Here is a 45,053-nt window from a genome sequence, read left to right as displayed (position 1 = left end):
CCGGGCCGACCATCACCTCGCCATCGCGATTGGGCAGCGTCGAGCCGAGCAGTCCGGTGAGCTCCTCGTCACGAGCTCCGTCGAACACGGGCGTCGCCAGATTGCTGTTCGCGGGTGCGGCGAGCAGTTCCTCGGGCAGTGTCTCGGCCCAGTCGGGCGCACCTTTGACCTCCCAACCGGTTTTGCCGATCCAGCCGAGGTGGGTCTCCAGGATCTGGCCGATGTTCATCCGGCGCGGCACGCCGTGGGTGTTCAGGATGATGTCGACCGGGGTGCCGTCGGTCATGAACGGCATGTCCTCGGTCGGCAGGATCTTGCCGATAACACCCTTGTTGCCGTGGCGACCGGCGAGCTTGTCGCCGTCCTGGATCTTGCGCTTCTGCGCCACGTACACGCGCACCAGCTCGTTCACGCCCGGCGGCAGGTCGTCGTCGTCTTCGCGCGAAAAGACCCGGATACCAATAACTTTCCCGGATTGGCCGTGTGGCATCTTCAGCGAGGTGTCGCGCACCTCGCGCGCTTTTTCGCCGAAGATGGCGCGTAGCAACCGCTCTTCGGGGGTCAGCTCGGTCTCACCCTTCGGGGTGACCTTGCCGACGAGGATGTCGCCGTCCCGAACCTCCGCGCCGATCCGGATGATGCCGCGCTCGTCGAGGTCGGCGAGCACGTCGTCGGAGATGTTCGGAATATCGCGGGTGATCTCCTCGGCGCCCAATTTCGTGTCACGCGCATCGACTTCGTGCTCTTCGATGTGGATCGAGGTGAGCACGTCCTCCTCGACCAGGCGCTGCGACAGGATGATCGCGTCCTCGTAGTTGTGGCCTTCCCACGGCATGATCGCGACGAGCAGGTTCTTGCCCAGCGCCATCTCACCGTTCTCGGTGCACGGACCGTCGGCCAGCACCTGGCCGACCTCGACCCGCTGGCCCTCGTCCACGATCGGGCGCTGGTTCACGCAGTTGCCCTGATTCGACCGGTCGAACTTGCGCAGGCGATAACTCCTGCGGGTGCCGTCGTCGGCCATCACCGTGAGGTAGTCGGCCGAAACCTCCTCCACCACACCGGCTTTCTCGTTGACGACCATATCGCCGGAGTCGATGGCCGCGCGTAGCTCCATGCCGGTGCCCACCAGCGGGGCCTCGGATCGGATCAGCGGCACCGCCTGCTTCTGCATGTTGGCGCCCATCAGGGCACGGTTGGCGTCGTCGTGCTCGAGGAACGGAATCATCGCTGTCGCGACCGAAACCATCTGGCGCGGTGAGACATCCATGTAGTCGACCTCGGCGGGGGAGACGAACTCGACTTCGTCACCGAAGCGCCGCGCGAGGACCTTCTGCTCGACCAGTCGCCCCTGCGCGTCGACCGGCGAGTTGGCCTGGGCGCGGATATACCGCTCCTCTTCATCGGCGGTCAGGTAGACCACCTCGTCGGTGGCTCGTCCGTCGACCACCTTGCGGTACGGCGTCTCGATGAAACCGAACGGGTTGACCCGCGCGAACACCGAGAGGTAGCCGATGAGGCCGATGGTCGGGCCTTCCGGGGTTTCGATCGGGCACATGCGGCCGTAGTGGCTGAAGTGGATGTCGCGGACCTCGATGCTGGCCCGTTCCCGCGAGAGACCACCCGGGCCCAGCGCCGTGAGGCGGCGTTTCTGGGTGAGCCCGGACAGCGGGTTGTTCTGGTCCATGAACTGCGACATCTGGGAGGTGCCGAAGAACTCCTTGATCGCCGCGCTCACCGGGCGGATATTGATCAGGGTCTGCGGGGTGATCGCCTCGATGTCCTGGGTCGTCATCCGTTCGCGGACAACGCGTTCCATGCGGGACAGGCCCAGCCGGACCTGGTTCTGGATCAGCTCGCCGACGGTGCGCAGGCGACGGTTGCCGAAGTGGTCGATGTCGTCGACGGTGATCGGGAGTTCGACGCCGTCGGGCGAGTTCATGGTCTTGTCGCCGCGGTGCAGGCGAGCCAGGTACTCGATGATGGTGACGAGATCTGTTTCGGTCAGCGTCATCTGGTCGATGTGCAGGCCGAGCTTCTTGTTGACCTTGTAGCGGCCGACGCGCGCCAGGTCGTAGCGCTTCTCCTTGAAGAACAGGTTCTCCAGCATGTTCTGCGCCGACTCTTTGGTCGGCGGCTCGCCGGGCCGCAGCTTGCGGTAGATGTCGAGCAGCGCCTCGTCGGTGCCCGTGGTGTGGTCTTTCGCCAGCGTCGACATCATGATCTCGGAGAACCCGAAGCGCTCGGCGATCTGCTCCACGGTCCAGCCGAAGGCCTTGAGCAGCACGGTGACCGGCTGACGACGCTTGCGGTCGATGCGCACGCCGATCGTGTCGCGCTTGTCGATGTCGAACTCCAGCCACGCGCCGCGCGACGGAATGACCCGGGCACTGTGCAGGTCTTTCTCGGTGGTCTTGTCGACGGAGTGGTCGAAGTAGACGCCCGGCGAACGAACCAGCTGGGAGACGACGACGCGCTCGGTGCCGTTGATGATGAACGTGCCCTTGTCGGTCATCATCGGGAAATCTCCCATGAAGACCGTCTGGCTCTTGATCTCACCGGTGTTGTTGTTGATGAACTCCGCGGTGACGAACAACGGCGCCGCGTAGGTCATGTCCTTGTCTTTGCACTCGTCGGCAGAGGCCTTGACCTCTTCGAACCGAGGGTCGGACAGCGACAGTGACATCGTGCCTGCGAAATCTTCGATCGGCGAGAGCTCGGCGAGCACCTCTTCGAGGCCGCCCGCCGAGTTGTCCTGGCTGCGGGCGGCGGCGCGGGCCCGCCACTGTGGCGCGCCGATCAGCCATTGGAATGAGTCGAATTGGGGGTCGAGCAGCCCCGGAACGTCGAGCGGCTCACGAATTCTGGCGAAAGACACCCGCTTCGGAGCGCCGGGGACACCGGCGATGACCTGGGCATTGTGGGTGGCTTGGTGCGGGGAGACTGACACGGTGCGTCCTTCCACGACCTCATGCTGATGAATTGCGTGTGATCGCCTACCCGAACGGAACTCGCACACCATAGGAAGTGAGGACCACGTAATCGGTGGTGATCACAACGGATTGGTTCGTGGGGTCGGACAGGAGGCAGCCAGCGCAACGCATCAAATTACTCGCATATTCGCGGCAGCACAATAGGCATTCGAGATTCGGGCACATGGGAGAGCCACTTCGAATGTTTTCCTCTGTGGGAATAGTAACTCCGGGATGTTGCCCGCGTCAAGAGTTTCAGCGAAATCAATGTCGGAAGTCGGGCCCGGGCAGGCGTTATGTACCGACCTCGTTCAAGAAGTCCAGCACGAGCGGGCTTGCGATGGCACGGAATTCGTCGAAGTAGGCGTGCCGTGCGCCGGCGATCAACCGCATGCGAGCGTGCGGGATGCGCTCGGCGAGCAACGGCGCGTTCGCCGCCGGATTGAAGCGGTCCTCGGTGCCGTGCACGATCAGGGTGGGAGTTGCGATGTCCGGCAGTGCATCCCAGGCGTCGTGGCGGTTGCTGGCCATCAGGTGCCGGCGTTTGGCGTAGGCGGGCATGGTGGGATCGCCGACGGTGTTGTACGGGCCGGTGGTGTGCGCGAGCCACTTCGGGGTGTACATCAGTTCCAGCAGGGCCTGATCGGCCGCGTCCCGGTCGGGCTGGACGAGCGACTGCCGAATCTCGGGACCGCGTTCGATGCCGTGCTTGCCGCCGGGGGAGGTGCAGCCGAGGACGAGGCCGTGCACCCGTTCGGGATGGCGGGCGGCCAGCCATTGCGCGACCCGGCCACCCATCGACGTGCCGTACACCGCTGCCCGTTCGATGCCGAGGTCATCCAGCACCGCGACCACGTCTTCGGCGAAACCCGCTGTGCTGTAAGGCTCGTCGGGCTTGTCGCTGTCGCCGGTGCCGCGCCAGTCGAGGGTGACGGTGCGATACCGGGTTTCGAAATCCTCGCGGATGCCGTCCCACCAGTGATGGTTGTTGGCTTGCCCGGCGAGCAGGAGTAGCGGCGTGCCCGCGCCCGCGGTTTGATACGCGAGGCGAACTCCGTTGGCGGCCTTGGCATATGGCACGGTATCGGTCCTATCGCGTCGGTGGGTTGGTGGGGCGCAGGCCGTCGAGGACCAGTTGCAGGCAGCGGCGCCAGGCGGGTGCGCCGGTCGCCTCGCCGAGCAGCGACAGTGCCCACACCAGATGCACCACGTCGTCATCGGTCGCGTCGGCGCGCACCGCACCCGCCTGCCTGGCCCGGTGCAGCTGCGTCGAGAGGTGTGACATGCCGCGGTGGCAGGCCTCGGTGAGCTGGGCGGCGGCGGGGTGGTTACCGGTGAAGGCCTCGAGCAGCCCGCGGTCTGCGGTGAACTGGTCCAGCAGCTGCTCGATGAAGCCGCTGAACGCCACCCACGCATCCGGTTCGGCCGCCGCTCGCGCGGCGAAATCCTCCATCGCGGCGAGCCGGGCGGGCAGCAGCGCATCGATGAGCGCGTCACGGTGCGGGAAGTGGTTGTAGAGCGTGCCGATGCTGACCCCGGCCCGGCGCGCGATCTCCTCCAGTGAACCGTCGAGCCCTTGCTCGGTGAACACACCGGCGGCCTCGCGCAACAGCTTCTCGCGATTGCGGGCCGCGTCGCGGCGCAACGGTTTGGTCATGGCGACCATCCTACAAAAGTCGAGGGGCTCCTCGATTTCGTGCTAGGTTTTTAAATCGAGGGCCCCCTCAGTTTAGGAACAGGAGATCTTATGTCCAGCACACCCACGGCCGTGATCATCGGCGTCGGACCCGGACTCGGCATGTCCATGGCGCGGCGATTCGGCAGCGAGGGATTCCGGGTCGCGCTGGTGTCGCGCAACGACGCGCGCCACGAGAGCTATCTGAAAGATCTTGCGGCGCAAGGTATCGACGCCACCGCCCATGCGGCCGACGTCGCCGACCGGGCCCGGCTGAAGTCGGTTCTCGCCGACATAGCGAGCGATGGTGACATCGAACTCGCCTACTACGGACCGGCTTCGGCGCACCACCCCATCCCGCTCACCGAAATGGACGCCGACACAGCGCGATCCGCGTTCGATTGGATCTGGCCCGCCGTCGACATGGTGCACGACGTGCTCCCGGCCATGCTGGCCCGCGGTTCCGGCGCACTACTGTTCGCGGGCGGGCTCTCCAGCGTCCGGCCGATGCCCATGCTCGGCCACCTGGCGCTGCCCTCCGCCGCGTTGCGCAACTACGCCGTCACGCTGCATGCCGCTCTCGCCGATCGCGGGGTCTATGCGGGCACCCTCACCATCGGCGGTCTCATCGAACGCGGGGATATCCACAGCATGGTGACCGCCGATCCGGACCGCTACGGATCGCCCGACGGTCACACCCTCGATCCCGACCAGCTCGCCGACACGGCCTGGGATATGTACCACAGCCGGGACCGGGCGGAGGAAGTGTTCGACGTGTTCAGCGGCTGAAGGTACCGCTCAGCCGTCGGTGAGGATTTTGGCGGCGGCTTCCAATCCCTCGGCGGTACCGACGACCACCAGTAGGTCGCCTGCGGCGAACATGAAGTCCGGGCCGGGCGACGGGATGACCGCACCACCCCGCATGATCGCCACGATGGAGCACCGCGTCCGGCTGCGCATCTCGGTATCGCCGAGCGGGCGGCCGGCATAGGGGGAGTCGTCGAGAATCAACAACTGCCGGGTATTCACGCCGTCGAACTCGCGATGCTCGTCCCGTAGCTGCGCGATCAGCTGCGGGGCGCCCAGTAAGTTGGCCAGCGCGGCCGCCTCCGACGCCGACAGCGGAATCTGATCCGTGGCTTCCGGATTGTCGGCTTTGCTGACGATCAGATAGATCGTGCCGTCCTTGTGATCGATGACCCCGATCCGGCGGCGACCGCCCTTGACCGGAAAGTCCTTGCGCACACCGATACCCGGTAGGCGCGTCACTTCAACGTTCACCACACCAGCGTAACCGCGCCGGTCACGTGAGGTGTGATCATGCTTATTCATCATAACCGATCGGTCGTTCGCGTTGTATTTTTGCAGGTAGTAGGCCCAGGCCGGCACCGCGCCTGGGCCGTTCGCGCCGTGCTCCCGAATCAGTCCGAGGAACCTGCGAGGTGATAGCGCACCGTCGGGCTCCAGAGGAAGAAGCCGTTGACGCCCGCGTCGTTCGCGGCGTCGATCTGGGCACGCACCTCGGCGGGGCCGTAGTTCACGCCCAGGCTGAAGTCCTGCAACCACGGGACGATCTGGGCGCCGGTGCCCTGGGTCTGGGTGTGGAAGTCCTGCAACGACCGGAAGGTGATGTCGTAGGGCTGGGAGTTCGGGTTGGCGACACCGTATTCGCCGGGGTTCCAATGGGAGGGGTACACCATGGGGGCGATGTAGTCGACGTACTTCGCCATCAGCGGAATGTCCTGGGCGATCTGATCGGGGCGGGTGGAGGCGATGCCGAACACGGCGGCGCTCTGGTCGGCGCCCGCGTCGCGCACCGGATCGCGGCTCTCCCTGAGGAACTCGGCGATGGAGACGGTCGGCGACACCGTGGCGCCGGGGAAGTGCATCTGCGACAGCGCGCCGTCCGGTCGCCGGATGTAGTCGTACATGATGCCGTCGAAGCCGAGCTTCGCCGCCTCGACCGCGAGATCGATGTTGTATTTGCGCATCTCGGGGTTCGCGAAGTTGGTGAAGGCGATCGGGCCGTACTTGCTGGAGTACGGCTGACCCGAGGGGGTTTGCACAACCCAGTCGGAACGCCCTGTCTGCCAGGCCCATTCGGCCATCGTCTTGTCCCGGAACGCGACGATCCGGCCCACCACGCGGATGCCCATGTCATGCAATTGCCGCAAGGCCGTGGGGGCGTCGTAGATCGGGGTGACCGCGCCCGACTCCCGGGCGAGCGGCACCTGGGAGTCGTAGCCGACGACACCGTCCTCGTCCTTGATGTCGAGCTGCACGGTGTTGATGCGCCCGTCGCGGGCCATGGCCAGCACGTCCTCGCGCAGGCCGTCGTCCGACCAGCCGTAGGCGGTCACGTGGACCGCCTTGATCTTGGGCTGCTCCACCGCTGCCGTGATCGCCGCGGTGGTCCGGTTTCCCGCGCCGTCCACGGCGACGACGTCGGCGCCGGTCTGGATCCGAGGCAGGGTGAGCTCGAATGTGCCGTCGGCGGCGGGGGTCACCGACTGGGCGCCGACCGAGACGCGGTCGGCGCCTTTTGCCTTGCCGCGCACGGTAACCGGCTGACGGTAGGAAGTCACGCCCGTGGGTTGGGTCAGCTCCAGGGCTGGTGGTTCGTTGTCCACCGTGAACGTCTTGGATACGCCGGGACCGGTGCGCAGGAAGCCCAGCACGCTCGGCGGGATCTCGGCGGTGAACTTGTGCTCGCCATCGGGCAGTGACCCCGGGCGGTACACGACGGTATTGCCTTCGACGGTGCCGTCGACCGGCACGCCGTTGAGCTCGAGTCGCATAGCGGCGGGGTCGTGTTCACCCGCGTCCACCCGCAATGTCGTGGCGGACAGGGCAGTCGCGCCGATCAGCGTGTTCGGGAGGCCGGCCAGGCTCAATCCCTTGGGTTCGGTACGCACCCAGCTGAGGGTCACAGAAGCGACAAGAATTGATAAGACTGAGATAACCAGGACCGCCGCCAACCGCCGGTGTCCTGTAACGCCTAGTCTTTCTAGCAACGCGCACACCAACTTTCGTCCGAAGATGATCAACTATCGCGGGTTCGGCCCGCGGCCGTCGCTACTTTGCCGGTGTTTCGTATGCAACGAAATGGTCGCGCTCGCGTACTGTTCGCGCGGTGGCGATGAACGCGACCTTCGGTGTTCGAGTTATGTTGTCGGTGCTGATGTGCACGGCCGCGGCCTGCACGGCGGACGCCGAACCAGTCGATCCACCGCGTGCGATGGCGGAGACGCCGCCGCCCGCGAGCAGCCCGCCGCCCGATCCCGCCGCGGTGGGCGCCAACGAGCTCGGCGTCGTGCCGATCCTGATGTACCACCAGCTGGCGGCCGTGCCGGACAGCGAATACGACCAGACGCCAGCGAAATTCCGCGCTGAGCTCGATCGGCTGTATCGCGAGAACTACCGTCCGGTGACCGCCGCCGCGTACATCTCCGGTGCTGTCGACCTCCCGGCGGGCACCCATCCGGTGGTGCTCACCTTCGACGACTCCACCCTCAGCCAGCTCACCTTCACCGCGGACGGTCAGGTAGCGCCCGACACCGCCATCGGCATCCTCGAACAGTTCCGCACCGAGCATCCCGACTTCGCGCCCACCGCAACGTTCTACGTCAACAATGAGCCGTTCGGAAATGATCCGCGCGCGCTGTCCTGGCTGGCCGCACACGGTTACGAGATCGGCGCCCACACCGCGAGCCACGCGAACCTCGCCCAGCTGGACAGCACCGGAGTCCAACGCGAGCTGGCAGACAACGTGCGCGCCATCGTGTCGGCGGCGCCCGGTCGGGTACGGACAATGGCGTTGCCGCTCGGCATCTCCCCGGCCGACCGGGCCCTGGCCACCGCGGGTAGCTGGGACGGCACGAACTATGCGTTCGAGGCGGTGATGCTGGTCGGTTCGAACCCGGCGCCGTCGCACTACGGCGACCTCGATCCCACGGCGGTACCCCGAATCCGTTCGGGCGCAACGCCGGTCGACTTCGACTCCACCTACTGGCTGGACCGGCTCGCCGCGGATCCGCAGCAGCGCTACACCTCCGACGGTAATCCACAGCAGATCTCCTTCCCTGCGCGCTTATCCGGGACACTGAATTCGCGGTGGTCGGGTCAGGCCAAGCCGTACTGAGTGACTGTCGTCGGTGCCCAGTCCTTTACGTCAGCCGCACGGCTGACGTAGAGGACACGAGGGGGCATTCACCGCGGTGAACGAGCCGCGAGCTGGTCGAGCGCCGCCACCATCCGGTCGATTTCGGCGCAGGTGTTGTAGAAGGCGAACGACGGACGCACGGTCGCCTCCAGCCCGAGCCGACGCAGGATCGGTTGTGCGCAATGATGACCCGCGCGCACCGCGATGCCCTGCTCGTTCAACGCCCGGCCGACCTCGATCGGCTCGTAACCATCCATGACGAAGGAGAGCACGCTCGCCTTGTCGGCGGCGGTGCCCACCAGCCGGACCCCGCGCACCGCGGCGACCCGGGGTGTCGCGTACTCGAGCAGGTGGTGCTCGTAGCGCGCGATGGCGTCCATGCCGAGACGTTCGACGTATTCGATGGCCGCGCCCAGCCCGACCGCGTCGGCGATATTGCCGGTGCCCGCCTCGAATCGTCCCGGTGGCGGCTGGAACAGCGAACGCTCCAGGGTGACGTCGCTGATCATGTTGCCGCCGCCCTGCCAGGGTGGCACGTCTTGCAGTATCTCGGATTTTCCGTAGACCACGCCGATTCCGGTGGGCCCGAACAGTTTGTGCCCGGAGAACACGAAGAAATCGGCGCCGATCGAGCGCACGTCGATGCTGGTGTGCGGGACCGATTGCGCGCCGTCGACGAGGGTGACCGCCCCGGCGCGCTGGGCTTCGGCGACGATCTCGCGCACCGGGGTTATGGTGCCGAGGGCGTTCGAGACATGGGTTACCGAAACAAGTTTCGTTCGGTCGGAGAGCAGCCTGGTGTATTCGCCGAGCAGCAGCTCGCCGTTGTCGTCGACCGGAATGACCTTCAGGTGCGCGCCGGTCTCGGCGGCGAGCATCTGCCACGGGACGATATTGGCGTGGTGTTCCAGGTGCGAGATGATGATCTCGTCGCCCGCGCGAATGTTCTTGCGGCCCCACGTCTGTGCGATCAGATTGATGCCTTCGGTGGCGCCGCGGACGAAGATGATCTCCTCCGCCGAGGACGCGCCGATGAACCGGGCCACGATGTCGCGGGCCTGCTCGTAGGCGTCGGTGGACCGTGCCGCCAATTCGTGTGCCGCCCGGTGGATATTGGAGTTCTCGTGCTCATAGAAGCGGGTGATCCGCTCGATCACCGACTGCGGCTTCTGCGTCGTGGCGGCGTTGTCGAACCACACCAGCGGATGGCCGTTGACCTGTTCCCGCAGGATCGGGAAGTCGTTGCGCACGGCGTATACGTCGAACGGTGGGTGTGCGTCCGGCAGGCGGGTCGGCGTGGCGGTGCCCGTCGAGGTCGGCGCATCCAGGAAATAGAAGCTCGGTGTGGCGGACGACGTGGGTTCGGGAAAACGTTGCGGTGAAAGCACTTCGCGCAACGACGGTATCGCGGTCAAGAACGGGTCGTTGTGGATGCCCGCGGTACTGACCGGTGGGTGCGCGGGTTGTCCCGCCGCGTCGGCCATCGGCACGTCGCGTCCCCAGCCCGGCACCGACGGCGCAGGTGTGCTGCCACCTGGCGGTGTGGTGCCCGAAAGTCCTTGTGCACCTGACGATGTACGGCCGCCGGGAACGGTGGTGCCGTACACACCCGGCACGGACGGCTCCGGCGTGCGGCCGCCCGGCGGCGTGGCACCCGAGGTACCTCTCGTGCCCGACGCGGCCGACCGCGTGCTGCTGCCGGGCGGGGTGGCGCCGGAGGACTTGGTCGCCTCGGACGCAGTTGCGGGCGTGTGGCCACCGTGTGGCGTGGCACCGGAGGGTCCTTTTGTGCCGGACGCGGCCGACGGGGTGCGGGCACCGGACGCCGTTGCGGTGGCGGGTCTTGCCACCGACGGCGTGCTTGCGGGTGCTGTGATGCCCGTGACCCCGGGGATATAGGGCTCTGGGGTTCGGCCACCGGGTGTGGCGCCCGAAACATTCTGTGCGCCCGAGGATGCCGCGGCCGGTGGGTGTCCACCGGGATGCGGCGCACCCGAAAACCCGGGCGCGCCGACCGCCGTCGCCGTCGGCACCGGAGACGGTACCGGCACGTTCGGCGGCGAGGTCGGCATATCCGGTTGCAGCACGCTCGGGCCCATAGATGCGGCGGGGAGTCCCGCCGACGCCGAGGGCAGCGCCGAGAAGAAGGCTCCGGCAAGGCGATTCAGCGTCGCCTCGTCCGGCAGCATCCACTCGGCGCCGCCATCGTCGGATGGGCGCGAGATGTCAGCTCCGGTAGGTCGGTGCGTAGTCATGGAACTTGCCCACCTCGGCTCCGTCGAGCACTGCCACCGCATCGTCGGTCAGAATCGCCAGCGAGCAGTACAGCGACACCAGATACGACGCGATCGCGCTGCGATCAATACCCATGAACTTCACCGAAAGACCCGGTCCCTGTTCGCCGGCCAGCCCCGGCTGATACAGCCCGACCACGCCCTGCCTGGCTTCGCCGGTGCGAATCAGCAGAAACTTGGTCTTGCCGCGATCCACTGGAACCTTGTCCGACGGAATGATCGGAATGCCACGCCAGGTCAGGAACTGCGACCCGAACATGCTCACCGTCGGCGGCGGCACACCGCGCCGGGTGCATTCCCTGCCGAAGGCCGCGATGCCCTGCGGATGAGTAAGGAAGAACCCGGGCTCTTTCCACACCTTCGTGATCAGATTGTCGAGATCGTCGGGCGTCGGCGGCCCGGCGATCGTCGCCAGCCGTTGCTTTTTCGCGGCATTGGCGATCAGCCCATAGTCAGGGCTGTTGATCAGCTCGCCCTCTTGGTGCTCTTTGATCGCTTCGATGGTGAGCCGCAACTGCTGAGCAATCTGATCGTGCGGGCTCGAATACAGATCTGAAACGCGCGTGTGCACGTCGAGAATCGTGTGCACCGCTTTGAGTCGATACTCGCGCGGGTCTCGTTCGTAGTCGATAAATGTCTCCGGAAGCGGAGACTCGTCGAAATTATCGCACTGAATATCGACGGTTTGTTCGTGGGTAACCCGGTTGCGCCGGTAGATACCGGCCTCGACGGGAACCCAGTTCAGCAGATGAACCAACCACCGAGGGGTGATCGACTCCATCTGCGGAACGGTCTTCGTGGCATTAGCCAGTGTCCGGGCAGCATCATCGCCCAGCGCAACAGGCCGTGGAACAGCTTTCGTCATCGAACCACCTCGGGATCGGCAAATCCACCGTTACCAGCTCGATCATGCTAATCCCCGTTTTCCGTAATGCCTGTATCGACCCCATTGCCCGCCTTTCTCCCGCGCGCCGCGGGTATCGGCGGACTTACCGGGTGGTGCGTTCGCCGCCATTGACCGCGAGCACCTGACCGGTCACTTGGCGGGCGGCGGGTGAAGCGAGATAGTGCACCGCGGCGGCGATATCGTCCGGAATGCCGGGGCGGCGAGTATGGGTGGCGGCGATGAGGGATGCGCGCCGCTCGTCGGTCAATTTGTCGCGGAAGAACTCCGTGTCGGAGATGTAGCCGGGGGAAACGACATTCGCGGTGATGCCGAGCGGGCCCAGCTCGGCGGACAGTTGCGTATTCCATGAGGCGAGACCGGCCTTGGCCGCGCCGTAGGCGCCCGCGCCTTTGTCCGCGGCGATCGAGCCGATGTTCACCACGGCACCGGGATTTGTCAGCCGGTCACGCAGCGCCGAGGTCATCAGCACGGCGCTGATCAAGTTGGCGTCCAGGTTGGCTCGCCAGGCGGCGGCCAGGCTCCGCAGATCGGTCGGCGCGTTCAGGTCGAAGTCGGTATTGCCGCCCGCGTTGTTGACCAGCACGTGGATCTCGCGGGGGAGTTGATCGACCAGCGTCTCGATCTGCGCTGGATCGGTCGCGTCGCAGACGTAGGCTGTCGCGCCGAGTTCCGTGGCTGTGGCGTGCAGCGGCTCGGCCCGGCGCCCGGTGATCATCACCGCGTCGCCCGCGGCCGCGAAGGTGTGTGCGATGGCCCGGCCGATGCCGGTGGCGCCGCCGGTTACCACGATGTTCCGTGCCATGTGAATCTCCTTCATCGGGTATGTTTAGATCTAAACGTAGCCGTCGTTTAGGTCTGAACGCAACCGAGGAGTGGCATGGACGACAACGATCCCGTCGACGCGATCGCACTGGCCTGGCGGCGCGAGCGCCCGGGCACGCCGGTCGACGGCATCGGCGTGGTAACCCGAATCTGGCACTTGGCCAAGCTATTCGGCGACGACCGCCGCCGAGTGCTCGCCGCCGAGCACGCCGACACGGCCACCCTGGATCTGCTCAGCGTGCTCCGCCGCAGCGGCCCGCCGTACCGCCTGACCACCCGCCAGCTCCAAGACCACACCATGCTCACCGCAGGCGCGATCTCCCAGCGCGTCGCCCGCGCCGAAGCCGAAGGCCTGGTCGCCCGCTCACCCCTGAACGACGGATCACGCGCAGTCGTCGTCGCTCTCACCCCGGCCGGCCACGACCTCGTCGAACGACTGGTCGACCAGGTCCTCGGCCGCGAAGCGGATCTACTCTCCGGCTTGACTCCCCAGCAGCAGGCCGACCTGACCGACCTACTGCGCATTCTGCACCAGGACCTGATGTCCCGCCTGGGCAACCGCAAGATCACCCAGGTCGGTTCAGCAGATGCGTAGATGTCGTTGAATATGTTGTGCGGCAGTTAGATCGGCGCAGTGCGGAACGCCGAAGCGGTGGTGTCGAGCGTTGGGGTGATCGCCGAGGCGAGAACTCTGATCAGCGCAAGGCGAGGGCGAGGAAGAAGTCGACTCGGTCTTCGAGGCGGGAGAGGTCGCGGGCGGTGAGTTCTTCGATGCGCTGGATGCGGTAGCGCAGGGTGTTGACGTGGACGTGGAGGAGGTCGGCGCATTTGGTCCAGGAGCCGGAGACCTCTAGGAAGGTTTCCAGGGTGTGCACGAGGTCGGCGCGGTTGTCCTGGTCGTAGGTGGTGAGGGGGTCGAGGAGGCGCAGGCGGAACATGCGGCGGACCTCGTCGGGGACTGAGGCGAGCAGGAGCATGTGGGTGGCGAGTTCATCGTGGCCGACGACGCTGGCGGGCTGGAGGCGGCCTGCGGCCATGCGGCGGGCGTAGCGGGCTTCTTCGACGGCGCCGCGCAGGCCTTCGCCGTCGACCACACCGCTGACGCCCACGGATAGTCGGCTGCCGCGTAGTCCTGGCTCCAAAGCGGTGACCGCACGGTTGATTTCGTCGATGACGGGGGTGTCCGGTCCGGCGGGGATCAGCGCGATCGCCTCGCCGTCCACCACGCCAGCGGCAGGCCTTCTGCCGTAAAGGATTTCGCGCAGCAGCACGCGTAACTCGCCGGGCCGCAACGTGTCGTCACCGGCGGCTGCGACGGCGATGTAGGTCTCGGCGGGCCCCAATCCGGTGAGTTCCAGCCGCGAAATGATCTCGGTCGGTTTGGCATCCGAGACGATGAGTTCGATGAGTTCCTGCGCGAGCCGCCCCTCGGCGCTCTGCCGGTCGTCCTGACGGGCGCGTTCCAGCGACACCACGGCGGCGAGCTCACCGGCCAGTGCGCGCCGCTCCTCGGGCCACTCGGTGTAATCGCCCTCGAACACGAGGAACCAGTCCGCGGCCCGTGAGGTGCGGTGCTCGTCCACCGCGAAAAGGGAGAATCGGCCGCCCTCGTGCAGCAACGCGCACGGCAGGCGGCGGGCACTGAGGAACGCGGTGGTCACCTCGACCGGCGGCGCGGTGGCGGGCCCGGCCACTGCCCGGCCGGTGGACGACACCACCCAGCAGCGCATGCCGAGGTCGCGTTCGATGAGTTCCAGCACCGAGCCGAGGCCTGCTCCCGAGACGAGCTGGCGGTGCCGGTCCAGGATCGCGGTGAGATCTGCGGCCCGTCCGGTCGACAGATTGCGGGTGATCTGCTCGGTGACCGCTGCGAACGCGACCGTCTCCGGCACCCGGAACAGCGGAATCCGATGCTTGCGACAGGCCTCGACCACATCCGGCGGCGCGCCGCCGTACCTGGCGTCACCTGCGGCCATGCCCGCCACGCCGGCCTGGGCCAGCGCGCGGACGAAGACCTCGCTGTCGGCGGGATCGTGGCGCCACTGCATGCCGGTGAGCACGAGCTCTCCGCCGGAGAGGTAGCGACCAGGGTCGAGCATGTCGGTGGTCACCACCCAGCGCACGAACCGGTCCAGCTCTTCCTCGCCGGTGACGAGCTCTAGTCCCAGGTCCGCCATGGTCAGCAGTGATCGAAGGCGCACGGTGCGAAGGCTAACAGTCGCACCCCTGGTGAACGCCCTTGGACATTCGCACAAAGAGTTGGTTGTGAACTGGCGCACAGTTCAGATTTCTCGTTTCTAGCTGCGGTGTTCCCCGGCGGGTGTACTTGCGGAACAGATTGGCGAACCCCGACAGGAGGTCAGATGGCAGGCGACATCGGATGGCTCAACTCGTTGCCGCCGGACCGCGCCGTGCAGGAACTGCTGGCCTGCTGCGCGTCCCGGCAGTGGGCGCAGAAGGTGGCGGCCTCGCGGCCCTATCCCGACACCGCGAGCGCCACCGCCGCGGCAGTCGCCGCGGTGTGCGAGCTGAGTTGGCCGGATGTCGAGGAGGCGCTGTCGGCGCATCCGCGCATCGGCGATCGGGCCAAGGCCGAGTTATCCGAGCGGGAGGCCGAGTGGTCGCGCGGCGAACAGTCCGGCGCCGCGACCGCCGACGCCGCCGTGCGGGCCGAGCTCGCCGCGGGGAACCGGGCCTACGAGGACCGGTTCGGTCACGTCTTTCTGATCCGCGCCACCGGCCGCAGCGCCGAGGAAATGCTCACCGAGCTGCGCAAGCGCCTGGCCAACTCGCTGCTCGACGAGCGCATCAAGGTGCAGGGCGAGCTCGCCGACATCACCCGGCTGCGTGTGCGAAAGCTGCTGGGGGAGAAGTGAGTTTGTCCACCCACGTGCTGAACGCGGTGACCGGGCGGCCGGCGGCCGGACTCAGGGTCCAGCTGTCCCGCGCCGACGGAACCGTGCTCGCCGAACGGCACACCGACGACGACGGCCGCATCAAAGACCTGCCTGATCCCGAAACCGGCACGCACCGGCTGACTTTCGACACCGCCGAGCTCAGCCCGTTCTACCCCTCGGTCGCCATCGACTTCACCGTCGCCGACCCGGCGGCGCACTACCACGTGCCGCTGCTGCTCAGTCCGTATTCCTACTCCACCTATCGAGGTAGCTGAACAATGTCGATCAAGCTCGGTCCGAACCGATATGGCAAAGCGGAGACCCATGTCGTCGGCGTGACGAAAAACGGTGGCGTGCACGAGATCCGGGATCTCAATGTTGGCGTCGCACTGTCCGGCGACATGGACGAGGTGCACCTCACCGGCGACAACAGCGCGGTGCTGCCGACGGACACGCAGAAGAACACCGTCTTCGCCTTCGCCAAGGAGCACGGCATCTCCTCGCCGGAGGCGTTCGGTGAGCTGCTGGCCCGGCATTTCGTCGATTCGCAGCCGACCATTCACCATGCACGGGTCAGCGTCGAGGAGTACGCGTGGGAGCGCATCGTGCTCGGTGCGAGCAACGAGCAGCACTCGTTCGTTCGCTCGGGCCAGGAGGTGCGGACCGCGCGGGTGCACTACGACGGCGAAAAGTCCTGGGTCGTCGCGGGTTTGCAGGGCCTGGTGGTGCTCAACTCGACCGGTTCGGAGTTCCACGGGTACCTGAAGGACAAGTACACCACGCTGCAAGAGGCCTACGACCGCGTCCTCGCCACCGAGGTCAACGCGGAGTGGCGCTACATCGGCGAACCCAGCGACTGGGACAAGACCTACCGCGAGGCCAGGCGCGCCATGCTGGAGGCGTTCGCCGAAACCTACAGCTACTCACTGCAACAGACCCTGTATGCGATGGGGGAGCGGGTACTCGCTGCCTGCGCGGAGATCGGTGAGGTCCGGCTGTCGCTGCCCAACAAGCACCACTTCGTCGTCGACCTGTCCGCCTTCGGGCTGACCAACGACAACGAGGTGTTCTACGCGGCCGACCGCCCCTACGGCCTGATCGAAGGCACCGTGTTGCGCGAGGACGCGCCCGCCGCCGGACCGGCGTGGGAGTGACGATGGACTTCTTGCGACCCACCAGCTGGGCGGACGCCCTCGACATCAAGTCGAACCGCCCGGACGCCACCCCCATCCAGGGCGGCACCGACATGATGGTCGAGCTCAACTTCGACAAGGGCCGCCCGAGTGCCCTGCTCGACCTCAATCCGTGCCGAGAGTTGTTCGAGTACAGCGAGATCGACGGCAAGCTGCGCATCGGCGCGGGTGTGCCGTACGTCCGGATCATCAACCGGCTCGGCAATCAGTTGCCGGGCCTGGCCCAGGCCTCGCGCACCGTCGGCTCGCCGCAGATCCGCAACCGCGGCACCGTCGGCGGCAATCTCGGCGCCGCGTCACCGGCCGGGGACACCCATCCGGCGCTGCTCGCGGGCGACGCGGTGATCGAGGTCGAGTCGGCCACCCGCGGCACCCGGATGATCCCGATCGACGACTTCTACGTCTGGGTGAAGAAGAACGCCCTCGAACCCGACGAGCTGATCCGCGCGGTCTGGCTGCCGCCCGCCGAAGGGCCGCAGTACTTTTCGAAGGTCGGCACGCGCAATGCCATGGTGATCGCCGTGTGCTCGTTCGCCGTCGCGCTGTACCCGGCTACCGGCACCGCGCGGACCGGCATCGGCTCGGCCGGACCGACGCCGTTGCGCGCGAAGCCGGCTGAAGAATTCCTTGCCGCGCAGCTGCCTTGGCACGATCCGGCCCCGCTCTCCGACAGTGTGCTGCGTGAGTTCGGCGCGCTCGTGTCGGCCGCGGCGGCACCGATCGACGACGTCCGCGGCACGGCGGACTACCGCAAGCACGCCCTGTCGGTGCTGGCCCGCCGCACGCTGGGCTGGGCATGGACCGACTACCTGACAGAAAGGAAGGCAGCCTGATGCGCGTGACCTTCGACGTGAACGGCGCCACGGAGACCGTCGACGACGTGTGGGAGGGCGAGAGCCTGCTCTACATGCTGCGCGAGCGGATGGGCCTTCCCGGCTCCAAGAACGCCTGCGAGCAGGGCGAATGTGGTTCCTGCACGGTCTATTTGAACGGTACACCGGTGTGTTCCTGCCTGGTGGCGGCCGGTCAGGCCGAGGGCTGTTCGGTGCGGACGGTGGAGGGCCTGACCAAGGGCGCGCAGCTCGACCCGATGCAGCAGGCGTTCGTCGAGGCGGGGGCGGTCCAATGCGGTTTCTGCACACCGGGTCTCATCGTGCAGGCGCACGACCTCATCGAGCACAATGCCGATCCTTCCGATGCGGAGATCCGCGAGGCACTGGCCGGAAACCTCTGCCGCTGCACCGGATACGAGAAAATCCTGGATGCCGTGCGGCTCGCGGCACAGCGAAAGGCGGCGGCGCAATGAGCAAGACGGTTATCGAAAACGCGTACATCGCACCGGTCGTCGGGCCGGAGATCCCCGCCGGTTACCTGGTGATCGCCGACGGCAGGATCGAATCACTCGGCGCGGGACCGGCGCCCATCGTGCCGGACGCGCAACGCATCGACGGCACGGGCTGTCTGGTCACCCCCGGTCTGGTCAACACCCACCACCATCTGTACCAGTGGGCGACCCAGGGCATGTTCCAGGACTCGACCTTGTTCGAGTGGCTGACCGGCCTGTACCGGACCTGGGCGCGGATGGACGCCGACGTCGTCTACGGCGCGGCCTCGGCCGGTTTGGGCTGGATGGCGCTGACCGGCTGCACCACCAGCAGCGATCACCACTACGTGTTCCCGCAGGGGCGCGGTGATCTGTTCGACGCCGAGGTACGGGCCGCGCGCGAGCTCGGCATCCGGTTCCACCCGTGCCGCGGCTCGATGGACCGCGGGCAGTCCGACGGCGGGCTGCCGCCGGACGAGGTCGTCGAGGATCGCGACACGATCCTGCTGAACACCGCGGAAATCATTGATAAATACCATGATCCGTCGTTCGACTCGATGCTGCGCGTCGCGGTGGCGCCGTGCTCGCCGTTCTCGGTGAGCGAGGGGCTGATGACCGACGCCGCGTCGCTGGCGCGCAGCAAAGGTGTCCGCCTGCACACCCATCTCGCCGAGACGCTCGACGAGGAAGAGCACTGCCGCGAGCAGATGGGTTGCACGCCGGTCGAATACATGGAGAAGCTCGGCTGGCTCGGCGACGACGTCTGGTTCGCGCATGCCGTGCACCTGCACGACGCCGACATTCGCCGCTTCGCCGAGACCGGCACGGGCATGGCGCATTGCCCGAGCTCCAACGCCCGGCTCGGCGCGGGCATCGCCCGGATCACCGACCTGCTGGCGGCGGGTGCCCCGGTCGGCCTCGGGGTGGACGGCGCGGCCTCCAGCGAATTGACCTCGCTGGCCGGTGAACTGCGCCAGACCATGCTGTTCCAGCGTGCGGTGCACGGCCCGACCGCGTTGACCGCGCGCCAGGCCCTGGAGGTCGGCACCCTGGGCGGCGCCCGGAACCTGGGCCGCCAGTTGGAGATCGGCAGCCTGGAACCGGGCAAGCTCGCCGACATCGCCATGTGGCGGGTCGACGGTTTCCGTGCCGCGCTCCAGGATCCGGTGTGCACGTTGGTCTTCGGGCCGACGCCGCCGCTGGCCCGGCTGCTGGTCGGTGGTCGCACCGTCGTGGAGAACGACGAGCTGCGCACCGTCTCGCACGACGCGGTCGGCCGGGCCGGCGCGGCCGCGCGGAATCGCCTGCTACAGGAGGAATCTCGATGACCTCGGTTCGAACCACCCGTTTCCCCGGTGAGGTCGCCGCACCCGGCAAGGGTGGCGTCGGCGAGAGCCCGCTGCGGCCCGACGGCACCCTGAAGGTGAAGGGCGAGTTCGCCTACTCCTCGGATCTGTGGATCGACGGCATGCTGTGGGGCGCGACCCTGCGCAGCCCGCATCCGCGCGCCCGCATCCTGCGCCTCGATATCGGCCCCGCGCTGAAACTGCCCGGCGTGCATGCGGTGCTGACGCACGAGGACGTACCCGGCCGCAAGATGTACGGGCTCGACCACACTTGGGACCAGCCGGTGCTCGCCATCGACGAGGTCCGCCACCACGGTGAGCCGATCGCGCTGGTTGCCGCCGATCATCCCGAGATCGCCCGGCGCGCAATGGAAGCCATCGTGATCGAGTGGGAGGTGCTGGAGCCGATCACCGATCCGCTCGCCGTGGTCGCCGACCCGGAGCGGCACAAGGTGCAGGAGCGTGGCGGCATCACCCGGTACCAGCCGGTGCGCGTCGGCGACATGGAGGTCGGCCGGGCGCTGGCCGAGGTGGTGATCGCCGAGGACTACGAGGTCGGCATCCAGGACCAGGCGTTCCTCGGTCCGGAGTCCGGACTGGTGGTGCCCGCCGAGGACGGCGGGCTCGACTTCTACGTCGCCACGCAGTGGATGCACTGGGACCTCACGCAGATCGGCCCCTGTCTGGACCTGCCCGAGGACAAGATGCGGATGACGCTGGCCGGCGTCGGCGGCGCGTTCGGCGGCCGCGAGGACCTGTCCATGCAGATCCACGCGGGCATGCTGGCGCTCTACACCGGCAAGCCGGTCAAGATGATGTACAACCGCGAGGAGTCCTTCTTCGGGCACGTGCACCGGCACCCGGCGCAGATGCGCTACGAGTACGGCGTCACCCGGGCCGGGAAGATCGTGTTCGCCAAGGTCCGGATCGTGCTGGACGGCGGGGCTTACACCTCTGCCACGCTCAACGTCACCGGCAACGCGGCCTCGCTCGCGGTGGGGCCCTACGAGATCCCGAACCTCGAGATCGATGCGTACGGCGTCTACACGAACAACCCACCGTGCGGCGCGATGCGCGGATTCGGTGCGGTGCAGGCGTGTTTCGCGCACGAGTCGATGATGGACAAGATCGCCGAGGCGGTCGGGCTGGACCCGGTGCACGTGCGGCAGATCAACGCTGTGAGCCAGGGCTCCAAGATCGCGACCGGGCAAGTGGTGCACGCGCCGATGCCGATGGCCGAGATGCTCGGGCAGGCGCGCGATATGCCGCTGCCCGCGCCGCTGGATGTCGCCGACATCCGGAACCTGCCCGGTGGCGCCTCGCAGACCACCCATGGCGAGGGCGTCGTGCGCGGCGTCGGCTACGGCGTCGGCATCAAGAACATCTGCTTCTCCGAGGGTTTCGACGACTACTCCACGGCGCGAGTCCGGCTCGAAGTCATCGGCGGCGAACCGGTCGCGCTGGTACACACCGCCGCGGCCGAGGTCGGCCAGGGGCTGGTCACCGTCGAAGCGCAGATCGCGCGCACCGAACTCGGTGTCGAGAAGGTCACCATCCATCCGGCCGACAACCAGGTCGGCAGCTCGGGGTCCTCGTCGGCCTCCCGGCAGACGTATATGACCGGCGGTGCGGTGAAGGCCGCGTGCGAGGCGGTGCGGATGCGCGTACTCGCCTTGGCCCAAGGACGTTTCGGCGCGGCCCGCGGACTTCGGCTGGTCGGCGGCAAGGTGGTCTCGCACACCGGCGAGGTGTATGCCGCGCTCGTGGATCTGCTCGGTGACGAAATCATCGAGGAGACAAGGGAGTTCCATCACAAGCCGACCACCGGCATGGATCCCGTGACGGGCCAGGGCGACAGCCATACCCAGCTCGCCCTGTGCGTGCACCGGGCCGTGGTGGATGTCGACACCGAACTGGGTCTGGTCAAAGTCGTTGCGCTGGACGCCGTCCAAGATGTCGGCAAGATCATGAACCGCTTGTCGCTGGAGGGCCAGATCCACGGCGGCTCCGCCCAGGGCCTCGGCCTCGCGGTCATGGAGGAAATTCAGGTCCGCGACGGAAAGGTGCTCAACCCGTCCTTCACCGACTACCTGATCCCCACGATTCTCGATATGCCGCCACAGCGGCTGGAGATTCTCGAAAACGCCGACCCGCACGCCCCATACGGGCTGCGCGGCGCCGGAGAGCCACCCACGCTCTCCTCGACTCCCGCGGTCGTCGCGGCCATTCGGGACGCATGCCGTTCCGCGGGAGGAACCGTGCACATCAACCGAGTGCCGGTGCGTCCGGAAGACATCATCCGGAGCAGTTGATCAACAGGGGTTGTGTCCGTCACGCGGGCATCGTGTCTATCGCGACATCGCCTGCGTGACAACGCAACACAGACCCCACAACAGCAGAACCGAACCACGCGATCCGGCCATGACGGCCGGTTCGTAGGTCGGCTATGCCCCGAGGAGGGCACGCCAATGACCCAAGTCCAGACCCACTCCTCCGTCCCGGAGCCGGTCACCGGAAGATCCCCGCTCGACCGATTCTTTCGGCTGAGCGAACGCAAGACCACCGTCTCCCGCGAAATCCGCGGCGGCATCACCACTTTCGTGGCGATGGCCTACGTCATCCTGCTCGTCCCGCTGATCATCGGCGGGGTCAAGGATATCGACGGCAACACGCTGAGTATCGCTCAACTCACCACTGCTACCGCGTTTTCGGCCGGGCTCAGCACCATTCTGATGGGCCTCGTCGGCAACGTACCACTCGCCCTGGCAGCCGGCCTCGGCGTCGTCCCGGTGGTCGCCTTCCAAGCGGCCCCGCACATGACGTGGCCGCAGACCATGGGCCTGGTGGTGCTGATGGGCGTGGTCATCGTGATCCTGGCCGCGACCGGCCTGCGCACGATGATCATCAATGCCATTCCGCTCTCGCTGAAGAACGCGATCGGCGTCGGCATCGGCATGTTCATCGCGATGATCGGCCTGGTCTCGGCGGGCGTGGTCGGCCACGGTGCGCAGACCGGGCCGCCGGTCACGCTCGGCGCCGGCGGGCACCTTTCCGGGTGGCCGGTAGTGATTTTCGCCGTTGGATTGCTGCTCATGCTGGCACTGTTCATCCGCAAGGTGCCCGGTGCCATCCTGATCAGCATCGCCGTCGCCACGGTGCTCGCCATCGTGGTCAACTCGCTGGCGAAGGTTGATCCGAAGACGTGGGGTCCGGTGGTGCCGGAGACGCCGAAGGGCTTCTTCGCCGCGCCGGACTTCGGGTTGGTGCTCGATATCGATCTGCTCGGCGGATTCGCCAGGGCGGGTGGGTTGGTCGCCGGCGTTGTGCTGTTCACGCTGGTGCTCACCGGGTTCTTCGACGCCATGGGCACCGTGTTCGGAGTCTGTGACGAGGCGGGTCTGCTCGACGAGCGCGGCACCATGCCTGGCCTCGGCAAGGTGCTGACCGTCGACGGTATCGGGCAGGTCATCGGGGGCGTGAGCGGCGGCGCGGGTAACACCGTGTACGTCGAGTCCGCCACGGGTGTCGGTGAGGGCGCACGTACCGGGCTGGCCAGTGTGATGACCGGTGGATTGTTCTGTCTCGCAGTGCTGTTCACCCCGCTCGCGGCCGTGGTGCCGATCCAGGCCGCCGCGCCGGCGCTGGTGCTGGTCGGTGCGCTGATGATGACCCAGGCTCGCAAGATCGACTGGGCCGACCTGGAAGTCGCCGTTCCGGCCTTCCTGACCATCGTGCTGATGCCGTTCACCTACTCGATCACCAATGGTGTCGGCGCGGGCGTCATCGCCTACGTGGTGATCAAGGCGGCGCGCGGCAAGTTCAGCGAGATCCACTGGCTGATCTGGGTGGTCGCGGTGGTCTTCGCCGGGTACTTCGGCATCGCGGCCATCGAACTGATGCTCGGCGGATAGGACGGCGGAAACAATGCGTGACCTCGCGGCAGAGCTCCTGCCCTGGCATACGGCGGGTAAGACCTACGCCGTCGCCACCGTGATCGGCGTCAGCGGCAGCGCGCCGCGGCCGCCGGGCGCCGCCCTGGCGGTGGACGCCGAAGGTGTTGTCATCGGCAGCATTTCCGGTGGCTGCGTCGAAGGCGCGGTGTACGAGCTCTGCCGCGAGGCACTGCGCACCGGGCAGCCGGTGCGGGAAACCTTCGGGTACAGCGACGACGACGCGTTCGCCGTCGGACTGACCTGCGGGGGCAAGATCGAGGTTTTCGTGCAGACCGTCACACCCGCCGAGCATGACACGATCGAGGCGTTGCTGCGGTCCGCCGAGCCGGTGGCGCTGGTCCGCGACCTGAACACCGGGGCGGCAATGGCTTTGGGGCCGTGGTGGACGATCGGGGCGAAGTTCGATCCGGTGGTGGTGGCCGAAGCGCGGGCAACGCTCGACATCGGAGCTACTGGCGTGCGCGTCATCGGTTGCGGCGAACGGGAATTGACGGTCTTCGTGGAATCGTATGTACCGCCACCGCGCATGATCGTCTTCGGCGCAATAGATTTCGCGGCAGCGGTGACGCGAATGGGCCGGTTTCTCGGCTACCACGTCACCGTGTGTGATGCCCGCCCCGTGTTCGCCACGCAGGCTCGATTCCCGGACGCCCATGAGGTCGTCGTGGAGTGGCCCGACCGGTACCTCGCGCGCACCGCGGTCGACTCACGAACCGTGCTGTGTGTGCTGACGCATGATGCGAAGTTCGACATCCCGTTGCTGGAGAAGGCATTACGGCTGCCAGTGGCCTACGTCGGTGCGATGGGTTCGAGGCGCACCCATGAGGAGCGGATGGCCAGTCTGCGTGCCGCCGGACTCTCGGAAGCCGAACTGGCGGTGCTGCATTCGCCGATCGGGCTCGACCTGGGCGGGCGCACGGCCGAGGAGACCGCTGTCGCCATCGCCGCGGAGATCGTGGCGGTCCGGCGCGGCGGCTCGGCTCGGCCACTCAATACCACCGACGGAGCCATCCATCGGGACCTCGTGCCGACCCGGTGAAGGTATTCGGCTGGAGCATCATACGAAATCGACTTCGGAATGCTCGATCAGCTTTGGGTTGATCTCATCTATCCGAACAGTGCGTAATCCACGCATACTTGATGAAATTCGATACAAAAGGACCCGATAATGCCGTTGATTTTCCTGAACGGTTCCGCCATGCGCGGAGGGCCGCTCAACCACCTGTTGAACGGCGCGCCGTTCGCCGGTGAGGCGAAAACCGCGCCACGCTACCGATTCTTCTCGGTCGGCGACCGTTTTCCCGGCCTCGACCCGTCGCCGGACGGCGGCTACTCGATCACCGGCGAGCTGTTCGACGTGCCGCTCGACGTCCTGCGCGAAAGCCTGCTACCTGCGGAACCGCCGGAGCTGGAGCTCGGTGCGATCGAACTGGACGACGGCAGGTCGGTGCTGTCGATGGTGTTGCGCAGGCCGCCGACGTCGTACCCGGAGCTGATCGACATCACCCGCATCGGCAGCTGGAAGAAATATCGAGAAGGAGCTGAATGAAGCATTACGCAGGGGAGTCCGGTCTCCCGAGATTCGACGTCAATTGCTCTATTCTTTTCACCGAGCTACCGCTGCTGGAGCGTCCGGCCGCAGCCAAGGCGGCCGGTTTCGACGCGGTCGAATTCTGGTGGCCCTTCGGAGAAGATCCCACGCCGGGGGACAAAGAGATCGACGCGTTCGTGCGCGCGATCGAGGACGCCGGTGTGCAGTTGGTCGGGTTGAATTTCATCGACCTTATTCCGGTGGGTCGTGGTCTTGTCTCCGTCCCCGGTGAGATCAACCGGTTCCGTGACAATATCGAGGTAGCCGTCGGGATCGCCGAGCGCACCGGCTGCCGGGCGTTGAATGCCCTCTACGGCAACCGCATCGCGGGCGAGGACCCAGCGAAGCAGGACGAACTCGCCCTGGAGAACTTGCGGCTGGCCGCGCGCGCTGCCGCTCGGATCGGTGCCGCCGTACTGGTCGAGGCGCTGAATGCGCATGAGTCGCCGCACTATCCGATCGTCAGCGCCGAGCATGCCGTGCGCGTGATCGAGCAGACCGGCGAGCCGAACGTGCGCTTCCTGTGCGATCTGTACCACCTGGCTCGCATGGACGAAAACCTGATCCAGGTGATCAAGACCTACGCGCAGCACATCGGCCACGTGCAGATCGCCGACGACCCGGGTCGCGGCCGCCCGGGGACCGGTGAACTCGACTTCGGCACGCTGTTCCAAACCCTGGCCGCCGCAGGTTATGACGGCTGGATCGGCCTCGAATACAAAGACCCCGAGCTTGATTGGAAGTGGATGCAGGCATGAGTGAGCGCAGCGAACGAATCATCGACACAGCGCCCCTTGGGAATGCCGGAGCCGAGCGAAGCGAGGCGCAGGCATGAGCAGTATCGGTTTTATCGGCTTGGGGATCATGGGTAGCCCGATGGCGGGCCACCTCGTCAAGGCCGGGCACGACGTAACCGGCTACGACATCGGCCCCAAGGGCCTCGAAAAGCTCAAGGAAGCGGGCGGTTCCGCCGCGGCCAGCGTCGCCGAGGCCGTCCGCGACAAGAACATCATCATCACGATGCTGCCGCAGGACGAGCATATCGAGCAGGTCTTCCCCGAGATCGTCGAGCACTCCGTCCCAGGCTCGCTCTATATCGACTTCTCCACCATCACCCCGAAGACCGCCAAATGGACGGCCGAGCAGGGCAAGAAGAACGGTCTGCGGGTGCTGGACGCACCGGTCAGCGGCGGGGAGAACGGGGCGATCAACGCGGCACTGTCGATCATGGTCGGCGGCTCCGAGGCCGACTTCGCGGCTGCCACCCCGATTTTCGAGGCGGTCGGTAAGACCTTCGCGCTGGTCGGCGGCAGCGGTGCGGGGCAATGCGTGAAGGCGGCCAACCAGCTCGTCGTCGGCGGCACGTACGCCCTGGTCGCCGAGGCGATCCTGCTGATGGAGAACCTGGGAGCCGACGCGGCCAAGGGGCTCGACGTGCTGGCCGGCGGTCTGGCGGGCAGCAAGATTCTCGAGCTCAAGCGCGAAACCATGCTGGCCCGCAACTTCGTGCCCGGCTTCCGGATCGACCTGCACCACAAGGACATGGGCATCATCCTGCAGGCCGCCCGCGAGGCCGAGGTGTCGATCCCGATGGGCGCGCTCACCGCGCAGCTGATCGCGGCGGGCCGCGCCATGGGCTACGGCTCGCTGGACCACTCCGGCCTGCTGCTGGTCGCCGAGGCGCTGTCGGGTCGAGGCGAGGCATGAGAATGCCCGCGCCGTCGATCGCGCGGCACGAAGAGTGCGGCATCCGGCTGCCCGACGGCTGGGTGCACAGCGAGAAACCTGCCGACCGTGCGAAGCCGCACGCGATGCAAACACGCAACACAAGCCAGAACAAGGAGCGTTGACCATGGCACGGATGCGTACCGTCGACGCCGCGGTCCTGATTCTCGAAAAAGAAGGCGCGACACAGGCGTTCGGGCTGCCCGGCGCGGCGATCAATCCCTTCTACAGCGCGATGCGCACGCACGGCGGCATCAAGCACGTGCTCGCGCGGCACGTCGAAGCGGCCTCGCACATGGCCGAGGGCTATACCCGCGCCACGGCGGGCAACATCGGCGTCTGCATCGGCACCTCGGGGCCCGCGGGCACCGACATGATCACCGGGTTGTACTCGGCCAGCGCCGATTCCATCCCGATCCTGTGCATCACCGGTCAGGCGCCGGTCGCGAAACTGCACAAGGAGGACTTCCAGGCCGTCGACATCGCCTCGATCGCCGCGCCGGTCGCCAAGTGGGCCGTCACGGTATTGGAGCCCGCGCAGGTTCCCGGTAGCTTCCAGAAGGCCTTTCGGCTGATGCGTGAGGGCCGGCCGGGCCCGGTGCTGATCGACCTGCCGATCGATGTGCAGCTCGCCGAGATCGAGTTCGACATCGACACCTACGAGCCACTCGTGGTGCATCGGCCCGCGGCGACCCGGGCGCAGGCCGAGAAGGCCATCGCCATGCTGAACGCGGCCCAGCGGCCGCTGCTGGTGGCCGGTGGCGGCATCGTGAACGCCGACGCCGCCGAACTGCTCGTCGAATTCGCCGAGCTGACCGGTGTTCCCGTGGTGCCGACCCTGATGGGCTGGGGCACGATCCCCGACGACCACGCGTTGCACGCGGGCATGGTCGGCTTGCAGACCTCGCACCGGTACGGCAATGCCACCATGCTCGAAGCGGATTTCGTGCTGGGTATCGGCAACCGGTGGGCCAACCGGCACACCGGCGGCGTCGAGACCTACACCAAGGACCGCACGTTCGTGCACGTCGACATCGAGCCGACCCAGATCGGGCGGGTCTTCGCCCCCGACTTCGGTATCACCTCCGACGCGGGTGCGGCGCTGCAGGTGTTCATCGAGGTCGCCCGCGAGCTCGCGGCGGCCGGCGAACTGCCCGATCGCAGCGACTGGGCGGGGCAGGTCCGGGCGCGAAAGCAGCTCGGCCAGCGCAAGACCCACTTCGACAATGTGCCGATCAAGCCGCAGCGGGTCTACGAGGAGATGAACCGGGCATTCGGGCCGGAGGTGCGCTACGTCAGCACCATCGGCCTCTCACAGATCCAGGCGTCGCAGCTGCTGCACGTCTACAAGCCGCGGCACTGGATCAACGCGGGACAGGCCGGACCACTGGGTTGGACGCTGCCCGCCGCCCTCGGTGTCGCGACTGCCGATCCGGATTCGACGGTGGTGGCGCTGTCGGGTGACTACGACTTCCAGTTCCTCATCGAGGAATTGGCTGTCGGCGCGCAGTTCAACATCCCGTATATCCATGTGCTGGTGAACAACTCGTACCTGGGATTGATCCGCCAGGCGCAGCGCAACTTCTCCATGGACTACTACGTTCAGCTCGACTTCGACAACATCAACAGCCCCGAGGTCGGCGGCTACGGCGTCGATCACGTCAAGGTCGCGGAAGGGCTGGGCTGCAAGGCCATTCGGGTCTTCGAACCGGACCGGATCGGCCAGGCACTGGAAGACGCCAAGAAGATGATCGTCGAACACCGGGTTCCGGTGGTCGTCGAATGCATCCTCGAACGCGTCACCAACGTGTCGATGGGCTTGGAGATCGACAACATCGTCGAATTCGAGGAACTGGCGCAGTCCGCCGCGGACGCGCCCACTGCCACCGTCGCCATCGAACCGGAGCCGGAACCGGTCGGAGGCGGCAGGTGAGCGGGCCGGACGCGCCCCGCTCGAAAGATGTGCGCGGCGGGTGGCGCGATGGCCATTGCGTCGTCGCCCCCGACAAGTTCAAGGGGTCGCTGACCGCGCCTCAGGTCGCCGCGCACATCGTCACCGGACTCCGCCGGGTACGCCCGGACCTCCCCGTCGTCAGCATGCCGGTGGCAGACGGGGGCGACGGTACGGTCGACGCCGTCGTGGAGTCGGGCTTCGTCCGCTTTCAGACGAGCGTCGCCGGACCGCTGGGATTGCCGGTGGCTGCTTCGTTCGCGATGAGGGGCGAGGCGGCCGTGATCGAGCTGGCGGAAGCGTCCGGCCTGCGTCGGCTGCCTATTCGGCCGACCTTCCAAACCGCCATGACGGCAACGAGTTACGGCACCGGCGAGCTGATCCGCGCGGCCGCCACCCGCGGCGCGCGCCAGGTCGTGCTCGGTCTGGGCGGCAGCGCGTGCACCGACGGGGGAGTGGGCATGATGTCGGCCCTCGGCGTGCGCTTCCTCGACGACCACGGTCGCGAGCTGCCGCCGGGCGGCGCGGCGCTGAGCAGATTGGCGCGCATCGATGCCAGCGAGATGTTGCAGGTGCCGGTGATCGTCGCGTCCGATGTGGACAATCCGCTGCTCGGACCGCGCGGTGCCGCGCACATCTACGGCCCGCAGAAGGGTGCGCGGAGCAGCGATATCGACGAATTGGAGTGGGGCCTGGCACGTTTGGCCTCGATCGTCGAACGCGATCTCGGCGCCGACGTCGCGGATCGGCCGGGCGCCGGTGCCGCGGGCGGGGTGGGTTACGCCGCGCTCGCCTTCCTCGGCGCGACGGTGCGGCCGGGCATCGAGCTCATCCTGGAGCTGATGTCGTTCACCGAGCAGATCGAGGGGGCCCGGCTGGTGATCACCGGTGAGGGCTCGCTCGATCCGCAGACCCTGCACGGCAAAGCGCCGGTCGGGGTCGCGCGAGCCGCGGCAGGCGCCACCGTGCCGGTCGTCGCGGTGGCCGGCCAGCGCTCGCTCACCGGCGAGCAGCTGCGCCGCGCCCACATCGAGCAGGCGTACGCGCTGACCGACCTGGAACCCGACCCGGAGGTCTGCATGGCGAACGCGGGACCACTGTTGGAACGGCTGGCCGGTGAGATCGCCGGAGCCTGGCTGGGAGCGAGTGCCCATGCATGATCTGGTCATCCGATCCCGGCGGGTCGCGCTGCCGGAGGGGATCCGCGCGGCCGCGATTGCCGTGCGGGACGGCAAGATCGTGGCGCTGGCGGACTACGAGGCGGTGCTGCCCGCGGCGGCGACCACCGACCTCGCGGATCTCGTTGTACTGCCGGGGCTGGTGGACTCGCACGTGCACGTCAACGAGCCGGGGCGGACCGAGTGGGAGGGCTTCGCCACGGCTACCAAGGCTGCCGCGGCGGGCGGGGTGACCACGATCGTCGACATGCCGTTGAACTCGCTGCCGCCGACGGTTACCGTGCCGCATTTGGAGACCAAGCGGTCTGTTGCGGCGGGGCAGTGTCATGTGGACGTCGCCTTCTGGGGCGGTGCTATCCCGGGGAACCTGACATCACTGCGGCCGCTGCACGAGGCGGGCGTGGTCGGTTTCAAATGCTTCCTGTCGCCGTCGGGAGTGGACGAGTTTCCGCCGCTGGGGCTCGGCGAAGTCGAGCAGGTGATGCGGGAGCTCGCGGCGTTCGACGGGCTGCTCGTCGTGCACGCCGAAGATCCGGTGCGGCTGCACGATCCGATCGACGGGTCGTATCGCGCGTTCCTGGATTCGCGGCCGGGGGCGGCGGAAAAGGCTGCGGTGCAAGAGGTTATCGCGCTGGCCGAAGCGACCGGCGTGCGCGCGCACATCTTGCACGTCTCGGCGGCGGCCTGTCTCGAACCGCTGGCTGCGGCGCAGGCGCGTGGGGTGCGGATCACCGCGGAGACCTGCCCGCACTATCTGACGCTGTCGGCGGCCGAGGCGTCGTCCACCGCGTTCAAGTGCTGCCCGCCGATTCGTGACGCGGGCAACCAGGACGCGCTGTGGCAGGGCTTGGCCGACGGGGTGCTGTCCTGTGTGGTCTCCGACCATTCACCGTGCACGCCCGAGCTGAAGGAGGGTGACTTCGCGACGGCCTGGGGCGGCATCTCGTCGTTGCAGATCGGGTTGCCCGCCGTGTGGACCGCCGCCGCCGAGCGCGGCTTCCGGCTGACCGATGTGGTCCGCTGGATGGCCGCCGCACCCGCCGAACTGGCCGGGTTGCCGCACAAGGGGCGGATCGCGATCGGGTGCGACGCCGACCTGGTCGCGTTCGACCCGTGGGCGCCGATCACCGTCGATCCGGGCGCGCTGGCGCACAAGAATCCGATCACGCCCTACGGCGGCCGGGAACTGCGCGGGCTCGTGCACGCCACCTGGCTGCGCGGACGCGTCGTCGGCAACGGCCACCCGCCCGCGGGCAACCTGATCTCCTTGCACCACAACCGGATAGGGAACCATGTCTGACTTCACCAACCTGCCCGACCTGGCGCTGCGCACGCACCGCGCCGGGGTGGTCGCCGCGAGCGACGAGTCGTTCGAGGAGCGGGAAAACCTGATCAACCCTTGGGAACCGCGCTTCGCCGAGCACACCTTCGGGCCGAAAGGTCAGGAGTACGACGGCTGGGAGACTCGCCGGCATCGCGGCCCAGGCCATGACTGGGCCATCATCCGGCTCGGGATGCCCGGTGTGATCCGTGGCGTTGTCGTCGACACCGCCTGGTTCAAGGGCAACTATCCGCCGTTCACCTCTGTCGAGGCCTGCCGAGCTCCCGGCTATCCGTCACCGTCCCAACTGGATTCGGCCGAGTGGGTGGAGATCGTGCCACGCAGCGCACTGGGCGGTGACGCGAAACACGAACTCCCCGTTGCCGACGACCGCATCTTCACCCACGTCCGCCTGAACATCTACCCGGACGGCGGCGTCGCGCGGCTGCGCGTGCACGGCGAGGTGGTCCCGGATCCGACCCTGCTCACCGGTCTCACCGTCGACCTCGCCGCCCTCGAAAACGGCGCCCGAACCGTGGCCTGCTCCAACATGTTCTACTCCGCCCCCGACAACATGCTCTCGCCCGGCCTGGCCCGCAACCAGGCCGAGGGCTGGGAAACCGCCCGCCGCCGCGACAACGGAAACGACTGGGCGGTCATCGAACTCGCGGCCCAGGGCGTGCCGGCGCTGATCGAACTCGACACCACCAACCTGCTGTTCAACGCACCCGGCGAAACCCGCGTCCTGGGTATCGACCACCAAGGCCCCGAGCCCCTGCCGTCCACCGATGACCCCGCGTGGTTCGAGTTGCTGCCGAGGACAACACTGCAACCCGACACGCCCCACCGGTTCCGGCTTGCGGCCAGTGATCGTCCGGCTACGCATGTCCGCGTGGACATCTACCCGGACGGTGGCATTGCTCGGCTTCGGGTCCTCGGCTCGCTTACTGCGGCGGCCGAGCGGGCGTTGAACGCGCGCTGGCTTCAGTAGTTCGCTGGATCTGCGCGGAACGGCACTGCCCGACCTGGCGGTAGTGTCCGATCATGTGGACCGACACAGCCTGGGGGACTGCGCACAATGACCGTTTATGACGCGACAGGTCGGACGTATGCGCTGACTCGGCGGCCTGATCCGCGGATTGCCGGAGCGATCGGGGTGGCGCTGAAGGGCATGGCGTCGGTGGTGAATGTTGGTGCGGGGACTGGTTCTTATGAGCCGGGCCGGACGGTGCTTGCGGTGGAGCCGAGTCGGGTGATGATTGCGCAGCGGCCGGTGGGGGCGGCTCCTGCGGTTCGGGCAGTTGCCGAGTACCTGCCGGTGCGTAGTGGGGCGGTGGATGCGGCGTTGGCGGTGCTGACTATTCATCACTGGGGCGATCTCGAGCGAGGGGTTGCCGAGATGGTTCGGGTTGCGCGGCGGCGGATTGCGATTCTGACTTGGGATCATGCGGTGTTCCGGGAGTTCTGGCTGGTTCGGGACTATCTGCCTGCGGCTGCGGCGACGGACGCGAGGCTTGCGGTGTCGCTGGGGCGGCTCACGGGATTGCTGGAGAGCCCCGAGGTACAGGTGGTTCCGGTGCCGCACGATTGCGTTGACGGATTCGGGGGTGCCTATTGGCGGAGGCCGGAGGCTTATCTCGACGAGACAGTGCAGGCGGGGATGTCGATGCTGGCGCTCACGCCGAAACCGATGCTGCAACAAGGGTTGTCGCGATTGAGCGAAGATCTGGAAACCGGCGCATGGCAGACCCGCTACGCCGACCTCCTCGAACGGTCGCACCTGGATCTGGGGTACCGGCTCGTCACGGCGGACCTGCCGGGTTGAGAGGTCACCCGCCAGTGCGCTCGAGGGGCGGCGGGGCTCATCGAACGCCGGCCGATTCCAGCAGGCGGGAGTGCCCGATCTCGCGGCCGATCCGGACGAGCAGCTCGGCCGTCAACGCGGGATCGCGGGCGGTGTCTCGATCGGTGTAGTCGGTCAGCGCGTAGACCTCGGCGAAACCGGTTCGACCCCAACGAGTTCGAGGTACTTCGCTGCGCCCCGCGACGGCGATGACGGGTACCGGCTTGGCGCGCCGTGCGACGGCGGCGGGGAGTTTTCCGTGCTCGGACTGCGCATCGAAGCTGCCCTCGCCGGTGACGACCAGATCTGCCTGCGCGCAATGGCGATCGAAGTCGAGCAGGTCGAGGAAGAACTCGGCGCCGGAGGTCATCCGGGCGCCGAGCAGCATGGCGGCGAAGCCGAGCCCGCCCGCGCTGCCTGCACCCGGGGTTGCGGCAAGGCGCGGGGCTCCAGGAAAGCCGTTGCGGGCCAGTGCTTCCACCATGTGGTGCAGGCCCCGGTCGAGCAGCCGCACCTCCGTCGAATCAGCCCCTTTCTGCGGACCGTACACGGCGGCAGCACCTTCGGGTCCGGTCAACGGGTTGGTGACGTCAGAAGCGAGCACGAGGTCGACCGCCGGTAGGCGCACCGCCGCCGAGGTATCGATCGAGGCGATGTCGAGCAGCGCCCGTCCGCCCGGCGGCAAGATCCGCCCGGTCCGATCGGTGAACCGAAATCCGAAGGCGGTCAGTAATCCCATGCCGCCGTCGGTGCCTGCGCTGCCACCGAGCGCCAGCACCACACGGCGCGGCGACAGTCGCAGGGCTTGCCGAATGGCCTGTCCGAAGCCGAGACTCGATGCGTCCAGGGGTCGCATCCGCCCGCCGGGCAGGGTGGCCAGCCCGCAGGTGTCGGCGACCTCGACGATCACCGTGTCGCCGCGGACCGCCATGGTGGCACGGCGCGGCGTGCCCAGGGCACCGGCGACGGTGCACGCCTTGCGGGAGAACCCGGCCGCGACGGCGGCGTCGACACTGCCGTCACCACCGTCGGCGAGCGGGAGCTCCGTGCTGTCGACGCCGGCCCCGGCCAGCCCCTCGGCCAGCGATCGCGCGACCGCCGCGGCGGTCAGGCTCCTCTTGAACTTGTCGGGCGCGACCAAGACCCTCATGCGTCGAGCACCCTGATCAACGTCGCCGCCGAGATGACCGTGGTCACCCCGCCGATGCGCGTCGAGATCTGCGCGAACGGCATCAGATTCATCCGGTTCGAGGCCGAGAGGATTGCCACATCGCCGGTTCCGCCGAGACCGCTGTGGCACACCGTGACCAACGAGGCGTCGACCGGATACATGCCGATCGCGCGCCCGACCCAGAAGCCAGTGGCCGCCATCGCGAGTACCACTGCGACACAAGCCGCTACGTAACCCACCGACAGCACACCCATGATGCTCTTCAACGGCAGATACAGCATGCCGAGACCGATCATGGTCGGGTAGATGAAGTATCGCGAGATGACGGTGTATATGCCGCGCACACTGTCTTCGACGGCGGCCGGGAAGACATTGAACAGCTTGCAGAACACCGACATGACGATCACCAGCACCGGCGCCGGTAGATGCACGATCTCTTCCAGCAGCGTGGCCAGGACGAACAGACCGCAGATGAGCAGCACGCCGAGCGCGTGGTTGCGGGCGGGGAAGTCGGGCTGCGGGATCGGCGGGGCGGCAAGGGGATCGGTGGGCACCTTCACCAATTGACCGCCACCGTCCAGCTGTGGGCGGCGGTCACCGAGCCTGCGCAACAACCCGGCGGTGATGACCGCGGCGATATTGCCGATGATCGCGGCTGGAATGAGTTCGGCCACATAACTTCCCGGTGATCCACCCAACGCCGACGCGTAGGCGGAGGAGAGCGGGATGACACCTTCGCCGATGCCGCCGCCGATGATCGGCACCACGATGTAGAACAGCGCCCGATGAAAGCTGTAGCCGAACGCCATGGCGACGCCGATGCCCACCGAGACCGCCGCGGCGGTCCCGAGGACGAGCGGCACGAAGATACGGATCAACCCGCCGACCATCACCTTCCGGCTCATGCCGAGGATGCTGCCGACCACCAGGGTGCAGATGACGAAGTAGAGGAAGTTGGCCTCCTTCATCAGCGAGTTCACCGCCGCCAAGGTGTTCTCGTTGAACGCGCCGAAGTACACCAGCACCGAGGGCGTCATCAAGCAGATGAGCGCGCCGCCACCGATTTTGGAGATGACCGGCAGCCGGTTGCCCAGCGGGCCGAGCAGCATGCCGAGGCCGACGATCACGGCGAGCCCGCCGATCATGTTCTCGGGTATGGCGTCGAAGAGCCCGGCGGCGAGGACCCCTGCGGTCAGGATGACCGGAACGATCAGCGGCATGCCGTCGAGGGTGGGCAGCGCGAACGACCGCGCGGGGCGTGCTTGCAGACTCATGACCGGCTCACGGGCGCCATCGACGTCGCGGACTCGAGCTGTGCACGCACCTGTCCGCCAACGGATTCCGTCGTCTGCGATCCGCCCATGTCCGGCGTCAACGCCGACTCGCCGCGGGAGAGCACTGTTTCGATGGCCGCCAGCACGGCATCGGCGGCATCCTGCTCGCCGAGGTGCTCGAGCATCATCGCCCCGCTCCAGATCTGACCGATCGGATTGGCGATGCCCTGTCCGGCAATGTCGGGGGCCGACCCGTGCACGGGTTCGAAAAGGCTGGGAAACAGGCGCTCGGGGTTGATGTTTCCGCTCGGTGCGATACCGATGGTACCGGTGCACGCCGGGCCGAGATCGGACAGAATATCGCCGAACAGATTGCTCGCGACGACCACGTCGAACCAGTCCGGGTGCAGCACGAAATTGGCTGTCAAAATATCGATGTGATACTTGTCGACCTCGATGTCGGGGTAGTCCACCGCCATCGCCGCGACGCGTTCGTCCCAATACGGCATGGTGATGGAGATGCCATTGCTCTTGGTCGCCGAGGTGAGGTGACGCTTCGGGCGTCGTTGCGCTAGTTCGAAGGCGTACTTCAGTATTCGGTCGACACCGGTCCTGGTCATCACGGTCTCCTGCAACACCGTTTCCCGGTCGGTGCCCTCGAAGATCTTGCCGCCGATGCTCGAGTACTCGCCCTCGGTGTTCTCCCGGACCACATAGAAATCCACCTCGCCGGGCTGCCGGCCGGCCAGCGGACTGGTGATACCGCGCAGCAGCCGGACCGGCCGCAGGCTGACGTACTGGTCGAAATGCCGCCGGAACTGCAGCAGGCTGCCCCACAGCGAGATGTGGTCCGGCACCACCTCGGGCCAGCCGACCGCGCCGAAGAAGATGGCATCGAATCCGGCGAGTTCGTCGAACCAGCGGTCCGGCAGCATTTTTCCGGTCGCCACGTAGTATTCCGCGCTCGCGAAATCGAATTCGGTGAAATCCAGGGTGAAGTCGAATGCTGCGGCGGCCGCCTCCAATACCCGGACTCCCTGCGGCACGACTTCCTTGCCGATACCGTCGCCTGGAATGACCGCAATTCGGTGAGTTGCACCCATCGTCGCGTGCTCCGATCTTCTCGATAGCGCCCCTGTATTCGTTGTCCGGGGGTCGGTCACAACGGTAGGCTCGGACATTCCGCGGCAAAAGCGCGGAACGCGAAAGAGACTGTTTCCGGAATGGAAAAGACGAGGAGGTCGCCGTGCCCGGCGCGTCCACCGACGACGTCACCTTTTTCGACATCGTCGCCCGCTCCCGCAGCCTGACCGAGGCGGCGCGGGAATTCGGCGTCTCGGTGTCGTCGGTCAGCAAACGGCTCGCGCAGATGGAGGCGCGGCTCGGCGTGCTGCTGGTGCAACGCAGCACGCGCAGGCTGACGCTGACGCCGGAAGGGGAGCGCTACGCGGCCGGGGCGTCGGTGATCGCCGCCCAGCTCGAGGAGCTGGAGGACTCGATCGCCGAGCAACGGCACGAACTGCGCGGGCGGGTGCACGTCCGGTCGACGATCGGCCTGGGGCGGGCGCACATCTCGGCGTTGCTCGCCGATTTCGTGGAGCGCAATCCCCAGGTGCAGGTGGATCTGGAGCTGTCGGCGCTGCCGCTCAATATCGCGGGCACCGGCTTCGATATCGACATCCGCGTGGGCGTGCTGCCGGATTCGCGTTTGACCGCCACCCGACTGTGGGTGAACCGCCGGGTGCTGTGCGCTTCTCCGGAGTACCTGCGGCGCAATGGATCACCCGCGACGCTCGACGAACTCGATCAGCACAACTGCATCATCCTGCGCGAGAACGAATCCGACTACGCGCTGTGGCGATTCGAGAGCGGCGGAAAGGAACTCGCGGTCCGGGTGGCGGGCAATCTGATCAGCAACGACGGCGATGTGATCACCCGGTGGTGCCTGGAGGGGCGCGGATTGGTGATGCGCTCGCTCTGGCACGTCGACCCGCTGCTGCGCGATGGTTCGCTGGTCCAGGTGCTTCCGGACATTCAGACGCCCAGCGCCGACATCTCCGCGCTCTACGCCGCCGCCGCACCGCTGCCGCGCCGAACCCGGGCTGTCATCGATCACTTGAAAGCCGGGCTCGGCCGTCGAATCACCGGCGCGCCGCGGTAAAGAGAGCTCTCCTGGCGCAGCCGGCAGCGCTTGTGGCGCAGGCAGGTCCTCGAGCGCGCTGTGCTCGGCCGCGGTCCGTCGACGACGCCGCTCTGAGGTAAGCCGGCGCTCCTGTGACGCAGCCTGTTTCAGGCGTACAGCGCCACGAACTTGTCCAGCGACCGCTCGATATCGCCCTTCACCGCCCGTGCCACCCCGGCACCGATCGGCCCGAACAGCGGCCTGCCGCCGAGCTCGATGTCGACGGTCACCTCCGACCCGTCGCCCTTCGGCGCCACCAGCAGTTCGAGACCGAGCTTGGTGCCGCCCTTGCCCGCCCCGGTGAGCAGCAGCCGGCGCGGCGGTTCAGCCGCCTTTACCGTCCAGGTCACCCGGTTCCGCAGTCCCTTGACCGAGGCGACGCCGACCAGTTGGGTGCCGACGGTCAGCTGCTCGGGCACCTCGCTGCGCCACGCCTCGTGCATCGTCAGCCACTTGTCGAGATCGGCCAGGTTGGACGTGTGCGACCACGCGTCCTCGGGCGAGATCGGCACATCCACGGAGACCTTCAGCTTTGCCATGGCCGCATAGTATCCGGTACCCGGGGTTCGGCGTAGTTGATGCGGGCCGACGACGGTCCGCACACCTGCAGACATCTGCTGGCGCACCGTGCGCGGAACCTTCGAGGGCGGTCCGGCGACATGTGGGCAATCTTCGGGGTGGGGGCGCGGCGGACGACTCGGGTGCCGCAGGCGCAGAACAAACTGGACGGGCCAGCAAACTTCCGAGCGGAAGTAAACCGAATGCCCTGTTCTGTCAGGCCTTTCCGGACGGCATGCCGATAGGCGTGGTTGACACCGCTCACGTGATATGCGGCACCATTGATAGATCGGATGATGTGTCCATTGCCGCGACTTCGGAAACGTCGCTGGTCAACGCGTGGCTAGCGGCCGTGATCGCCAGTGGCGCAGCATTATTGCGCATCGCGCGGCGCCCGTCATCTGTTGTCTGCAAACGCAATCATGTGACCGGATCTGGCGAGAACTAGTTGCATTGCTGCTAATGTCGGTCCGTCGGGTTCTGGTAACTGTTCGGACACAATCTGTTGTTCGGCGGTTGCCGGTCCTCCGACGTGGACCAGATCCGACCAGGGTGTGCTGGTCGGCGTCGCGAGGAAGGCGGGACGAACCACCATGACCGACAGGCGATGCGGCCTCGTGCATTCGCACTCGCGAGCGCTCCCAATCCTCGGCGCCAATCGACGACGAAAGAACTGATGAACCAAGATATCGCCGTGGTGCTTTCATGGGTCCTCGCCGCCGCGCTCGTAGTGGTGACAGCGGTGGCGTTGTACGCAGTGCATTACGCCAAACAGCAGCGAGCCAGAGCCGAAGCGCTCAGTAGAGAGCAACGAGCCGCCGAAGAAGCCGTCGAACGCTTCGCGACGACCACGATGCCGTCGGTAGTGGAGTCGATCAGACGGTTCGACAGCCCGGCCCCTACGGTCGAAGTGCCGCCGGGCCTGGAGAACTCGCGCATCGCGCAGGTGTTGCGGTGGATCGCCGAGCGGTACGCCGACGACCTGAGTCTGCTGCGGTCCGAGACCAGGGAACACGCGAACCACGAGGCGCAGCAGGCGATCAAGTCCGCCGAGGAGGCGGTGCGCACCGAGGTGTCCAACGCGGCCAGACAGGCGACCAGTGCGGCCGTGCGCTCGTTCGGCACGTCGGTGGTCAGTCTCGGCGCCGACGTCAGCCAGGTGGTCAGCGCCGCGCTGCGCGAGCACCGCAAGGACGAGGTGTACGAAACCCTCACGCGCATCGACCACACCGTGCAGCAGATGATCCGGCAGGCGCAGTCCTACGTGATCGTCTGCGGTGGCCTGCCCGGCAGGCGCTGGCCCGCCCAGTCGCTCACCGACGTCGTCGGTGGCGCGGTCGGCCGCGTCCGCGACTACCTGCGGGTGCGTCCCGGCCAGCTCGACCGGGTGGTCATCAGCCGTGCGGTGGAACCGCTCGTGCACACGCTGGCCACCCTGCTCGACAACGCGCTGCGGTATTCCCCGCCAACGTCTTTCGTGGATGTCAGCTTCCAGGAGGGGCACCACGGCGTCACCGTGATCATCGACGACGCGGGCGTGCGGATGAACGCCGAGCAGATGGAGGAGGCCAGGCAGGTGCTCGCGCACGAGCGCTCGGTCGACATCCACCAGCTCGGCCCCGCGCCGAAGGTCGGCTTCCCGGGTATCGCCGCACTGGCACGTCGCTACGGCTTCACCGTCTACATCGACGGCCCGAACGTCTACGGCGGCATGCGGGCGATGGTCTACATCCCCGAGGCCCTGCTGATGACCCCGCAGCCCGGCCAGGAGGTCACGCCCGCGCGTGAGGTAGAGGTCCCCGCCGAACCCGTCCCCGCTGCGGTCCACGCGAGCCCCGCGCACAGCGCACCGCAGAGCGAAGAGCCCAGTGAGAGTGAGCCATTCGCCGTGCACGAGATCACCAGCGGCGGCTTACCGAAGCGGCGCCGCCGGACGGTCGCGCTCGCCCCGGTCGGGCCGCGCACCGAACCCGGCCTGGCCCGCCCCGACGTAGCCGCGGCCTGGCACACCGGTTCCAAGAGCGGCCGCGCAGCCGCCACCGATCAGTCCGACAACCCCGATCACACGGAAGGGATGACATCCTGATGGCCACACCCGTGACCGACAGCAGCAACAAGCTGGGCTGGCTACTCGAAGACCTCAATGTCCCGGGCGTCAGATTCGCAGTACTGCTATCCGAAGACGGGTTACGGATCGCGCACTCGGTCGGCATCGAGCGCGACCAGGCGGAGCGCTTCTCCGCCGCCGCGTCGGGTCTGCGGTCACTGGGCAAGGCCCTCGGGGAGTTCTGCGGTGAGGGCGACAACGGTGTGCGGCAGAACATGACCGAGTACGACCAGGGCATGATCCTGATCACCGCCGCCGGTGACGGCGCGCTCCTCGGCGTGGCGACCACCCCGGAGATCGACGTGGCACTCATCGCGCACCGGATGAACGAACTCGCGGGCCGGGTCGGGCACGAGCTGGGGAGCCAGCCGCGCAGGCGTGTTGATGGTGGCGAATTGCCATGACACCACGGTCCCGGCGTGATCCCGATTTGGTTCGGGCATACGTGCGCACCGGGGGACGCACGCGTCCCACCCGCGAGTTGGACCTGGTCACATTGGTCCGTACCGCAAAGGACCCGTCACCCGGTGTCGCGCCCGATGCACGCCGGGTCATGAATCTCTGCAGCCGCCGGGGCACGCTATCGATCGCCGAGATCGCCGCGTACCTCGACCTGCCGCCGTCCGTAGTGAAGATCGTCGCGGCCGATCTGATGGACGGCGGACACCTGGTCACACCTACCCCGGCGGAAAACCTGCCGGAGATCGCTCTGCTCGAGGAGGTACTTAATGGGCTCCGTGCTCTCGCCGTCTGATCGTCCAGTCGACTATGTGCCGGAGACCGTTACCCGTTCTGTAAAGCTGTTGGTGGCAGGCAATTTCGGGGTCGGGAAGACCACCTTCGTGAGCAGCGTTTCGGAGATCGAGCCGCTGCGCACGGAGGAGACGATCACCGAGGCCAGCGTCGGCGTCGACGACATGATGGGCCTGCCCGGTAAGTCCCAGACCACCGTCGCGATGGACTTCGGTCGCATCACGCTGAACCCGCAACTCGCGCTCTACCTATTCGGCACCCCGGGCCAGCAGCGGTTCGTGCCGCTGTGGGAAGAGCTGGCCCGGGGTGCGCTCGGCGCACTGGTGCTGGTCGACACCAGGCGGATCGAGAAGTCCGACGAGGTGCTCTCGGTGTTGGAGGAGCGCGGGGTGCCGTATTCGGTGGCGGTCAACCAGTTCGAAGGTGCCAAGCACTTTCCGCTCGGCGAGGTCCGGGACGCACTGGACCTGACGCCCGACACCCCGCTCACTTCTCTGGACGCGCGTGATCGAGGCACCTGCTTACGGTCCTTGATAACGCTCGTCGAATTCCTGTTCTATCGTCAGGAGTCACGTCTTTGAGCACGTTTTCGCGTTCTTGCCCGGTTCAGCACGGATCACCGATCGACACCGATGGTCCCCGTGTCTCGCTGTACTCGGAAGAGTTCGCCGCCGACCCGCACCGCGCCTATCGCGAGATGCGCCGCCAGTACGGCTCGCTGGTGCCGGTGAACCTCGCACCCGACGTACCCGCCACGCTGGTGATCGGCTATCACACCGCGTTGAGCATCCTCAACGATCCCGAGCATTTTCCGGCCGACCCGCGCACCTGGCAGAAGGGTGTGGCCGGTGAGTGCCCCATTCTGCCGATGCTGGAGTGGCGGCCGAACGCGCTGCGCAGCGCGGGTCTGGAACACGAGCGCTACCGGCAGGCCAACGTGGCCGCCATCGGCGAGGTCGACCTGCACAGCCTGCACGCCACCGTCGAGCGGATCGCGATCCCGCTGATCAACGCGTTCTGTCAGGACGGTGCCGCGGACCTGATCAGCCAGTACGCATTCCCGCTCACCTTCGCGGTGCTCAACGCCACGCTCGGTTGCCCGCCGGACATCGGCCAGCAGGTCGCGACCGGGATGGCCGCGATCTTCGAGGGCGTGAACGCGGACAAGGGCAACGCGATGCTCACCGACGCGCTGTTCGAACTGGTCACCACGAAGCGTAAGGAGCCGGGCGACGACATCACGTCGCGACTACTCGGGCACCCCGCCAGGCTCGACGACGTGGAGATGATCCACCAGCTGGTCACGTTGTACGGGGCGGGTATCGAGCCGCAGCTGAACCTTATTGTGAACACGCTGCTGCTCATGCTCACCGACGACCGGTTCGCGGGAAACGTACTCGGCGGCAGTCTTTCGACCCGCGACGCACTGGACGAGGTGCTGTTCACCGACCCGCCGATGGCGAACTACTGCGTGTCCTACCCGCGGCAGCCGATCTTGATCGACGGCGTGTGGCTGCCCGCGCATCGGCCGGTGGTGATCAGCATGGCGGGCTGCAACAACGATCCGTCGATCAGCGTCGGCGAGTACGTCGACAACCGCTCGCATCTGGCCTGGAGTGTCGGGCCGCACTCCTGTCCCGCCAGGTCGATGGCCTACCTGATCGTGCAGGATGCCATCGATCAACTCCTCGACGCACTGCCCGAGTTGGACCTTGCCGTGCCCGCGGATGAATTGTCTTGGCGGCCAGGTCCTTTCCATCGAGCGCTGGTCTCGCTCCCGGTAGTCTTCCCTAGGTCACCACCGTTGAACGTGTTTTAGGAGGACCCCGATGGACACCGAGCCGCTAGTCCTGGACCCGGCCGGCACCGACATCCAGGGCGAGGCCGCCCGGCTGCGGGAGCGCGGGCCTGCGACCCTGGTGGAGCTGCCCGGCGGCGTGCGCGCGTGGTCGATCACCGACGCCGACCTGCTCAAGCGGCTGCTCGTCGATCCGAAAGTGTCCAAAGACGCCAGGCAGCACTGGCCTGCCTTCGCCAAAGGTGAAGTGCCGCAGGACTGGCCGCTGTTCCTCTGGGTGGCGGTGAACAACATGTTCACCGCCTACGGCGCCGATCACCGGCGGCTGCGCAAGCTGGTGGCGCCCGCGTTCACGCACCGGCGCACCGAGGCGATGCGGCCGCGGATCACCCGGATCGTGCAGCGGCTGATCGCCGAGTTGGCGGCGGTGCCCGCGGGTGAAGTGGTGGATCTGCGGGAGGGTTTCGCGTATCCGGTGCCGATCGAGGTCATCTCCGAGCTGATGGGGGTGCCGGAGTCGCTGAACCCGGGCCTGCGCACGTGCGTCGACGGGATCTTCGACACCTCGCTGACTCCGGAGGAGTCGCAGGCCAACTACATGGAGATGTATCGCATCCTCGCCGAGCTGGTGGCCTACCGGCGGGAGAACCCGAGCGACGACATGACCAGCCTGCTGGTCTCGCATCGCGACGAGGACGACGGCTCGCAGCTCACCGAGCAGGAACTCATCGACACGCTGCTGCTGGTGATCAGCGCGGGTCACGAGACCACGGTCAACCTGCTCGACCAGTCGATCTACGCGATCATCACCCGGCCGGAGCAGCGGGCGACGGTGCTCGAGGGCAAGGTCGGCTGGTCGGAGCTGATCGAGGAGTCGCTGCGTTTCGAGGCGCCGGTCGCACATCTGCCGCTGCGGTTCGCGGTGGACGACATCGAGATCGAGGGGGTGCGGATCGCGAAGGGTGAACCGATCCTGCCCGCCTACGCGGCGGCCAACCGGGATCCGAAGGTGCATGGGGAGACCGCCGACGAGTTCGACGTGACCCGGGCGACCAAGGACCACTTGGCTTTCGGGCACGGCGTGCATCACTGCCTCGGTGCGCCGTTGGCCCGACTGGAGGCCGCGATCGCGCTGCCCGCGCTCTTCGAGCGGTTCCCGAACATGCGGTTGGCGGCGGAGCCGGCCGAGCTGGGCGCCGTGGCGAGCTTCATCTCCAACGGTCACGGCAAGCTGCCGGTGATTTTGCAGCCTGCGGAGTAGTCGAGCGGCTCAACGCTATTCGAGTGAGGGATGCCGTAATCGCGGCATCCCTCGCGCACTTCCGGGGTGATCAGGCCGGTGTCGAAGTCCCGTCCGGCGCCTCCGTCCGGACATCGACGCAGGGCCTAGGCTTTGCGCGCCAAGCCGGTGACGATCAGTTGCTCCCAGACCGACAGCGCACGGTCGGGTGCCGCCTCGTCGACCGGCGCCAGATCCGGTCGCCAGTTCGCGCAGGGCACGATGCCGGGTTCGAGGATTTCCAGGTCACCGAACAGGGCCTGGATCTCCTGGTCGGTCCGCCAGCGGCCGCGCCCGAAGGTCGACTGGAGTTTCTCCTCGGCGACGGCTGTCTCCCGGTTGCCGCCCGAGCGGAAGTGCGAGATGTAGACCAGGCTGCCCGGCGTCAGTTGTTCGGACCAGTAGCGCACCACGGCGGCCGGGTCCTCGTCGTCGTTGAGGTGGTGCAGGATGGCGCTGAAGATGACGGCTACCGGCTGGTCGAAATCGATCATGTGGCCGACTTCGCTGTGTTCCCGGATGGATTGCGGGTCGCGTAGGTCGGCCTGGAAGACGGTGGTGCCGGCTTCGGTGGCGAGCAGGGCGCGGCCGTGCGCCAGGACGATGGGATCGTTGTCGATGTAGACGACTCTGGCGTCCGGTGCGTAGCGGTGCGCGACCTGGTGCACGTTGTCCGCGGTGGGCAGGCCGCTGCCCAGGTCGATGAACTGCCGCACGCCGTCGCGGGCGATGTCACGGACGGCGCGGACCAGGGCATGCCGGTTGGTGAAGGCGATG

The 45,053-nt window shown here is 67.1% G+C and carries 41 protein-coding genes (1 of these 41 only partly in view); 27 read left to right on the top strand and 14 right to left on the bottom strand.

Annotated features, from left to right (window positions below; genetic code table 11):
* The 3 genes from rpoB to NN4_RS20520 all read right to left on the bottom strand — a co-directional run.
* Window positions 1-3,022 (bottom strand): DNA-directed RNA polymerase subunit beta (rpoB, locus tag NN4_RS20530; protein WP_147133682.1); only part of this gene is annotated, 3,022 nt, incomplete at its 3' end.
* A gap of 244 nt (window positions 3,023-3,266) precedes the next feature.
* Window positions 3,267-4,052, bottom strand: a complete 786-nt coding sequence (locus tag NN4_RS20525) for an alpha/beta fold hydrolase (RefSeq protein WP_186818532.1) — start codon at window positions 4,050-4,052, stop codon at window positions 3,267-3,269.
* Between the two features lie 10 nt (window positions 4,053-4,062).
* Window positions 4,063-4,629, bottom strand: coding sequence for a TetR/AcrR family transcriptional regulator (locus tag NN4_RS20520; protein WP_147133678.1), 567 nt, complete (start codon window positions 4,627-4,629; stop codon window positions 4,063-4,065).
* A 90-nt stretch (window positions 4,630-4,719) separates the two neighbouring features.
* Between NN4_RS20520 and NN4_RS20515 the strand changes: the two genes are divergently transcribed.
* Entirely contained in the window at window positions 4,720-5,436 is a 717-nt protein-coding gene (locus NN4_RS20515; RefSeq protein WP_147133676.1) for an SDR family NAD(P)-dependent oxidoreductase, read from the top strand.
* Between the two features lie 9 nt (window positions 5,437-5,445).
* On the opposite strand, the gene NN4_RS20510 is transcribed toward NN4_RS20515, so the two are convergent.
* Window positions 5,446-5,928 (bottom strand): cation:proton antiporter regulatory subunit, encoded by a 483-nt coding sequence (locus NN4_RS20510; protein ID WP_222595114.1) that lies wholly within the window; start codon window positions 5,926-5,928, stop codon window positions 5,446-5,448.
* 140 nt (window positions 5,929-6,068) lie between these two features.
* Entirely contained in the window at window positions 6,069-7,562 is a 1,494-nt protein-coding gene (locus NN4_RS20505) for a putative glycoside hydrolase (RefSeq protein ID WP_246180975.1), read from the bottom strand.
* 224 nt (window positions 7,563-7,786) lie between these two features.
* Between NN4_RS20505 and NN4_RS20500 the strand changes: the two genes are divergently transcribed.
* The gene (locus NN4_RS20500; RefSeq protein WP_246180978.1) at window positions 7,787-8,788 is read left to right on the top strand and encodes a polysaccharide deacetylase family protein; all 1,002 of its coding nucleotides are present in this window, start codon (window positions 7,787-7,789) and stop codon (window positions 8,786-8,788) included.
* A gap of 68 nt (window positions 8,789-8,856) precedes the next feature.
* On the opposite strand, the gene NN4_RS46625 is transcribed toward NN4_RS20500, so the two are convergent.
* The 3 genes from NN4_RS46625 to NN4_RS20485 all read right to left on the bottom strand — a co-directional run bounded on the left by NN4_RS46625 (window position 8,857) and on the right by NN4_RS20485 (window position 12,812).
* Window positions 8,857-10,998: a family 2A encapsulin nanocompartment cargo protein cysteine desulfurase gene (locus tag NN4_RS46625; RefSeq protein WP_281289383.1), complete on the bottom strand. Its 2,142-nt coding sequence runs from the start codon at window positions 10,996-10,998 to the stop codon at window positions 8,857-8,859.
* Window positions 10,999-11,035: 37 nt separating this feature from the next.
* Complete coding sequence (locus NN4_RS20490; protein WP_147133672.1) at window positions 11,036-11,968, bottom strand: family 2A encapsulin nanocompartment shell protein; 933 nt, start codon at window positions 11,966-11,968, stop codon at window positions 11,036-11,038.
* Between the two features lie 124 nt (window positions 11,969-12,092).
* Window positions 12,093-12,812 carry an SDR family NAD(P)-dependent oxidoreductase gene (locus tag NN4_RS20485; protein ID WP_147133670.1) on the bottom strand — a complete coding sequence of 240 codons (720 nt, stop codon included), beginning with the start codon at window positions 12,810-12,812 and terminating at the stop codon, window positions 12,093-12,095.
* A gap of 75 nt (window positions 12,813-12,887) precedes the next feature.
* On the opposite strand from NN4_RS20485, the gene NN4_RS20480 reads away from it, so the two are divergent.
* A complete protein-coding gene (locus NN4_RS20480; protein WP_147133668.1) occupies window positions 12,888-13,427 on the top strand; it encodes a MarR family winged helix-turn-helix transcriptional regulator in 540 nt (179 codons plus the stop codon).
* 100 nt (window positions 13,428-13,527) lie between these two features.
* On the opposite strand, the gene NN4_RS20475 is transcribed toward NN4_RS20480, so the two are convergent.
* Window positions 13,528-15,033 carry a PucR family transcriptional regulator gene (locus NN4_RS20475; protein ID WP_147133665.1) on the bottom strand — a complete coding sequence of 502 codons (1,506 nt, stop codon included), beginning with the start codon at window positions 15,031-15,033 and terminating at the stop codon, window positions 13,528-13,530.
* 162 nt (window positions 15,034-15,195) lie between these two features.
* Here NN4_RS20475 and uraD point away from each other — a divergent pair, with 162 nt between their 5' ends.
* From uraD to NN4_RS20390, 17 genes are all read left to right on the top strand, one after another.
* The gene (gene uraD / locus NN4_RS20470) at window positions 15,196-15,708 is read left to right on the top strand and encodes a 2-oxo-4-hydroxy-4-carboxy-5-ureidoimidazoline decarboxylase (RefSeq protein WP_147133663.1); all 513 of its coding nucleotides are present in this window, start codon (window positions 15,196-15,198) and stop codon (window positions 15,706-15,708) included.
* Entirely contained in the window at window positions 15,705-16,004 is a 300-nt protein-coding gene (gene uraH, locus NN4_RS20465; RefSeq protein ID WP_147133660.1) for a hydroxyisourate hydrolase, read from the top strand. The genes uraD and uraH overlap by 4 nt, the downstream gene beginning before the upstream one ends.
* A 3-nt stretch (window positions 16,005-16,007) precedes the next feature.
* Window positions 16,008-16,883 carry a factor-independent urate hydroxylase gene (gene pucL, locus NN4_RS20460; RefSeq protein WP_107656066.1) on the top strand — a complete coding sequence of 292 codons (876 nt, stop codon included), beginning with the start codon at window positions 16,008-16,010 and terminating at the stop codon, window positions 16,881-16,883.
* A gap of 2 nt (window positions 16,884-16,885) precedes the next feature.
* Window positions 16,886-17,755, top strand: coding sequence for an FAD binding domain-containing protein (locus NN4_RS20455; protein WP_147133657.1), 870 nt, complete (start codon window positions 16,886-16,888; stop codon window positions 17,753-17,755).
* Window positions 17,755-18,228, top strand: coding sequence for a (2Fe-2S)-binding protein (locus tag NN4_RS20450; RefSeq protein WP_135236760.1), 474 nt, complete (start codon window positions 17,755-17,757; stop codon window positions 18,226-18,228). Before NN4_RS20455 ends, NN4_RS20450 begins: the two co-directional genes overlap by 1 nt.
* On the top strand, window positions 18,225-19,574 hold the full coding sequence (locus NN4_RS20445) for an 8-oxoguanine deaminase (protein WP_147133654.1): 1,350 nt from the start codon (window positions 18,225-18,227) through the stop codon (window positions 19,572-19,574). The genes NN4_RS20450 and NN4_RS20445 overlap by 4 nt, the downstream gene beginning before the upstream one ends.
* Window positions 19,571-21,904 carry a molybdopterin cofactor-binding domain-containing protein gene (locus tag NN4_RS20440; protein WP_186818527.1) on the top strand — a complete coding sequence of 778 codons (2,334 nt, stop codon included), beginning with the start codon at window positions 19,571-19,573 and terminating at the stop codon, window positions 21,902-21,904. Before NN4_RS20445 ends, NN4_RS20440 begins: the two co-directional genes overlap by 4 nt.
* Before the next feature lie 156 nt (window positions 21,905-22,060).
* The gene (locus NN4_RS20435; RefSeq protein ID WP_135236762.1) at window positions 22,061-23,503 is read left to right on the top strand and encodes an NCS2 family permease; all 1,443 of its coding nucleotides are present in this window, start codon (window positions 22,061-22,063) and stop codon (window positions 23,501-23,503) included.
* A 13-nt stretch (window positions 23,504-23,516) separates the two neighbouring features.
* Window positions 23,517-24,584 (top strand): XdhC family protein, encoded by a 1,068-nt coding sequence (locus NN4_RS20430; RefSeq protein WP_147133651.1) that lies wholly within the window; start codon window positions 23,517-23,519, stop codon window positions 24,582-24,584.
* A gap of 129 nt (window positions 24,585-24,713) precedes the next feature.
* A complete protein-coding gene (locus NN4_RS20425) occupies window positions 24,714-25,094 on the top strand; it encodes an allophanate hydrolase-related protein (protein WP_107656072.1) in 381 nt (126 codons plus the stop codon).
* Window positions 25,091-25,894 (top strand): hydroxypyruvate isomerase family protein, encoded by an 804-nt coding sequence (locus NN4_RS20420; protein ID WP_147133648.1) that lies wholly within the window; start codon window positions 25,091-25,093, stop codon window positions 25,892-25,894. Before NN4_RS20425 ends, NN4_RS20420 begins: the two co-directional genes overlap by 4 nt.
* A 73-nt stretch (window positions 25,895-25,967) precedes the next feature.
* Window positions 25,968-26,843: an NAD(P)-dependent oxidoreductase gene (locus NN4_RS20415; RefSeq protein WP_147133645.1), complete on the top strand. Its 876-nt coding sequence runs from the start codon at window positions 25,968-25,970 to the stop codon at window positions 26,841-26,843.
* A gap of 145 nt (window positions 26,844-26,988) precedes the next feature.
* Window positions 26,989-28,794 carry a glyoxylate carboligase gene (gcl, locus tag NN4_RS20410; protein WP_147133641.1) on the top strand — a complete coding sequence of 602 codons (1,806 nt, stop codon included), beginning with the start codon at window positions 26,989-26,991 and terminating at the stop codon, window positions 28,792-28,794.
* Window positions 28,791-29,972 (top strand): glycerate kinase, encoded by a 1,182-nt coding sequence (locus NN4_RS20405; protein WP_147133638.1) that lies wholly within the window; start codon window positions 28,791-28,793, stop codon window positions 29,970-29,972. Before gcl ends, NN4_RS20405 begins: the two co-directional genes overlap by 4 nt.
* Window positions 29,965-31,290 carry an allantoinase AllB gene (allB, locus tag NN4_RS20400; RefSeq protein WP_186818525.1) on the top strand — a complete coding sequence of 442 codons (1,326 nt, stop codon included), beginning with the start codon at window positions 29,965-29,967 and terminating at the stop codon, window positions 31,288-31,290. Before NN4_RS20405 ends, allB begins: the two co-directional genes overlap by 8 nt.
* Window positions 31,283-32,302: an allantoicase gene (gene alc, locus NN4_RS20395; RefSeq protein WP_147133632.1), complete on the top strand. Its 1,020-nt coding sequence runs from the start codon at window positions 31,283-31,285 to the stop codon at window positions 32,300-32,302. Before allB ends, alc begins: the two co-directional genes overlap by 8 nt.
* 87 nt (window positions 32,303-32,389) lie before the next feature.
* Complete coding sequence (locus NN4_RS20390; RefSeq protein ID WP_147133629.1) at window positions 32,390-33,136, top strand: class I SAM-dependent methyltransferase; 747 nt, start codon at window positions 32,390-32,392, stop codon at window positions 33,134-33,136.
* Window positions 33,137-33,173: 37 nt separating this feature from the next.
* On the opposite strand, the gene NN4_RS20385 is transcribed toward NN4_RS20390, so the two are convergent.
* From NN4_RS20385 to NN4_RS20375, 3 genes are read right to left on the bottom strand one after another with little or no spacing between them, the layout of a single operon-like run.
* Complete coding sequence (locus NN4_RS20385; RefSeq protein WP_147133626.1) at window positions 33,174-34,304, bottom strand: glycerate kinase; 1,131 nt, start codon at window positions 34,302-34,304, stop codon at window positions 33,174-33,176.
* Window positions 34,301-35,599 (bottom strand): 2-hydroxycarboxylate transporter family protein, encoded by a 1,299-nt coding sequence (locus tag NN4_RS20380; RefSeq protein WP_147133623.1) that lies wholly within the window; start codon window positions 35,597-35,599, stop codon window positions 34,301-34,303. The genes NN4_RS20385 and NN4_RS20380 overlap by 4 nt, the downstream gene beginning before the upstream one ends.
* On the bottom strand, window positions 35,596-36,702 hold the full coding sequence (locus NN4_RS20375; RefSeq protein ID WP_147133619.1) for a tartrate dehydrogenase: 1,107 nt from the start codon (window positions 36,700-36,702) through the stop codon (window positions 35,596-35,598). The genes NN4_RS20380 and NN4_RS20375 overlap by 4 nt, the downstream gene beginning before the upstream one ends.
* A 143-nt stretch (window positions 36,703-36,845) precedes the next feature.
* On the opposite strand from NN4_RS20375, the gene NN4_RS20370 reads away from it, so the two are divergent.
* On the top strand, window positions 36,846-37,760 hold the full coding sequence (locus tag NN4_RS20370) for a LysR family transcriptional regulator (RefSeq protein ID WP_147133616.1): 915 nt from the start codon (window positions 36,846-36,848) through the stop codon (window positions 37,758-37,760).
* A 128-nt stretch (window positions 37,761-37,888) separates the two neighbouring features.
* Here the strand turns inward: NN4_RS20370 and NN4_RS20365 are convergent, their stop codons facing one another.
* Window positions 37,889-38,320 carry a type II toxin-antitoxin system Rv0910 family toxin gene (locus NN4_RS20365; RefSeq protein WP_107656084.1) on the bottom strand — a complete coding sequence of 144 codons (432 nt, stop codon included), beginning with the start codon at window positions 38,318-38,320 and terminating at the stop codon, window positions 37,889-37,891.
* Between the two features lie 695 nt (window positions 38,321-39,015).
* On the opposite strand from NN4_RS20365, the gene NN4_RS20360 reads away from it, so the two are divergent.
* Genes NN4_RS20360 through NN4_RS20335 form a run of 6 tightly spaced genes read left to right on the top strand, consistent with a single transcriptional unit; the run spans window position 39,016 to window position 44,258 of the window.
* Window positions 39,016-40,425 carry an ATP-binding protein gene (locus NN4_RS20360; protein ID WP_147133613.1) on the top strand — a complete coding sequence of 470 codons (1,410 nt, stop codon included), beginning with the start codon at window positions 39,016-39,018 and terminating at the stop codon, window positions 40,423-40,425.
* A complete protein-coding gene (locus NN4_RS20355) occupies window positions 40,425-40,850 on the top strand; it encodes a roadblock/LC7 domain-containing protein (RefSeq protein WP_107656086.1) in 426 nt (141 codons plus the stop codon). The genes NN4_RS20360 and NN4_RS20355 overlap by 1 nt, the downstream gene beginning before the upstream one ends.
* A complete protein-coding gene (locus NN4_RS20350) occupies window positions 40,847-41,200 on the top strand; it encodes a DUF742 domain-containing protein (protein WP_107656087.1) in 354 nt (117 codons plus the stop codon). The genes NN4_RS20355 and NN4_RS20350 overlap by 4 nt, the downstream gene beginning before the upstream one ends.
* The gene (locus NN4_RS20345; RefSeq protein WP_107656088.1) at window positions 41,175-41,780 is read left to right on the top strand and encodes a GTP-binding protein; all 606 of its coding nucleotides are present in this window, start codon (window positions 41,175-41,177) and stop codon (window positions 41,778-41,780) included. The genes NN4_RS20350 and NN4_RS20345 overlap by 26 nt, the downstream gene beginning before the upstream one ends.
* Entirely contained in the window at window positions 41,777-43,018 is a 1,242-nt protein-coding gene (locus NN4_RS20340) for a cytochrome P450 (protein WP_147133610.1), read from the top strand. Before NN4_RS20345 ends, NN4_RS20340 begins: the two co-directional genes overlap by 4 nt.
* Before the next feature lie 10 nt (window positions 43,019-43,028).
* The gene (locus tag NN4_RS20335; RefSeq protein WP_147133607.1) at window positions 43,029-44,258 is read left to right on the top strand and encodes a cytochrome P450 family protein; all 1,230 of its coding nucleotides are present in this window, start codon (window positions 43,029-43,031) and stop codon (window positions 44,256-44,258) included.
* A 125-nt stretch (window positions 44,259-44,383) separates the two neighbouring features.
* On the opposite strand, the gene NN4_RS20330 is transcribed toward NN4_RS20335, so the two are convergent.
* Window positions 44,384-45,053, bottom strand: partial view of an SAM-dependent methyltransferase gene (locus tag NN4_RS20330; RefSeq protein ID WP_147133604.1) — the 3' portion only. The gene runs 143 nt beyond the window's last position; the window shows 670 of its 813 coding nt (coding positions 144-813); the start codon falls outside the window, past its right edge; its stop codon occupies window positions 44,384-44,386.

Origin of the sequence: Nocardia ninae NBRC 108245, from assembly GCF_007990755.1 — a bacterium.
In the GTDB taxonomy this organism is placed as follows: domain Bacteria; phylum Actinomycetota; class Actinomycetes; order Mycobacteriales; family Mycobacteriaceae; genus Nocardia; species Nocardia ninae.
This window is presented reverse-complemented; position numbering and strand designations above follow the sequence as displayed.

Bases quoted from the DNA above. Each gene is read 5' to 3' on its own strand.
- NN4_RS20520 (WP_147133678.1), bottom strand. From the start codon at position 4,629: ATGACCAAACCGTTGCGCCGCGACGCGGCCCGCAATCGCGAGAAGCTG.
- NN4_RS20515 (WP_147133676.1), top strand. From the start codon at position 4,720: ATGTCCAGCACACCCACGGCCGTGATCATCGGCGTCGGACCCGGACTC.
- NN4_RS20500 (WP_246180978.1), top strand. From the start codon at position 7,787: ATGAACGCGACCTTCGGTGTTCGAGTTATGTTGTCGGTGCTGATGTGC.
- NN4_RS46625 (WP_281289383.1), bottom strand. From the start codon at position 10,998: ATGCTGCCGGACGAGGCGACGCTGAATCGCCTTGCCGGAGCCTTCTTC.
- NN4_RS20490 (WP_147133672.1), bottom strand. From the start codon at position 11,968: ATGACGAAAGCTGTTCCACGGCCTGTTGCGCTGGGCGATGATGCTGCC.
- NN4_RS20485 (WP_147133670.1), bottom strand. From the start codon at position 12,812: ATGGCACGGAACATCGTGGTAACCGGCGGCGCCACCGGCATCGGCCGG.
- NN4_RS20480 (WP_147133668.1), top strand. From the start codon at position 12,888: ATGGACGACAACGATCCCGTCGACGCGATCGCACTGGCCTGGCGGCGC.
- uraD (WP_147133663.1), top strand. From the start codon at position 15,196: ATGGCAGGCGACATCGGATGGCTCAACTCGTTGCCGCCGGACCGCGCC.
- pucL (WP_107656066.1), top strand. From the start codon at position 16,008: ATGTCGATCAAGCTCGGTCCGAACCGATATGGCAAAGCGGAGACCCAT.
- NN4_RS20455 (WP_147133657.1), top strand. From the start codon at position 16,886: ATGGACTTCTTGCGACCCACCAGCTGGGCGGACGCCCTCGACATCAAG.
- NN4_RS20450 (WP_135236760.1), top strand. From the start codon at position 17,755: ATGCGCGTGACCTTCGACGTGAACGGCGCCACGGAGACCGTCGACGAC.
- NN4_RS20445 (WP_147133654.1), top strand. From the start codon at position 18,225: ATGAGCAAGACGGTTATCGAAAACGCGTACATCGCACCGGTCGTCGGG.
- NN4_RS20440 (WP_186818527.1), top strand. From the start codon at position 19,571: ATGACCTCGGTTCGAACCACCCGTTTCCCCGGTGAGGTCGCCGCACCC.
- NN4_RS20435 (WP_135236762.1), top strand. From the start codon at position 22,061: ATGACCCAAGTCCAGACCCACTCCTCCGTCCCGGAGCCGGTCACCGGA.
- NN4_RS20430 (WP_147133651.1), top strand. From the start codon at position 23,517: ATGCGTGACCTCGCGGCAGAGCTCCTGCCCTGGCATACGGCGGGTAAG.
- NN4_RS20425 (WP_107656072.1), top strand. From the start codon at position 24,714: ATGCCGTTGATTTTCCTGAACGGTTCCGCCATGCGCGGAGGGCCGCTC.
- NN4_RS20420 (WP_147133648.1), top strand. From the start codon at position 25,091: ATGAAGCATTACGCAGGGGAGTCCGGTCTCCCGAGATTCGACGTCAAT.
- NN4_RS20415 (WP_147133645.1), top strand. From the start codon at position 25,968: ATGAGCAGTATCGGTTTTATCGGCTTGGGGATCATGGGTAGCCCGATG.
- gcl (WP_147133641.1), top strand. From the start codon at position 26,989: ATGGCACGGATGCGTACCGTCGACGCCGCGGTCCTGATTCTCGAAAAA.
- allB (WP_186818525.1), top strand. From the start codon at position 29,965: ATGCATGATCTGGTCATCCGATCCCGGCGGGTCGCGCTGCCGGAGGGG.
- alc (WP_147133632.1), top strand. From the start codon at position 31,283: ATGTCTGACTTCACCAACCTGCCCGACCTGGCGCTGCGCACGCACCGC.
- NN4_RS20390 (WP_147133629.1), top strand. From the start codon at position 32,390: ATGACCGTTTATGACGCGACAGGTCGGACGTATGCGCTGACTCGGCGG.
- NN4_RS20385 (WP_147133626.1), bottom strand. From the start codon at position 34,304: ATGAGGGTCTTGGTCGCGCCCGACAAGTTCAAGAGGAGCCTGACCGCC.
- NN4_RS20380 (WP_147133623.1), bottom strand. From the start codon at position 35,599: ATGAGTCTGCAAGCACGCCCCGCGCGGTCGTTCGCGCTGCCCACCCTC.
- NN4_RS20375 (WP_147133619.1), bottom strand. From the start codon at position 36,702: ATGGGTGCAACTCACCGAATTGCGGTCATTCCAGGCGACGGTATCGGC.
- NN4_RS20365 (WP_107656084.1), bottom strand. From the start codon at position 38,320: ATGGCAAAGCTGAAGGTCTCCGTGGATGTGCCGATCTCGCCCGAGGAC.
- NN4_RS20360 (WP_147133613.1), top strand. From the start codon at position 39,016: ATGAACCAAGATATCGCCGTGGTGCTTTCATGGGTCCTCGCCGCCGCG.
- NN4_RS20355 (WP_107656086.1), top strand. From the start codon at position 40,425: ATGGCCACACCCGTGACCGACAGCAGCAACAAGCTGGGCTGGCTACTC.
- NN4_RS20350 (WP_107656087.1), top strand. From the start codon at position 40,847: ATGACACCACGGTCCCGGCGTGATCCCGATTTGGTTCGGGCATACGTG.
- NN4_RS20345 (WP_107656088.1), top strand. From the start codon at position 41,175: ATGGGCTCCGTGCTCTCGCCGTCTGATCGTCCAGTCGACTATGTGCCG.
- NN4_RS20335 (WP_147133607.1), top strand. From the start codon at position 43,029: ATGGACACCGAGCCGCTAGTCCTGGACCCGGCCGGCACCGACATCCAG.